At 39.5% G+C, this 57,671-nt stretch carries 52 protein-coding genes; 30 read left to right on the plus strand and 22 right to left on the minus strand.

What is annotated here, in order from left to right; genetic code table 11:
* Nucleotides 1–193: 193 nt before the first annotated feature.
* Nucleotides 194–1,687 (minus strand): guanosine-5'-triphosphate,3'-diphosphate diphosphatase, encoded by a 1,494-nt coding sequence (gene gppA, locus AAEY68_RS06640; RefSeq protein ID WP_024592601.1) that lies wholly within the window; start codon nucleotides 1,685–1,687, stop codon nucleotides 194–196.
* Nucleotides 1,688–1,730: 43 nt separating this feature from the next.
* The gene (gene rhlB, locus AAEY68_RS06645) at nucleotides 1,731–3,008 is read right to left on the minus strand and encodes an ATP-dependent RNA helicase RhlB (protein ID WP_002960940.1); all 1,278 of its coding nucleotides are present in this window, start codon (nucleotides 3,006–3,008) and stop codon (nucleotides 1,731–1,733) included.
* Between the two features lie 91 nt (nucleotides 3,009–3,099).
* Here rhlB and trxA point away from each other — a divergent pair, with 91 nt between their 5' ends.
* Together trxA and rho are read left to right on the plus strand one after the other, a co-directional pair.
* Nucleotides 3,100–3,426, plus strand: coding sequence for a thioredoxin TrxA (gene trxA / locus AAEY68_RS06650; protein ID WP_002960942.1), 327 nt, complete (start codon nucleotides 3,100–3,102; stop codon nucleotides 3,424–3,426).
* 185 nt (nucleotides 3,427–3,611) lie between these two features.
* Nucleotides 3,612–4,871, plus strand: coding sequence for a transcription termination factor Rho (rho, locus tag AAEY68_RS06655; RefSeq protein ID WP_002960945.1), 1,260 nt, complete (start codon nucleotides 3,612–3,614; stop codon nucleotides 4,869–4,871).
* Nucleotides 4,872–4,934: 63 nt separating this feature from the next.
* Here the strand turns inward: rho and AAEY68_RS06660 are convergent, their stop codons facing one another.
* Nucleotides 4,935–7,754, minus strand: coding sequence for an ATP-binding protein (locus AAEY68_RS06660; protein ID WP_024592602.1), 2,820 nt, complete (start codon nucleotides 7,752–7,754; stop codon nucleotides 4,935–4,937).
* 76 nt (nucleotides 7,755–7,830) lie between these two features.
* On the opposite strand from AAEY68_RS06660, the gene AAEY68_RS06665 reads away from it, so the two are divergent.
* Nucleotides 7,831–8,403, plus strand: coding sequence for a DNA-J related domain-containing protein (locus AAEY68_RS06665; protein WP_024592603.1), 573 nt, complete (start codon nucleotides 7,831–7,833; stop codon nucleotides 8,401–8,403).
* 22 nt (nucleotides 8,404–8,425) lie between these two features.
* On the opposite strand, the gene dbpA is transcribed toward AAEY68_RS06665, so the two are convergent.
* On the minus strand, nucleotides 8,426–9,814 hold the full coding sequence (dbpA, locus tag AAEY68_RS06670; RefSeq protein WP_007580581.1) for an ATP-dependent RNA helicase DbpA: 1,389 nt from the start codon (nucleotides 9,812–9,814) through the stop codon (nucleotides 8,426–8,428).
* Nucleotides 9,815–10,005: 191 nt separating this feature from the next.
* Here dbpA and AAEY68_RS06675 point away from each other — a divergent pair, with 191 nt between their 5' ends.
* The 3 genes from AAEY68_RS06675 (at nucleotide 10,006) to AAEY68_RS06685 (ending at nucleotide 14,694) form a co-directional block, all read left to right on the plus strand.
* Nucleotides 10,006–12,084 carry a TonB-dependent siderophore receptor gene (locus tag AAEY68_RS06675; protein ID WP_169045187.1) on the plus strand — a complete coding sequence of 693 codons (2,079 nt, stop codon included), beginning with the start codon at nucleotides 10,006–10,008 and terminating at the stop codon, nucleotides 12,082–12,084.
* 181 nt (nucleotides 12,085–12,265) lie between these two features.
* Nucleotides 12,266–13,666, plus strand: a complete 1,401-nt coding sequence (locus tag AAEY68_RS06680) for a M20/M25/M40 family metallo-hydrolase (protein ID WP_350585711.1) — start codon at nucleotides 12,266–12,268, stop codon at nucleotides 13,664–13,666.
* Between the two features lie 86 nt (nucleotides 13,667–13,752).
* Nucleotides 13,753–14,694, plus strand: coding sequence for a tetratricopeptide repeat protein (locus AAEY68_RS06685; RefSeq protein WP_350585712.1), 942 nt, complete (start codon nucleotides 13,753–13,755; stop codon nucleotides 14,692–14,694).
* Nucleotides 14,695–14,738: 44 nt separating this feature from the next.
* Here AAEY68_RS06685 and AAEY68_RS06690 read toward each other — a convergent pair whose 3' ends face one another.
* Nucleotides 14,739–15,644: a DUF808 domain-containing protein gene (locus AAEY68_RS06690; protein ID WP_024592606.1), complete on the minus strand. Its 906-nt coding sequence runs from the start codon at nucleotides 15,642–15,644 to the stop codon at nucleotides 14,739–14,741.
* A gap of 145 nt (nucleotides 15,645–15,789) precedes the next feature.
* Between AAEY68_RS06690 and AAEY68_RS06695 the strand changes: the two genes are divergently transcribed.
* The 5 genes from AAEY68_RS06695 (at nucleotide 15,790) to AAEY68_RS06715 (ending at nucleotide 21,129) form a co-directional block, all read left to right on the plus strand.
* Nucleotides 15,790–16,071, plus strand: coding sequence for an MliC family protein (locus AAEY68_RS06695; protein WP_007580576.1), 282 nt, complete (start codon nucleotides 15,790–15,792; stop codon nucleotides 16,069–16,071).
* Between the two features lie 66 nt (nucleotides 16,072–16,137).
* Nucleotides 16,138–18,168, plus strand: coding sequence for a methyl-accepting chemotaxis protein (locus AAEY68_RS06700; protein ID WP_010555427.1), 2,031 nt, complete (start codon nucleotides 16,138–16,140; stop codon nucleotides 18,166–18,168).
* A gap of 71 nt (nucleotides 18,169–18,239) precedes the next feature.
* Complete coding sequence (ubiD, locus tag AAEY68_RS06705; protein ID WP_024589659.1) at nucleotides 18,240–19,706, plus strand: 4-hydroxy-3-polyprenylbenzoate decarboxylase; 1,467 nt, start codon at nucleotides 18,240–18,242, stop codon at nucleotides 19,704–19,706.
* A gap of 109 nt (nucleotides 19,707–19,815) precedes the next feature.
* A complete protein-coding gene (gene fre, locus AAEY68_RS06710) occupies nucleotides 19,816–20,529 on the plus strand; it encodes an NAD(P)H-flavin reductase (RefSeq protein WP_024589658.1) in 714 nt (237 codons plus the stop codon).
* Between the two features lie 189 nt (nucleotides 20,530–20,718).
* Nucleotides 20,719–21,129: a CBS domain-containing protein gene (locus AAEY68_RS06715; protein WP_007580571.1), complete on the plus strand. Its 411-nt coding sequence runs from the start codon at nucleotides 20,719–20,721 to the stop codon at nucleotides 21,127–21,129.
* A gap of 54 nt (nucleotides 21,130–21,183) precedes the next feature.
* Here AAEY68_RS06715 and add read toward each other — a convergent pair whose 3' ends face one another.
* The 8 genes from add to cyaY form a co-directional block, all read right to left on the minus strand.
* The gene (add, locus tag AAEY68_RS06720) at nucleotides 21,184–22,185 is read right to left on the minus strand and encodes an adenosine deaminase (protein WP_024592609.1); all 1,002 of its coding nucleotides are present in this window, start codon (nucleotides 22,183–22,185) and stop codon (nucleotides 21,184–21,186) included.
* Nucleotides 22,186–22,311: 126 nt separating this feature from the next.
* Nucleotides 22,312–24,999 carry a CHASE domain-containing protein gene (locus tag AAEY68_RS06725; RefSeq protein WP_350585713.1) on the minus strand — a complete coding sequence of 896 codons (2,688 nt, stop codon included), beginning with the start codon at nucleotides 24,997–24,999 and terminating at the stop codon, nucleotides 22,312–22,314.
* 51 nt (nucleotides 25,000–25,050) lie between these two features.
* Nucleotides 25,051–26,160 carry a heme biosynthesis HemY N-terminal domain-containing protein gene (locus AAEY68_RS06730; protein ID WP_010554570.1) on the minus strand — a complete coding sequence of 370 codons (1,110 nt, stop codon included), beginning with the start codon at nucleotides 26,158–26,160 and terminating at the stop codon, nucleotides 25,051–25,053.
* On the minus strand, nucleotides 26,157–27,998 hold the full coding sequence (locus tag AAEY68_RS06735) for a uroporphyrinogen-III C-methyltransferase (RefSeq protein ID WP_024592611.1): 1,842 nt from the start codon (nucleotides 27,996–27,998) through the stop codon (nucleotides 26,157–26,159). Before AAEY68_RS06735 ends, AAEY68_RS06730 begins: the two co-directional genes overlap by 4 nt.
* The gene (hemC, locus tag AAEY68_RS06740) at nucleotides 27,999–28,937 is read right to left on the minus strand and encodes a hydroxymethylbilane synthase (protein ID WP_010554568.1); all 939 of its coding nucleotides are present in this window, start codon (nucleotides 28,935–28,937) and stop codon (nucleotides 27,999–28,001) included.
* Between the two features lie 35 nt (nucleotides 28,938–28,972).
* Nucleotides 28,973–29,950, minus strand: a complete 978-nt coding sequence (locus tag AAEY68_RS06745) for a DUF2914 domain-containing protein (protein ID WP_121954370.1) — start codon at nucleotides 29,948–29,950, stop codon at nucleotides 28,973–28,975.
* A 22-nt stretch (nucleotides 29,951–29,972) separates the two neighbouring features.
* Nucleotides 29,973–30,629 (minus strand): alpha/beta hydrolase, encoded by a 657-nt coding sequence (locus AAEY68_RS06750; protein ID WP_007580555.1) that lies wholly within the window; start codon nucleotides 30,627–30,629, stop codon nucleotides 29,973–29,975.
* Nucleotides 30,626–30,949 (minus strand): iron donor protein CyaY, encoded by a 324-nt coding sequence (gene cyaY, locus AAEY68_RS06755; protein ID WP_002960979.1) that lies wholly within the window; start codon nucleotides 30,947–30,949, stop codon nucleotides 30,626–30,628. The genes AAEY68_RS06750 and cyaY overlap by 4 nt, the downstream gene beginning before the upstream one ends.
* Before the next feature lie 341 nt (nucleotides 30,950–31,290).
* On the opposite strand from cyaY, the gene lptM reads away from it, so the two are divergent.
* From lptM to AAEY68_RS06795, 8 genes are all read left to right on the plus strand, one after another.
* Nucleotides 31,291–31,485, plus strand: coding sequence for an LPS translocon maturation chaperone LptM (lptM, locus tag AAEY68_RS06760; protein ID WP_024592613.1), 195 nt, complete (start codon nucleotides 31,291–31,293; stop codon nucleotides 31,483–31,485).
* Complete coding sequence (gene lysA / locus AAEY68_RS06765) at nucleotides 31,486–32,739, plus strand: diaminopimelate decarboxylase (protein WP_024589650.1); 1,254 nt, start codon at nucleotides 31,486–31,488, stop codon at nucleotides 32,737–32,739. It abuts the gene before it with no gap.
* Nucleotides 32,740–32,803: 64 nt separating this feature from the next.
* The gene (dapF, locus tag AAEY68_RS06770) at nucleotides 32,804–33,634 is read left to right on the plus strand and encodes a diaminopimelate epimerase (RefSeq protein ID WP_007580548.1); all 831 of its coding nucleotides are present in this window, start codon (nucleotides 32,804–32,806) and stop codon (nucleotides 33,632–33,634) included.
* Nucleotides 33,631–34,242, plus strand: coding sequence for a DUF484 family protein (locus AAEY68_RS06775; protein WP_350585714.1), 612 nt, complete (start codon nucleotides 33,631–33,633; stop codon nucleotides 34,240–34,242). The genes dapF and AAEY68_RS06775 overlap by 4 nt, the downstream gene beginning before the upstream one ends.
* Nucleotides 34,239–35,183 (plus strand): tyrosine recombinase XerC, encoded by a 945-nt coding sequence (locus tag AAEY68_RS06780; RefSeq protein WP_350585715.1) that lies wholly within the window; start codon nucleotides 34,239–34,241, stop codon nucleotides 35,181–35,183. The genes AAEY68_RS06775 and AAEY68_RS06780 overlap by 4 nt, the downstream gene beginning before the upstream one ends.
* Nucleotides 35,184–35,193: 10 nt before the next feature.
* The gene (locus AAEY68_RS06785) at nucleotides 35,194–35,901 is read left to right on the plus strand and encodes an HAD-IA family hydrolase (protein ID WP_024592616.1); all 708 of its coding nucleotides are present in this window, start codon (nucleotides 35,194–35,196) and stop codon (nucleotides 35,899–35,901) included.
* Between the two features lie 187 nt (nucleotides 35,902–36,088).
* On the plus strand, nucleotides 36,089–37,192 hold the full coding sequence (locus tag AAEY68_RS06790) for a retroviral-like aspartic protease family protein (RefSeq protein ID WP_024592618.1): 1,104 nt from the start codon (nucleotides 36,089–36,091) through the stop codon (nucleotides 37,190–37,192).
* A 21-nt stretch (nucleotides 37,193–37,213) separates the two neighbouring features.
* Nucleotides 37,214–37,570, plus strand: a complete 357-nt coding sequence (locus AAEY68_RS06795; protein ID WP_024592619.1) for a HopJ type III effector protein — start codon at nucleotides 37,214–37,216, stop codon at nucleotides 37,568–37,570.
* Nucleotides 37,571–37,580: 10 nt separating this feature from the next.
* Here the strand turns inward: AAEY68_RS06795 and AAEY68_RS06800 are convergent, their stop codons facing one another.
* Nucleotides 37,581–37,988, minus strand: coding sequence for a GNAT family N-acetyltransferase (locus AAEY68_RS06800; RefSeq protein WP_024592620.1), 408 nt, complete (start codon nucleotides 37,986–37,988; stop codon nucleotides 37,581–37,583).
* Between the two features lie 40 nt (nucleotides 37,989–38,028).
* A complete protein-coding gene (locus AAEY68_RS06805) occupies nucleotides 38,029–38,334 on the minus strand; it encodes a DUF6482 family protein (protein ID WP_024589642.1) in 306 nt (101 codons plus the stop codon).
* A 109-nt stretch (nucleotides 38,335–38,443) separates the two neighbouring features.
* On the opposite strand from AAEY68_RS06805, the gene AAEY68_RS06810 reads away from it, so the two are divergent.
* The 3 genes from AAEY68_RS06810 (at nucleotide 38,444) to AAEY68_RS06820 (ending at nucleotide 40,830) form a co-directional block, all read left to right on the plus strand.
* Nucleotides 38,444–39,136, plus strand: a complete 693-nt coding sequence (locus AAEY68_RS06810) for a pseudouridine synthase (protein ID WP_024592621.1) — start codon at nucleotides 38,444–38,446, stop codon at nucleotides 39,134–39,136.
* 101 nt (nucleotides 39,137–39,237) lie between these two features.
* Nucleotides 39,238–39,612: a BlaI/MecI/CopY family transcriptional regulator gene (locus AAEY68_RS06815; protein ID WP_024592622.1), complete on the plus strand. Its 375-nt coding sequence runs from the start codon at nucleotides 39,238–39,240 to the stop codon at nucleotides 39,610–39,612.
* 9 nt (nucleotides 39,613–39,621) lie between these two features.
* Nucleotides 39,622–40,830, plus strand: coding sequence for a M56 family metallopeptidase (locus AAEY68_RS06820; protein ID WP_024592623.1), 1,209 nt, complete (start codon nucleotides 39,622–39,624; stop codon nucleotides 40,828–40,830).
* Between the two features lie 74 nt (nucleotides 40,831–40,904).
* Here the strand turns inward: AAEY68_RS06820 and AAEY68_RS06825 are convergent, their stop codons facing one another.
* Nucleotides 40,905–41,288 carry an MAPEG family protein gene (locus AAEY68_RS06825; RefSeq protein ID WP_024592624.1) on the minus strand — a complete coding sequence of 128 codons (384 nt, stop codon included), beginning with the start codon at nucleotides 41,286–41,288 and terminating at the stop codon, nucleotides 40,905–40,907.
* A gap of 238 nt (nucleotides 41,289–41,526) precedes the next feature.
* Between AAEY68_RS06825 and AAEY68_RS06830 the strand changes: the two genes are divergently transcribed.
* Nucleotides 41,527–42,405, plus strand: coding sequence for an EamA family transporter (locus AAEY68_RS06830; protein WP_350585716.1), 879 nt, complete (start codon nucleotides 41,527–41,529; stop codon nucleotides 42,403–42,405).
* A 70-nt stretch (nucleotides 42,406–42,475) separates the two neighbouring features.
* On the opposite strand, the gene AAEY68_RS06835 is transcribed toward AAEY68_RS06830, so the two are convergent.
* The 4 genes from AAEY68_RS06835 to AAEY68_RS06850 all read right to left on the minus strand — a co-directional run bounded on the left by AAEY68_RS06835 (nucleotide 42,476) and on the right by AAEY68_RS06850 (nucleotide 47,638).
* On the minus strand, nucleotides 42,476–42,793 hold the full coding sequence (locus AAEY68_RS06835; protein ID WP_024592625.1) for a DMT family transporter: 318 nt from the start codon (nucleotides 42,791–42,793) through the stop codon (nucleotides 42,476–42,478).
* Nucleotides 42,793–44,325: a bifunctional GNAT family N-acetyltransferase/carbon-nitrogen hydrolase family protein gene (locus AAEY68_RS06840; RefSeq protein WP_010554553.1), complete on the minus strand. Its 1,533-nt coding sequence runs from the start codon at nucleotides 44,323–44,325 to the stop codon at nucleotides 42,793–42,795. The genes AAEY68_RS06835 and AAEY68_RS06840 overlap by 1 nt, the downstream gene beginning before the upstream one ends.
* 99 nt (nucleotides 44,326–44,424) lie before the next feature.
* A complete protein-coding gene (locus AAEY68_RS06845; RefSeq protein WP_007580517.1) occupies nucleotides 44,425–45,273 on the minus strand; it encodes an MBL fold metallo-hydrolase in 849 nt (282 codons plus the stop codon).
* A 79-nt stretch (nucleotides 45,274–45,352) separates the two neighbouring features.
* Nucleotides 45,353–47,638, minus strand: coding sequence for a penicillin acylase family protein (locus AAEY68_RS06850; protein ID WP_350585717.1), 2,286 nt, complete (start codon nucleotides 47,636–47,638; stop codon nucleotides 45,353–45,355).
* A 157-nt stretch (nucleotides 47,639–47,795) separates the two neighbouring features.
* On the opposite strand from AAEY68_RS06850, the gene ycaO reads away from it, so the two are divergent.
* The 7 genes from ycaO (at nucleotide 47,796) to folX (ending at nucleotide 56,489) form a co-directional block, all read left to right on the plus strand.
* Nucleotides 47,796–49,556, plus strand: a complete 1,761-nt coding sequence (ycaO, locus tag AAEY68_RS06855; protein ID WP_350585718.1) for a 30S ribosomal protein S12 methylthiotransferase accessory factor YcaO — start codon at nucleotides 47,796–47,798, stop codon at nucleotides 49,554–49,556.
* Between the two features lie 115 nt (nucleotides 49,557–49,671).
* A complete protein-coding gene (locus tag AAEY68_RS06860) occupies nucleotides 49,672–53,034 on the plus strand; it encodes an ATP-binding protein (protein ID WP_350585719.1) in 3,363 nt (1,120 codons plus the stop codon).
* A 43-nt stretch (nucleotides 53,035–53,077) separates the two neighbouring features.
* Nucleotides 53,078–53,707, plus strand: coding sequence for a YceH family protein (locus AAEY68_RS06865; RefSeq protein WP_007580511.1), 630 nt, complete (start codon nucleotides 53,078–53,080; stop codon nucleotides 53,705–53,707).
* A gap of 68 nt (nucleotides 53,708–53,775) precedes the next feature.
* A complete protein-coding gene (nadE, locus tag AAEY68_RS06870) occupies nucleotides 53,776–54,606 on the plus strand; it encodes an NAD(+) synthase (protein WP_282114988.1) in 831 nt (276 codons plus the stop codon).
* A 225-nt stretch (nucleotides 54,607–54,831) separates the two neighbouring features.
* Nucleotides 54,832–55,551 (plus strand): dihydromonapterin reductase, encoded by a 720-nt coding sequence (folM, locus tag AAEY68_RS06875; protein ID WP_024592628.1) that lies wholly within the window; start codon nucleotides 54,832–54,834, stop codon nucleotides 55,549–55,551.
* Nucleotides 55,552–55,573: 22 nt separating this feature from the next.
* Nucleotides 55,574–56,128, plus strand: a complete 555-nt coding sequence (gene folE, locus AAEY68_RS06880) for a GTP cyclohydrolase I FolE (protein WP_002962341.1) — start codon at nucleotides 55,574–55,576, stop codon at nucleotides 56,126–56,128.
* Between the two features lie 4 nt (nucleotides 56,129–56,132).
* Nucleotides 56,133–56,489 (plus strand): dihydroneopterin triphosphate 2'-epimerase, encoded by a 357-nt coding sequence (gene folX, locus AAEY68_RS06885; RefSeq protein ID WP_007377309.1) that lies wholly within the window; start codon nucleotides 56,133–56,135, stop codon nucleotides 56,487–56,489.
* 17 nt (nucleotides 56,490–56,506) lie between these two features.
* Here folX and AAEY68_RS06890 read toward each other — a convergent pair whose 3' ends face one another.
* A complete protein-coding gene (locus tag AAEY68_RS06890) occupies nucleotides 56,507–56,941 on the minus strand; it encodes a YqaA family protein (RefSeq protein WP_010554546.1) in 435 nt (144 codons plus the stop codon).
* Nucleotides 56,942–57,168: 227 nt separating this feature from the next.
* The gene (locus AAEY68_RS06895) at nucleotides 57,169–57,534 is read right to left on the minus strand and encodes a DUF4870 domain-containing protein (protein WP_007580507.1); all 366 of its coding nucleotides are present in this window, start codon (nucleotides 57,532–57,534) and stop codon (nucleotides 57,169–57,171) included.
* Between the last annotated feature and the right edge of the window lie 137 nt (nucleotides 57,535–57,671).

Here is a 57,671-nt window from a genome sequence, read left to right on the forward strand (position 1 = left end):
TTATTTAACTCTCTGAGTAGTTCGTGCCTCGCTATGCGTTGGCGTTTCCCGTCTCAGTGGGGTCGCATTATAGGGAGATCCGAAAACAGATCAACCCTTTTTTGAAGAAAACTTGAAATAATGTGCTGTTCGCACATATTTGCATCGAAATGGTTACTTTAAACACTAAAAAGGCCCTGATGGGCCTTTTTAATTAGTTTACTATGAGCTTCCACCCAAGTTTACCTTGCTGTTTAGACTCTTGTTGTAGTTCGCTGGCCATTAATGGATGATCTTTTAACCAGTTACTTTCAAACTTAAGGTCTAACACTTCATTTTTAGCAGTTAACTCAAACATAGGCAGTACATCATCTTGTCTGCGCATTGATAAGATGACTGCTATCCGTAGTAATCTCACTATATATTGCGCCAATAGACTATTTACGCCGAGTGAATTAAAACAGCCTTTTGGAAAATCAGAACGATGCGCATCTGCTACCGCTACTATTAATTTATGCTCTGACTGTGAAAAACCAGGCATATCGGTATTTTCCAAAATATAAGCGGTGTGTTTATGGTACTGCTTATATTCTATTAGTAATCCAATCTCATGAAGCTGCGCTACCGCTTTTAATAGTGGTAACCCATTTAAACTTTCAATTGGCCAATCTTTATCAATACTTACCGCTAACTGCATAGCCAAGCTTGAAACTCGACACGCTTGTTTTTGATCAACGTGATAACGACTCATAAACCCATCAACTGTGCGTTTACGAATGTCGTTATTATGAAACTCCGGAACCATGCTATATAAAACACCTTCACGCAGTGCTCCACCCGCCAATCCCATTTTTTCTATTTCAAGAGATTCAAATAGTGCGATTAAGATTGCGAGCCCTGATACAAATACCAGTCGACGGTCTTCACTTAATCCAGGAAGGTCTAGCGCTGAAATAGTGCTAAATGCAATTGCTTGCTCTTTTATAGTGTTGAGCTTTTCAAGCGTAAGTAAATCGTCAAGATTTTGAGCGACCATAATTTCTTGAATTGCTTGCACTGTGCCAGAAGCACCAGATGCAATTTGCCATCCCGCTGTTTTATATTCTGGAGAAATTTCATCAATGACTGTACGAGCTGCTTTTATGGCTGCGTTAAAGTTACTCTTACTTAATTGGCAGTCTTTGAAATAGCGTTCAAGATAGGTAACACACCCCATATTGAGGCTTTTGTAATGTAAGGCATCAAATACTTTACCAATTACAACTTCGGTACTTGCACCACCAATATCAATAACAAGCTGTTTGCCAGTACAAGATGAAGTATGAGCAACACCTTTATAAATTGTACGCGCTTCTAATTCTCCGCTAATAACATTAATGTTATGGCCAAGAATCTTTTCTGCATGATTTTTGAATACTTCGGCGTTAGTTGCTAACCGTAAGGTGGCTGTTGCTACTATGGTGATGTTTTTATCTGGGATATCTTGTAGACGCTCAGCAAAAAGGGCAAGGCATTCCCAGCCTCGCTGCATTGCTTCAGTGCTCAATACGTTATCTTTATCAAGCCCTGCGGCTAATCGGACTTTGCGTTTAACACGTCCAATTGTTTGTAGACCGCCAGCAATTGATTTGGCTATAAGCATATGAAAGCTATTTGAGCCCAAATCAATAACTGCGTACACATTTTTTTGCGGTTTAAGTTGCCCCACCGTTCAAAAACCTCTAGTTACTACTACTTATACAAACGGTCGTTTACGACCGTCCTTTTTGGTAACTATTATTTGGGCGACGTCCGCTGTTATTACTACGGTTACGTGGACCTGTTGAATAGTTGCGCTTTCTTTGAATAATAGGCTGAGTTAAATCATCTAGCAATGCTGTTTTATCATAATGTGATAAAGGAATGCTGTGCTCTATATATTCTTCAATTTCATGCAGGTTATATGCATATTGCTCACATGCAAAACTAATTGCGTGGCCTGATGCACCAGCGCGGCCAGTACGACCAATACGGTGAACATAATCTTCACAATCGTCAGGTAAATCAAAGTTAAATACATGACTTACTTCTGGAATATGAAGACCACGCGCTGCAACATCAGTCGCAACTAAAAAGTCTAAGTCGCCTTTGCTAAACTGCGCTAATATAGTTTGGCGTTTTTTCTGGTTAACATCACCAGTAAGCATACCTACACGATGACCGTCTGACTTAAGCCAAGCATATACTGTTTCACAACTGTGCTTGGTATTTGCAAACACGATTGCTTTCTCTGGCCATTCTTCTTCAATTAAGGTTAACAACAGCTTAATTTTATCTTCTTGCGAAGGATGAAAGAGCTCTTCTTGAATACGTTTACCCGTTTTAACGTCAGGTTCAATTTGAACATGTTCTGGGTTTGTCATGTGCTCAAAAGCTAATTCTTGTACGCGATACGATAATGTGGCAGAAAATAATAAGTTTAAACGCTTTGATGTATCTGGCATACGATCGAACATATAGCGAATATCTTTGATAAAACCTAAATCGAACATACGATCAGCTTCGTCAAGCACGACTACCTCAATTTCATTAAGGGTGTAACAGCCTTGCTTATACAGATCAATTAGACGACCTGTAGTACCAATTAAAATATCAACGCCTTTTTCTAGTTGTGCACGTTGTTTTTCGTAATCTTCGCCACCATATACTAAACCTAAGTTAAGATTACAGTGCGGCGCTAAAATTTTAGCATCTTTGTGTATCTGAATCGCAAGCTCCCGAGTAGGGGCCATGATCAGGGCTCTTGGATGTTTACTAGGTGCTTTGCTAGATTGTAATAACCGATGGCACGTGGCAGTTAAAAACGCCAACGTTTTGCCTGTACCTGTTTGAGCTTGGCCCGCGATATCGCGTCCATCACAAATAAAAGGTAGGCATTTTGCTTGAATAGGTGTGCAATATTCAAACCCATTCTCGGTTAAACCGGCAACCACTTCCGGTGCGATAGCAAAGTCTGAAAACTTTTTATCGGTTAAATGTGTCTTAGTCATAGCGTTTAAGCATAACGTTTAAACTTGCAATAAGAAACAAGAGTGTTTAAATACGCACTAAATATTTCGCCTAACTAAATCGGAGAGCGCAATGAGCGAGAAAATAATCCAAATTACTGACGATAGCTTTGAAGCTGACGTATTACAATCTGACAAACCAGTACTAGTAGATTTCTGGGCTGAATGGTGTGGACCTTGTAAAATGATCGCCCCTATTCTTCACGAAGTTGCTGATGAATACGACAGCCGTGTGACTGTTGCTAAATTAAACATTGACCAAAATGCTGGCACACCGCCAAAATTTGGTATTCGTGGTATCCCTACTTTACTTCTTTTTAAAGATGGCCAAGTAGCTGCAACGAAAGTAGGTGCTCTTTCAAAAACTCAACTTATTGAGTTTTTAGAAAACAACATCTAACTGTAAGCTAGAACAATAAAAAGGGCTTTTTGCCCTTTTTTAAATTTATTTTGTATAAAGACTGGACGCTTTGCCAGTGAACTGCTAGTTTATAAAGCCAACTAATCCTTAGTTATATTCAACAAACCTCACTCAACGATCAAAGCGATTTTGAGTATGACAACTGTAATAAAGAACCCACCAATATGCATTTACGCGAATTAAAAGACAAGTCCATTAAAGAGCTTGTAGACTTAGCTGAGTCCATGGGGCTCGAAAACGTAGCCCGCTTAAGAAAGCAAGATATCATTTTTGCCATTCTTAAATCCCATGCCAAAGGCGGAGAGAATATCTTCGGCGGCGGTGTATTAGAGATTTTACAAGATGGTTTCGGCTTCTTAAGATCATCAGAAGCCTCTTACTTAGCTGGCCCAGATGACATTTATGTTTCACCTAGCCAAATTCGCCGTTTCAGCATGCGTACTGGCGATTCAATTTCAGGTCTTATTCGTCCACCTAAAGACGGTGAACGTTACTTTGCTTTACTTAAAGTAAATGAAGTTAACTTTGATAAACCTGAAAACTCTCGAACTAAAATTCTTTTTGAAAACCTTACCCCATTACATGCAAACGAACGTTTTCGCATGGAACGTGGTAACGGCAGTAAAGAAGATATTACAGCCCGTGTACTTGATTTAGCATCTCCTATTGGCCGCGGCCAACGTGGTTTGTTAGTAGCTCCGCCAAAAGCGGGTAAAACAATGCTACTTCAAAATATTGCACAATCAATTACGCACAACCATCCTGATGTAACATTAATGGTTTTACTTATTGATGAACGTCCGGAAGAAGTAACAGAGATGCAACGCCTAGTTAAAGGTGAAGTTATTGCATCAACGTTCGATGAACCAGCTTCTCGTCACGTACAAGTTGCCGAAATGGTTATCGAAAAAGCAAAACGCCTAGTTGAACATAAAAAAGATGTTGTTATCTTATTGGATTCAATCACTCGTTTAGCACGTGCTTATAACACCGTTATTCCTTCATCAGGTAAAGTACTTACTGGTGGTGTTGACGCTAACGCATTACATAAACCTAAGCGCTTCTTTGGTGCTGCACGTAACGTTGAGGAAGGTGGTAGCTTAACAATCATAGCTACAGCTCTTATCGATACTGGCTCTAAAATGGATGAAGTTATCTACGAAGAGTTTAAAGGTACTGGTAACATGGAACTTCACCTTAACCGTAAAATTGCGGAAAGACGTGTATTCCCAGCTATCGACTTTAACCGCTCAGGTACTCGTCGTGAAGAATTACTAACAAAACCAGATGAACTTCAAAAGCTTTGGATTTTACGTAAAATTGTTCATGACATGTCAGAAATTGATGCAATGGAATTCTTAATCGATAAACTATCGATGAGCAAAACCAATGATGAATTTTTTGATTCGATGAGACGCCAATAAAAGCGTTTTAATTGAATAAAAAAGCGCCTTAGGCGCTTTTTTTATGTCTGGATTAAATACAGTTTAACTTTCATTATACTTTTTAAGTACATCCTGCAGCGTATCAACGAGCGCTTTAAAGTCATTTGCACTGCTTTTTTTGCTTCTGCGTAGAAGTGCTCTGTCTAAATTTTTAGCCGATTGCGCAATTTCATCCAAACCAAACATTTGTGCAGCCCCTAAAATGCGATGGCTATCTTTTTGTAGCGCATCTAAATCTTCGCTTATAAAATGCTGCGCAATCGTTTCACTCTCCAAAGCAAAGCTCTGCTTGAAACTAATCACAAGATCGCTCATATCAACTTCATTTTGCTTTGTAATTGGCTGATCTTCTGCATTATGTAGGTGACTAGAAAGCGCTTTATAAAATGACTCTTTGTCTATCGGTTTACCTAAGTAACCAGTAAACCCTAACTCTAAATAACCATCTACTTCATGACTCATAGCATTTGCTGTTAAAGCAAAAATAGGTCGCTCAAAACCACATTGTTTTAATAGCTGAAAAGCAGAACGCCCATCCATTACTGGCATTTGAATATCGAGCAATACCAAATCTGGATATTCTTTTAAGCACTGTTCTACCGCTTGCTCACCATTTTCAACAGCAATAACCTCGAGTCCCATTGAGCGTAAATAACGACTTATTAACCTACGATTATCAGGATGATCCTCCGCAAGTACGACACGACCTGCCAATTGCTTATTTGCCTTAGGAGCACTTTGAGTTTCAATCATGCTCTGCGATTTATTTACTTCTGCGCACGGTAAAAAGAACGAAAACTGACTGCCCTTTTTGTATTCGCTTTGTACGCTGATATAACCACCCATCATCGCAGCTAATTGTTGCGATAAGCTAAGGCCTAACCCTGTACCACCAAAGCGACGGCTAATGCTGTTATCAGCTTGGCTAAAGCATTCAAAAATAAGCTTTAACTGTTTAGAGCTCATACCAATACCGGTATCTTTTACAATAATAACTAGTCCTTGCTCACTCTTATTTAATGCAATAATGATCTGCCCAGAATGAGTAAACTTAATAGCATTTGCACATAAGTTTATAAGAATTTGCTTTACGCGTATTAAATCCAGCTTAGTGTAAAACTCATTACCCACTTGATTGTCTAAAATAAGATGTAGGTTTTTTGCTTTTGCTTGGGTGATAAACATTGCGTGCACATCATTTACCAGCTCTACAATATCAAAGCACGAAATATTTAACTCTAATCTATTGGCTTCAATTTTACTTAAATCGAGTACATCATTTATTAAGCTTTTTAAATGGTCACTGTGACGCTGAATTACTCTTAATTCATCTTTAAGTGACTCAGGCTCATATAATTCATTAATTAAAGCATCTGTTTGCCCTAAAATAGCCGTTAGTGGAGTGCGAATTTCGTGACTAATATTAGCCAAAAACTGGCTTTTAACATCGTTGGCTTCTCTCAGCTCTTGTGCAATTGCCTGCAATTCTGCAGTACGTTGCGTAACTTGTTCTGTTAACTGCTGCTTAGCGCGTTTTTCTGCACCACGGCGATAAAGCGCAATACCAGTTACGACAACTAAAAGTAATAGTAAAAAAGAGAATAAAGTAAGCTGAGAACGCTGCGACATTTTTAGCTCTTGCACACGGCGATCTTGTTTAAGTTTTTCTATCTCTTGGTTTAATTGCGTTGCTTTAAATTGATGCTGAAGTACCGCTAGTGCATTTATAATTGCCGTACTTCTGAGCTTTCGCAACTCACTAATATATTTTTGTTGCAAAGCCATTGCGCTTGAATAATCGCCTTTACTGGCTTCAAGAAGTGCTTTGGCCCCCAAGCTCTCTCTAATTATTCGCTCACTACCATATTCATGAGCAAGTAAAATTGCTCTATCTAAATTTATTTGCGCCTCTTCTAAGTTGCCCTTAACAAACTGAATTTTAGCCAGCGCATGTAGCGCATTAAGCTCTAAATTATGGTTATCTATTTTAAGGGCGTAGTACTCACCTAATTTAGCTTGCTCGTACGCTTCATCCACTTTTTTTAATACTAAATTAGTATTTGCTAGGTTTGTATATTGTGTAGATAACTTATTGTAATCATTAGCTGAAATATAATAGCGTAGCGCTAGCTGATAATAATGCAGTGCTAAGTCAAATTGATTACTCTCCATATGGGCAACACCCATATTGTTATATACCTGCGCAATACCGCTTTTATCATCTAATCGTTGATAAACCTTAAGTACATCTTGATAAAGACCAAACGCACTATCGTAGCGTGATAAGCGTATATAAACGCCTGCTATATTAAGTAGTATATCGGTTTTATCTTGCTCACTGCCGTACGCCTCGTAGATAGCTTTTGCTTTTAAATAAAACTCTAGGGTATCGCCTAGCTTATTCATATTAAAATAGGCCAAACCAATATTATTTAATAAGTTTGCCTGCTCTAGTAATTGCTTATTCTTTTCTGCTAATGCTAGGGTACGGGTATATTCAATAATCGCTTTTTGAAATAAGCCTTGATAAAAAAGTACAACACCTTGCATTTTAATTGCACGAAAGTGCTCATCAGGGAAGAAAGTATCCGAAGTATGTTGTTCAAGTAATTTAAAGTAATGTAATGAGTCTTTAAAATTATCAACCGATAACGCAGTATTACCCAATGCCGAATAAACAGCGACACGCTCTTTTTTGGAGGCATTTTTATTAGCAAGTAGCATGTTTGCTAATTGTAATTTAGGCTCCCACTGCACTTCGTTTTTGAATTGCTCAAATAACGAATCATTATTTTGGGCATAGCTAGGAGCTATTAGTACACAGCATATAGTAAATAAGAGGCATTTTAACTTGCCCAGCATAATTTTAATCCTTCAAACCGTTACTTATATCAGTGTAATCTTTATTGAAGATACACCAACTACTAGGGCCTAAACAATGCTTAACCCACTGATTGATGAGATTTTTGAGCTAATACTAACAAAGCAGGTTTGGCAAGTTCATACTTTAGCAGCAGAACTGACAAACCGCAGCGCTATGACCACTCTCGATAAAAGTCCTGAACGTGATTTATTTAAACGTAACTTTTTAATCATGAATGCACTGTACCAACTGCAGGCACAATTACGCCCTCAGAGTTTACTCATTTCAGCTCTGCATATCGAGCTTTTAGAAAAAGGAGATAATAGTTTAGTAACAACAAGCGAAAATTTGCGAGATTATTATTTAGATTGGCATAATTACGATACCAGTGAAGAGCAGATTGATGAGCTTTTAAATAGCTTTTGGCGTCAGTTTAAAACGACATCACCACAACAGACTTTAGATGAAAATGAATTTAAAGCATTGGCTTTAGAATGGAAGTTACCTGAAAATTTCACTCTTAAAAATGTTCAAAAGCGCTGGAGACAACTTGCATTACAAGTGCACCCAGATAAACCAAATGGCTGTGAAGTTGAGTTTAAAAAAATACAAACACAATACGAGCAGCTAAAGGTAGCTGCTCGTTAATCTATTAATTTAGAAGTTTAAATTAACGAGTAAGGCGACGTGCGCGTATTTTACGCCCTTTAATATTGCCTTCGGTTAATTTACGAAGCGCAGGTTTTAATGAGTTACGCTCAACAGCAACAAACGCTACGTTATCAAGTACGTTAATTTTACCCACCTGACGACCTGCAACCCCATCTTTACCCGTTAAAGCACCTAAAATATCACCTGCACGTACTTTTTGTTTTTTACCTGAATCAATCATCAAAGTAACCATTTCAGGGCGGTACGGTGGCTTGTCTAATAAATTAAATGGTGGCATTTGCTCTGGAGTAATATCACGTTCGTAATGTTCGCCTATTTGAGCAATTTTAAACGCTTCTGCTTCACCGTAAATAGAACATGCAATGCCCTTTTTACCAGCGCGACCTGTACGACCAACACGATGCACATGTGTTTGCGTGTCATGTGCTAAATGGTAGTTAATCACCATATCCATGTCGTCAATATCTAAACCACGTGCAGCAACATCGGTTGCAACAAGTATTGAAGCACTTTTATTTGAAAAGTGAATTAACGTACGTTCACGATCGCGCTGTTCTAAATCACCGTGTAGCGAAACAGCACTAAAGCCTTCATCAGCTAAATCGTCACACACTTGTTGTGTTTCTACTTTAGTATTACAAAATACAACACAGCTTTGTGGTGTAAATTTAAGTAATAATAATTTTAGCGTTGGGTAGCGCTGCTTATTATTATCCATTTTGTAGAAGTACTGCTTAATTGTGCTTTTGGCTTGCTCTTCTTCTACTTTAACCATTTCTGGATTTTTAAGTACACGCTTAGCAATTGCTTCAATAGCTCTTGGGAATGTTGCACTAAATAACAATGTTTGACGATTTTGTGGAATGCGCTCAATAATTGCATCAAGTGTATCTTGAAAACCCATATCAAGCATTTGATCGGCTTCATCAAGTACCAATGTTTCAACATCATCTAAACGTAAAGTACCTTTACGAATATGGTCATCAACACGCCCAGGTGTGCCAACAATAATATGCGCGCCATGTTCAAGCGAGCCTATTTGTGGACCAATTGATACACCGCCACATAACGTTAATATTTTAATGTTATGGATACCGCGCGCTAATTTACGCATTTCAACCGCAACCTGCTCGGCAAGCTCACGAGTAGGACACAAGACTAAAGATTGAATACGAAAGCGTTTTACGTTTAATTTAGCTAACACACCCAAGCTAAACGCAGCAGTTTTACCTGAACCGGTTTTTGCCTGAGCAATGATGTCTTTACCAGCAAGTACAGGCGGTAAACTTTGCGCTTGTACAGGTGTCATATGCGCATAACCAAGTGTTGATAAATTATCAACGAGTCCAGCTGGTAAAGCCAAAGATGAAAAAGCAGTTGAAGTCACAGTAAGTTCCATAGCAATAAAAATAACGTGGGGGAAAGCCCCACTAAATATGCTGCTAATAATAGCAGAATTCGTAATTAGCAACCATTAACAAACACATAATAAAGTACGTTAACAAAAGGTGTTGAAAATGATAGTAGTTTGCATTAAGATCGCGATTGTTTTTTACATATCACTGCTGGAAGCAAACAATGAAACTGAATTCTCTTTACATAGCACTATTAGCAAGCATTACAACAAACACATACGCAAACACTACTGACCTTGAGCGTATAGAAGTAAAAGGTAGCTACTTTAACGATTACAAAGTAGATAACGCTAATGGCGCAATGAGAACATCAGCTTCATTACTTGAAACCGCACAATCTGTAACCGTAATAACCGACACTATTATTAGCGAACAGCTTGCCACTACACTTGGCGAAGTACTCACAAATGACGCAAGCTTAACTGCAGGCTCACAACAACGAAATCGTGAGGTATTTAACTTACGCGGCTTTGAGCTGAGCTCATCGACAGGTTATTTACGCGACGGTCATCAGCATTGGTCGCACTACCAACAACCAATCGAAATTTTGCAGCAAGTTGAAGTAATTAAAGGCCCATCGAGCATCTTATATGGTCAATCAGGTCCGGGTGGCTTGGTGAACATGGTTACTAAAAAGCCTACAGCACAAACATTATTTAATGCCAGTGCCGATGTAGACCAACATGGCTCAACGCGCTTTATGGTTGATGCTGCTGGTGCCTTGACTGAATCTGAAGATTTACGTGCTCGTGGTATTTTAGTTAAACAAGATGTTGATTACTGGCGTGAATACCAAAACGGTGAAAACCGCGAGCGTGACCGTTTTTTAGGTGCTTTAGTTGTAGATTACGATATTAGCGACAACGCATTAGTACGTGTGCATTACGACCGCACAGACGACGAAGCAGGTTTAGATACTGGTGCATGGATAGACGACAATGCCAATGTAATTGGTGATGATAAAACAATCCGTGATATGTCTTGGGCGTTTACCGATATAACCGTAGAAAACCTAGGTGTAGACCTAGAAGTATTTTTAACCGATAACTGGCAAGTAAAGCTTGGCTATAACGAACAAACATTTGAACGCCAACGCTTTGAGTCAGCACCGCGTATGCCAGGTGGCTTTGCTGAAGGCGATAGTTATGAATCTCGCCCTTATGATCGCTTTGACGATTGGCAATTTAAAACTGCATTTATTGATTTTATTGGTGAATTTAAAACAGGTAGCTTACAGCACCAATTTTTAATTGGCGCAAACTCGCTTGATTATTACTACGGACAGCGCCGTACCTCTGCCGACTATTTTGATTTTTCTGCAGGACAAGCAGAACCATCTCGTCCATCAGTAAGCTATAAAACAGATGATACAGTAAGCGAAACTGAATACGACTACTACGGAATTTACGTTCAAGACTTAATTTCGTTCTCGCCTGAGTGGCAACTATCATTGGGTGGTCGTTACGACAAACAAAATAGCACAGGAAATGATAACGAGTCATTTGTACCAAAAGTAGGTGTGCTTTATCACCCAAATGCTTCTGCAACTATATACGCTAGTTACTCAGAAGGTTTTGAGCCTCAAGGTAGTGAAACACTGATTGATGAAACAGATGTAAATAACGGCATGAAATTAGATGCTGTTACATCTAAGCAAAGAGAGATTGGTATTAAATGGCAGTTATTTGATGACCGCCTAATGCTTACCAGTGCTATTTTTGATATTAGCAAAGAAGGTACTCTTGTTAGCGAACAACTTGAGACGCCTATTGGCTCATTCACAAGTGAAACAAACCAAGTGGGTGAACAACGCCACAAAGGTGTTGAAGTAAGCGCACAAGGTGCCGCTACTGACCGCTTATTTGTTATGGCATCAACTATGTATCTAGATGCTAACTTTGAACGCGATGAAGTATTGGAAGGTAAACGCCCTACCGATGCACCAAAATGGTCGGCATCACTTTGGACGCGTTATGAATTAAATGACGCCATTGCACTTAATGCTGGTGCATTTTACGAAGGTGAGCGCTTTGCCGATAGCAACAATACAATTACTAAAGATGCATATACGCGTGTTGATGTAGGTGCCACTTATAAGTTTAACTTAAGTAATACCGATATTAACTTACGCCTTAACATCGAAAACTTATTTGATAAAAGCTATTTAGGTGGTGGCGGCACTAGTAATGTAACTGTTGGCGAGGGTACAAATCTTCGTTTAGCAGCGCAATTTAGCTTTTAAATAAATGCCTTAAATAACAGTGTTAAAATATAGCCCGCGTACATTTACGCGGGCTTTTTTTATATCTAAACGTTTATACCTAACAGCATTAAACCTATTACAAAGCCTATTCATCTCATCTATTTTTTATCATGTTTGTTACATGCTCTAATAGCGCTAATTATTAAAAAGGCCTACCAAAATGAAAAAATTAATTACCGCACTGCTGCTTACTAGCAGTATGGCTGCAAACGCTAACAGCGCCGAATTTACCCAAAAGCAATTACAACAAGTAGACGAAGTGCGCACCTCTGCACTAAATAGTGATTTAAGCTATAAATTGCTAGAGTCATTAACAACTGAAGTTGGTCCTCGCTTACCCGGCACTGAAAACGATAAAAAAGCAGTGGCATGGGCTCAAGCCAAATTTAATGAACTGGGCTTTGATAAAGTATGGCTAGAAAAAGCCACGTTTCCTGAATGGCGTCGTTATAGCGAAAGCGGAAAAATACTAACACCAAGCGAGCAACCACTGCACTTAACTGCATTAGGTAACAGTATAAGCACGCCAAAAGATGGGATTACAGCGCCGGTTGTATTATTCGAAACACTTGATGAATTAAAAGCCGCACCGGCGAACAGTTTAAAAGGTAAAATTGCATATATTAATTACCGCATGAACCGCGACATAGACGGGAATGGTTACGGGCCGGCTGTAAAAGCACGCGGTACAGGCGCTATAGAAGCGTCTAAAAAAGGCGCTGTTGCCTACATGATGCGCTCGGTTAGTACCGGTCATCATCGTTTTGCACACACTGGCGGTAGTTACTATAAAGAAGGTGTTACAAAAATACCTAACGTAACAATTGCTAACCCAGATGCAGATCAAATAGCACGCTTAGTCGCTTTAAATAAAGACGTATCGGTAAATATTAATGTGCAAACCGAAAGCCTTGGTGAAGGCACTGGTTATAACGTTATTGGCCAATTTAATGGTACCGAAAACCCTGAGCAATATGTATTAATTGGCGGGCATTTAGATTCTTGGGACTTAGGGACTGGCGCATTAGATGACGGCGCAGGCGTTGCACTAACAATGGCAGCCGCTAAACATATTAGCGATGTAAAACGTCCTAAGCGCAGTATTCGTGTGGTACTTTTTGCAGCTGAAGAGCTAGGTCTTTGGGGTGCAAAAGCTTATTTTGCAGAGCATAAAAACGAGCTAAGCAATATTGTTGCAGCCGCTGAGTCTGATTTTGGCGCCGATGTTGTATATGCTTTTGAATCGAACGTAAGCGCAGAGTCACTTCCTGTAGTTCGCGCTATAGCAAAAGAACTTGCGCCGTTAAATATTGAGCACATTGGTAAAAACCAAGCGAATGGTGGCCCCGATCTAATTCCACTTAAAGCAGCAACGTCAGCGCCTATTTTTGAACTTGCTCAAGATGGAACAGATTACTTTGATTACCACCATACAGCTGACGATACGCTTGATAAAGTAACACCTGCTAAGCTTCGTCAAAATACCGCTGCATACGCTGTATTTGCTCTAATGGCTGCCGATGCAAAAACCACTATCAAGCCTAAAGCTCACAATAAGTAATAACAGACATACTTACTTACAGTTTGTAGCTTTAACTAACACGCTCCTTGTTTTACCTTTAGGTAATTAAACAAGGAGCGTGCTTTATGTTACTTTTCAACACGAGTGAATCATTTCCACATTTTGTACAAATAACACGCTGCCCTCACTGCCAGAGCGACGCCTACCATTTAGTAAATAAAAGCCGCTATTTACGATTTAGCATTTTACCTATGCTTGCCTTAAAATTAAGCTATAAACGCGAGTGCTATCAATGCGGAAAAAGCGAACCTGTTAAAATACCGCAACTACCGTTAATAGAAAAACTAAGCCTACCTAAATACTTTATTGGCGTATTTTTATTGCTTTGGATTGTTTCGTTTTTTTATCAACAACACCTTGATACCGAGACTCAAAAGCAAAGCTATTTGAATACACCTAAAATATATGACACCTACTTAGTACACGCCGACAAATTTACACACGAACCCTGGATCCTAACCAATTTAAGAATTGCTCAAGTTTTAAGTTTTGATAAGCAGTTTATTACCTTTCAGACAAGCAACTACAGCTATAAACGTAATAATAGTATTACCTTGGCAATGCGTACCAGCCAACTAATTCAAGACAATTACTTCTCCACTAAAACAATCACCCTCCCTCGTGATGAAGTAAAGCGTTTGTATAAAGACGAAGCTATTTATGATGTGCTGCGACCTTATGCCAACAGCCTTTATGGCGGGTTTGTGATGTTTCCTCCCAAACCTAAGCCACTATATAAAGGTTTAAAACTCGATAAAAACAATCAACAAGGCATTATTTATTTTAAAGATAAGTTGTTTTTTGAAGCATTTAATAGCTTTAAGCTAGCTGCTGAAGCGGGTTCTCAATGGGGGCAATTAAATTTAGCGCAAATGTATCGTGATGGTCAGGGAATAGCTCAAAATTATCAACAGGCTATTTATTGGTATAAAAAGGCCATTGAGCAAAAAAATACTAAAGCACAATTTGAATTAGAATCGCTTTGTAAAATAGCTAACTGTGAATGAGTGAATTTAAATATAGCTGGCGCAACAAGTACGCCAGCTATAAACTATTTTTTAAATAACTTTGTATAACTTACATGTATAAGCACAACAACTAAGCCGGCAATAACACCTAGCAAACCATCAAACAAGAGAGGCGCTAATACTTCTCCTGTGCCGCCAGCAACAGACTGAGCATAGCTTGTTACATCCACTTGAGTATGATGCAGTAACTCAACACCATGCACTAAAATCCCGCCGCCTACTAAAAACATTGCAATGGTGCCCGCAAATGCTAAAAACTGCATCAACCTAGGCGCTGCTGCGAGTAAGCCTTTACCAAGTAACTCTTTAAATTTATTAGCTGACACTTTAGATTGGTTGAGTAAATAAAGCCCGGCATCATCCAGCTTTACAATACCGGCCACTAAGCCATAAACGCCAATCGTCATTATAATTGCGATAACACAAAGCACTAAAGCTTGGTTAAGTAATGTAGCGCCTGCCACAGTGCCTAAAGTAATAACAATAATTTCGGCAGAAAGAATAAAGTCGGTTCTTATTGCCCCTTTTATTTTTTGTTTTTCATACTCAACTAAATCTAATTTTTCATCTTCATCTACCACTTCATTGTGATGAGGCAAAAACTTAGCAAATACTTTTTCAGCTCCCTCAAAACACAAAAACAAACCACCCATCATTAAAAGCGGTGTTATTAACCAAGGCAGCCATACGCTTATTAATAAAGCAGCGGGTACGAGTATCGCTTTATTTAAAAATGAGCCCTTTGCCACAGCCCAAACAACCGGTAATTCACGCTCTGCTGCAACACCTGTAACCTGCTGTGCATTGAGCGCTAAGTCATCGCCTAATACACCCGCTGTTTTTTTTGTTGCTACCTTACTCATTGTCGCAATGTCATCAAGTAAAGTGGTTATATCGTCTAATAACGTTAAAAGGTTAGTGCCTGCCATAAAGCTTCCGAGCTCAAAAAATATTGCTATAAACATAACGTAAAGCGCTACTTTCACCAACGGTTAATTTTGCTTTGTTATTCTTACATTAGATTAAAATTTTGCCCTGTGTTTTAACTAACTTTTAAAGAAGATGGGAGGAAAAATGAAAGTATATTTAGCATTAATCGCTATTTTACTAAGCTTAACCGCATGTAGTGATTTACAAACCAGTACTGCTTACCAATGCGATGATGAGAGCGTAAAACTCAATATCATTAATAATTCTGAAGCCGAACTTATCTTTAACAATAAAGTGCATGTACTTAATCACGAAAAAAGTGCATCAGGGAATAAATATATAAGTGAAGAGGTACTGTTTTGGGGTAAGGGAAATGAGGCCATGCTAATCATTGCTGGTAAAAAAAGACAGTGCATCAAGGTTTAACACAAAACTAACCAATAAATTACAGCAATGCTACAATAATTAAAGACCCATTATTGTGATGAAGTTATGCGTTCAATTGCGATCAAACATAAAATAATTTTAGCTTTTACAGCCATTGGTTTATTGGTGCTAACAAGTAGTGTGTTTTTTTATTGGTCATTAAACAAAATTAGCGTTAACAATACCCGAACCGAAAAATTAGCAGTTCCGGTACAACAGTTCAGTAAAGATTTAAGGCTATCATTACTGTCTATTACCAAATTTAATGCCTTAGCTTACAGCCAAGCAAACCTTGATTTACTTCAACAAAATAAAAAACAGGCGCAAGCTGAGCAACAACAATTTAGCGATATGCTCAATTCGTTAAGCACTCAACTAAATCAACAAATAACAATGCAAAATTTACTCGCCAGTACCAACGAAGGCTTTGAGCAACTGACTAAAGTAAGTGTCGCAATGTTTAGTGCTAAAGAGAGTAAGTTTGTAGCGCAAAATTCCACCATAGAATTATCAGCAACGTTTAACGAGCAACTTTACAATTTAAGTTCTAACTTACTTGATATAGAACTTTTAGAAGTGCCTGCAAAACAGCAGGCGCTACTTAATGCTATGTTTGGAACAGCGACCCGTATAGATGATTTATTGTTTAACTTAAGCAATAATATAAAAAGCATTACTCAAACTACAAGTATCAATGATTTAAATAGCCATCAGCAAGATACCCTATTTCTACTAGATAACATCCAACCTAATTTCACCTATTTAGAGCAACAAGCGCTACCCTTTAATAATGCGTTTAATGCTAAAAATTTAACGACTAAGTTTAATCAATTAAGAGAGTTACTTAACAACAATACAGGAATTTATGCCCAACAAAATAAAGTACTCAAAAGTACTATTGCTGCGGCTCAAAATTTTGAACACTTTCAACAGCAATTTATAACAACAGAAGGTCAGCTTATTGAACTTAATAAATTGGCTGATGAGCGCTTTAATGCCTTACAAACTAATGCAAAGGCCGCCATAAATACTGGGATTAGTTCTGTAGTAATTATTACGCTTGTTTTAATTATATTGATTATCGCTATCTCTATTTTTACAACTCGCGCAATGCTAAAACCGCTTAAAAAAGTAAACCGCGATTTAGCCCGAATCGCCTCAGGTGATTTATCAAAGCGAAGCCATCCGCGCAGTAAAGATGAATTTGGTACTTTGCTAAATAACATAAATAAACTCAGTGAAGACCTTACCCAGTTAATTGGCGCAATTAGTAGTGACGCCCATGAACTAGACCGCAGCGCTATTAAAACCAGTGAAAAAGGTCAGCAAATGACGGTTGTTGCACAACAGCAGTTGGAGCGAAGCGCGCAGGCAACATCGCTTGCACAAAATATGCTAACCAACTCACAAGCGGTTTATGAACAAGCAGATAAAACATCAAGTGAAATAACCAATGCATCGCAATTTGCCAATGACGTAAACAAGATTGCTAATAAAAATAGTCTAAGTATAGAAACTTTATTACAGCGCCTTGATAAAGCAGTAGGCAGCACTGAGGAACTAGCCCAACACACTCAGCTTATTGAAGCCATTGTTGAAACAATTAGCAGCATTGCCGAGCAGACCAACTTATTGGCACTCAATGCTGCAATTGAAGCAGCGCGAGCGGGTGAAAACGGACGCGGGTTTGCTGTAGTTGCTGATGAGGTTCGATCATTAGCTGCACGTACACAGACCTCGACTAGCGAAATAAACACCATGATCCAAACATTGCAACAGCACACTCAAACAACTCAAGAACACATTACCGATGGCCAACACCAAGCCAAGCAATGTGTTAAAAACAGCACTGAACTAAATAAAGCCGTAGAGCGTATTAAAAGCACATTGTTGTCTGTTAATCAGATGAGTGAGCAGATTGCTCATGCATCACATGAGCAATTGACTAACAGTAACGACATTCAACAAATAATGGCCAAGGTGACAGAGCAAGCAACCTTGAATGCCAAAAACGCGACAACCCTAGCAAGCGAAAGTGAAGACGTAAATCAACTTGCACACTCCTTAACAAGTGCCGTAGAGCGCTTTAAGTTTTAAGTGCAAGTAATGACTTGGCTTGCATGAAATGGGTATAATACTTTAACTCTTTTGCTTAATAGCGGCCCACAATGAAATATAAAGATCTACGTGATTTTATCGATTTGCTTGAAAAAAAAGGCGAACTTAAACGTATCACCCAAGAAATCGACCCGTATCTTGAAATGACCGAAATATCTGATCGCACATTGCGTGCAAAAGGTCCTGCGTTATTATTCGAAAATCCAAAAGGCTACGATATGCCGGTGCTTACCAACTTATTTGGTACACCAAAACGCGTAGCAATGGGCATGGGCCAAACAGACGTTAGCGAGCTTCGCGAAGTGGGTAAGCTACTCGCTTTTTTAAAAGAACCTGATCCACCAAAGGGAATTAAAGAAGCACTAGGCGCTATACCTATTTTTAAGCAAGTGCTTAATATGCCAGCAAAAGAAGTTAAAAAAGCGCCTTGCCAACAAGTAGTTTTAGAAGGTGATGATGTAGACTTAACTAAATTACCTATTCAGCATTGCTGGCCAGGTGATGCAGCGCCATTAATTACTTGGGGCCTTACAGTCACTAAAGGGCCTTATAAAAAGCGCCAAAATTTAGGTATTTATCGCCAGCAATTATTAGGCAAAAATAAAATAATTATGCGTTGGTTGTCGCATCGTGGTGGCGCGCTTGATTTTCAAGAATGGTGTAAAGAAAACCCAGGGCAGCCTTACCCTGTCTCGGTAGCACTAGGTGCCGATCCAGCTACTATATTAGGTGCAGTAACGCCTGTACCCGACACATTAAGCGAATATGCATTTGCTGGTTTATTACGTGGTAGCAGAACCGAAGTTGTAAAATCTATTTCCAATGACTTGCAAGTCCCTGCCAGTGCAGAAATAGTACTTGAAGGTTACATTATGCCAGGTGAAATCGCACCTGAAGGCCCTTATGGTGACCATACCGGTTACTATAATGAAGTAGATGACTTTCCAGTAATGACGGTAACTCACTTAACGCATCGTAAAGATCCTATTTATCACAGCACATTTACTGGCCGTCCGCCTGATGAGCCTGCAATTTTAGGTGTAGCGCTTAATGAAGTGTTTGTGCCGATATTACAAAAGCAATTTCCTGAAATCGTCGACTTTTATCTGCCGCCTGAAGGGTGCTCGTACCGTATGGCGATTGTAACAATGAAAAAACAATATCCTGGCCATGCTAAGCGCGTGATGATGGGAGTTTGGTCGTTCTTACGTCAGTTTATGTATACCAAGTTTGTAATTGTGTGCGATGACGATATTAATGCCCGTGATTGGGAAGATGTTATTTGGGCTATAACAACCCGAATGGATCCTGCTCGCGATACAACATTAATAGAAAACACACCTATTGATTATCTCGATTTTGCATCGCCAGTCTCTGGCCTTGGTTCAAAAATGGGAATGGATGCCACCAATAAATGGCCTGGCGAAACCACCCGCGAATGGGGCGAGCCTATTGTTATGGATAAAGACACCAAAGACCGCGTAGATGATATTTGGGAAAGCCTTAATATTCTTTAAGTGTTTATATGTAAGTACATAACAGGCTATAAAATAACCCTGCAGATATGCTAGAATCGAGTCATTCGATTGCGTATCTGCTGTTTAAAGCGCTGCTAAAAGGTAAAAAATGCAAACATTAAAAGCTGAAGTTGTAGCTATCAGCCCACTTACAGAATTTGTTCACAAAGTAATTTTAAAGCCACAACAACCTGTGACCTTTGAAGCTGGCCAATACATGCAACTCGTATTGGGCGAAAAAGACAAACGTGCTTTTTCTATAGCTAGTCGCCCTTCACAGTGCGATGCAATAGAACTGCATATTGGCGCGTCAGGTGCCGATTCGTATGCAATGCAATCGCTGGAACATTTACGAAACGCCCATACCACTGGGCAGTTAGTAGACATTGAAGCTGGCTTGGGTATTTCACAGTTGCGCCTGCAATGTGAGCGCCCTATTATTTTACTTGCCGGTGGCACTGGTTTTTCATACGCAAAATCAATGGCTGATCACTTAGCTGAAATTAAGTGCGACCGTCCTGTATTATTTTACTGGGGTGTAAAAGAAGAGTCAGCTTTATACGCACATACAGAAATGCAAACATGGGCCGATAGCCACAAAAACTTTGAGTTTATCCCTGTGGTAGAAAATCCATCTGCTAATTGGCAAGGTCACACTGGCTATGTACATAAAGCGGTAATGCAAGATATTGTATCACTTGAACCATACGATATTTATATGGCCGGTCGTTTTGACATGATAGGTATTGTCCGTGATGACTTTATTACTCATGGTGCAATTCGTGAAAACATGTACGCAGATGCATTCGCATTTATCAAATAATTGAAATTAACTTTCAGTTATGAATAAAGGCACCTAATCGGTGCTTTTATTTTATATAACAACAAATACTTAATAGTTAATAGTTAATAGTTAATAGTTAAAACCTATCAATCTCATCAATATAAACAATTTCCTAAATCCCTATCTATAAACCATACTTTGTATAGAACATCAGCGGGAGAGACCCAAATGCTAAATACAAAAGTAAAAGATTTTATGCAACGCAAGTTGCCAAATATCACACCAGATACAGAAATGACGACAGCCATAGCAGAACTACAAAAATTTAAACTACTTGGTGCACCAGTATTTGATAAAGATAAATGCCTAGTCGGATTTATATCTGAGCAAGAACTATTAAAACCACTTACGCAAAGCAGTTATTTTTGTGATGGGATGGTTAAAGTATCGCAACTTATGCAAACAAAGGTAGTGACCGTTAGCGGCGATACCAATATTATTGAGCTTGCAGAGCAAATGCAGCCCGGTAAACCAAAAAACTACCCTGTTGTAGAGGGTGTTAAAGTAATCGGCATGATCAGCCGAGCAGATGTACTTAAAGCACTTTACGATAATTACATGAGCTGCCAAACACACTAAATTACAAATACAAAAATGCCGCTTATATAAAGCGGCATTTTTAATATTCTTAAATTAACGTGCGCTAACGATTGCTGAAAGTTCTTTTTTATCGCCATCGCTTAAAAATGCTATTTCTAATGCATTTTTTTGGGCTTTTTCCATATCAGCTTGAGATAAGCCAGCTTTAGGTGCTGCAACGGTATATTCGTACTCAATTTCAATGCCTTCAACCGCAGGGTCATCAGTATTAATACACGCTAAAATACCGTGATCTAAAAACTGTTTAAGTGGGTGCTTAGCTAAATCGTTTACTGTACTGGTTTGAATATTACTTGTTAAGCACGACTCAATGCCAATACGGTTATCGCGTAAGTAATCCATTAGTTTTGGATCTTCAATAGCTTTAACGCCATGCCCTATTCGGCTTGCACCTAGCTCATTAATTGCTTGCCAAATACTTGGAGCACCGAGTGCCTCTCCAGCATGAATAGTCGAAGCTAAATAAGCATTTCGTACTTGTTTAAAGTGCTCTACAAACAACTCACCAGGAAAGCCAATTTCGTCACCGGCTAAATCAACAGCAACTAAATCATTTTTAAATGCGAGTAAAGCATCAAGCTCTTTTTGACATGTTTTTACGCCATAAGTACGCGATAAAATACCAATCAAGTTAGCTTTTATATTTGCATCCTTTGTTGCTGATTTAATACCATCAACAACCGCCTCTACAACCCCTTCTGGGTGTAAACCTTGGCTTTGTGCCATGTAGTAAGGGCTAAATCGAAGCTCTACATAATCAAGGCCTTGTGCTTGTGCATCTTCAATGTTTTCAATCGCTATGCGTCTACACGCATCGTAGTCGCCAAGTACAGTGACACCCCAATCTAACTTTTGTAAAAAAGCCATAAGGTTTGGCTCAGGGTCAATAACTTGAACATGAGGAATTAATGCCTCAACGTTATCTGCAGGTAACTCTATATTAAACTGACGACCAAGTTCTAATATGGTTTGCGCACGTACATTACCATCTAAATGACGGTGAATATCTAGCAAAGGTAATTTTCTATTGATCATAATAGCAACCCAGTTTAGTTAAATTTGCGCGCATGATACGCAGATATAGTTATTTTTCAAGTCTATATGGTTTGCGTTAAGTTTAAGCGGTCATATGTCTGCTTTTTGTGCAAAAAATAACGTTACTTATTTATTTGATAAATAATGCCAAAGAGTTTTAAAAAGCGTATTTGCATCAATAGGTTTGGTAATATAACTATTCATTCCAGAGGCTAATGCCTTTTTAACGTCATCATCATGGGCGTTCGCCGATAGCCCTATTATGGGTAAATCAATTAACCCTAAATCACAACGAATTACTTTTGTTGCTTGGAGTCCATCCATTTTTGGCATCTGAATATCCATAAGAACAATGTCGTAGCTATTTTCGGTTAGCTTTTCTATGGCTTCAAAACCATCATTAGCAATGTCGGCAATACACCCTTTTGTTTTTAAAATGGCACTGGCAACATGCTGGTTAAGTGGGTTATCTTCGACTAAAAGTAACTTATAGTTTGCGAATGATAAGGTACTTACATCTATTTCGTCGTATTGCTGTTGAATTTGATCTGCCTTTGGTAAAGGCGATATAAGCGGCAAACTAAATGTAAATGTAGAACCTTTACCTTCATAACTGACTAAATCAATTGCACCACCCATTAACTCAACCAACTTTCTGCAAATACTTAACCCTAAGCCTGTACCACCATATTGACGTGAGGTTGAGCTATCGGCTTGCGCAAACGGTTTAAACAATTGTTTTTGTGCTTCGCTACTAATACCAATACCCGTATCGTTAATACTAAAGTAAGTCATTTTTTTCGACTGCCAAATTTTCAGAGTGATCTCACCTTCCCCTGTAAATTTAACCGTATTATTGAGCAGATTCAGCAGCACTTGTTTTAAGCGGATTGGATCGGTATTAATGACCAAATTTGATGTTTTATCAAAATCGAGACTTAACTTTATTGATTTAATGTCAGCTTCAAACTGAAGTAAATTAAGCATTTCATCCGCTAAACTCGCTACGTTAATAGGCTCTTGCATTAAGTCTAGCTTGCCTGCTTCCATTTTTGAAAAGTCGAGCACATCGTTTAATACCCGCAGTAAAACACCCAGTGCTCCATCTGCTTGTTCAATGTAACTCCTTGCTTGTTGCCAATCATTCTGTTGCAGCGCTAAATAATGCAGCCCTTTTATACCGTTAATAGGGGTGCGGACTTCGTGACTCATGTTTGCTAAAAACTGCCCTTTAATATGACTCGCTTCATCTGCTTTTTGTTTTTCTTTGCGTAATGTATGCGTTTGCTTAGCCACTTGTTCGCGAATTTGTATGTTTGTACCTGTAACTGAAATCAAAAATGTAATCAGTAACCACACAAACAACATACCTACTATTTGTGCAAGCCAATACATTAACCAAGACGTTCTAACTATTGGTTCATATAACTCGACCTGCCACATGCGTTTGCCAATCAACAATTGATATTCTTTAAACAGCGTTTGCGAGTTATCGGTATCGGCAATATAAATTGCCTGCTTTTTCCCTGGTATCGTTGTATCAAAAAAACTGACTGAAATTGAGTTGTTGTGATCAAATAATAGTGTTTGCGATAAGCGTTTCAGACTGACAATCGCTGCCACAAAACCTTGAAAATCATCTTCGGTAGACGACTCTCCAAAAACAGGATATAAAAAGAGTACACCGTCTTCAGCTGTATTTTGGACCAAGTTAATTGGCCCACTTAGTGCAAGTTCATTAAGCTCTTTCGCTTTGCTAAGCGCTGCACCTCTTACTTTACTAGAAGCTAAATCAAACCCTAAAACACCTTCATTATCTTTTAAGGGATATACATATTTTACAGGAAAGTAATTACTACGAGTACCTGCAGGTTGCCAACCTCCATCAAGTGACTTTTCTTTTATATATAAAGGTTTGCCTGTGGCTGTATTTTCATGTGTTTCAAAATCTGCGAGTTTATTTGCTGGTACATAAGGTATCCATTCAAATGCTAAAATTTCTTGGCTATAGTCCAACTGCTTTGAAGTAAATTGTTTAAACTCTTTAAAGTTCACGTCATTACTACTAGCAAAAAATGTAGCTAACAATCCTAAGTGAGCAGTAATACCATCGAGCTTCTGGCTTATAGCATTTTGCACAGTAAGTATTTTGGCTTCTTGCTTTTGAATGTCTTTTTCTTTTTTAACACTGGCAGCGCCATAAAAACTAACGCTGATTAGTATATAAATTAATAGTGAAGGTAAAATTACCAACATACGGTGGCGTACTTGCGTGTAATTAAAGGCTGCGAGCATGAGTGGAGTAAATATAAGTACACCGATACTGTCGCCAATCCACCATGCTATAAAGCTATCAAAAATAGCATGCGTAGGGATCACATTATTCAATGCTAATAAACTAGTTCCCACACCTGCAGCAATAACACAGCATATTGGTCCTGCTACTATTAAGCTCTGCACACTGTGTTTTAAAGAAGATAAATCTAGTGGAGCCTTTATAACATTTACTATAATTTGACGACCAATCCAAGCCTGTAAAACAGAGGCTAAAGTGACGCAAATAGCTTGTAAAAGCACATTAAAATGAAGAATATCTACGGTGTTATCAAGATGAATTAAGTTAGTACAGAAAGCACCAAGAATAAGGCCAATAAATGACTTACGTCCCCAAATTAAAAAGCTCGCTAAAGCAATTCCTGAGGGCGGCCAAGAGGCGACCGCATAGCCATCTACAGAAAGAAGTGAGTTGCTAAAATACCCAGTAAAAAAGTAAGCACAAGCCAAGCTAAGGGTTAATATTAAAAACTTTCTCAATGCTTGTGCTCCTGAACTACAAAAAATGCTAAGTAGTTATAGTGTAGTCATTTATTGATATAAAACGAGCGCCTTTTCTGCTTGTGCACTATTTTTATAACTTAAAACAGCTTGTTCAGAGAACTGTTTTTTATTGTCACTATTCAGTGCTTTATCAAAAATTCTAGCTGCTAAGTCATAATCACCTTTAGCATTAGCAAGGCAAGCCAGCGCAAGTAATAGTGAATTATTTGAATCATCCTTTTTAAGGCGTTCTTGTATGTTTATTTGCAACTTAGGCGCATCGGCTGCTGTTGCTTTACTTAATATATTGGCAAGCTCTAAGTGTTGCTCATTGTGCTTAACCATTTTAATTAAGTCACTTTCAATAGCAGCCAATTGACCTGCTTGCGCCATTTGCATTAAATATGCGGTGTGGGCATGAGCTTGCAGCTTTTTCGGTAGCTGTTTATATTTTTCACTCAGTTTGTCTGCATCTAACGCATTAAAGTAGGCACTAAATAACTGCGTCCACTGTGCATCAGTAAGTGCTTTTTTGCGTAATAAACGCGGCAAAAAATCTTCCAGCGCACTAAAGTGTTGTTGCTGTACTAATACTTCTGCATAAAGTTTTAACTCAAGTGCGGTGGCTTTTTTAGCTTCTGCGCTAATACGCATTTGTGATTCAATCGCGCTACTGTCGCCACTTGCCAACCATAGCTTTGCTACTTTTAATTGATGCTCTGGGCTTATTTCAAATAAACGCTCAAGTGCTTTATCTGTTTGATTATTAGCAAGCGCTGCTTTTGCAAGTAATGCTAAGCGAATATCTTCAAACTTATCTGGTACGCTATTACCCGATAGAGCCTGCTCTACATGCTCATAATCATCATTAATAGCACTCCACAGAGCCTGCTCAATAGCTACTTGTTTGCGCTCTTGGCTACGTGCAAAAAAGCCATGTTTAGTATTATGATAAATCGATAATAAGTAGCGGATTAGCTTATATGTTAAATATAAAACAACAGCGGTAATGACTGCCATTATACAAAACGATACTATCGTGCCTTCTATCGTCGTATTGTTAAATGAAATAAGTACATAACCTTTTTCATCTAGCACAAATGGAGTAACCGCTAGTACAACAACAATAGCTACAATTAAAATAATTAGCCCTATCATTGCGCCCACTCCTTAACCTTTTGTGTACTATTTAAGGTTATTTTTGGATTAAAATTAAGCTGCTCTTTTTCGAGTTTAGACAACGCTTTAAGTACCGTTTTGGTTGCATCATCGTCTTGCTTAAAGTACTCACCAACTAAACGTTTTGCTTCACTTAAGGCGCTAAAGAAAATACTCGCCTGCTTACTCATAAGTGCATCTTGTGCCTGAGTTATATTAAGCTTGATTCGTTGATTAATTAAATGGCGCTCTTGATCTGTAAGTAATGGCTCAATGGAAACACCTTCGTGCTGGCGAATAGTAATAAAGCTATCCACAATTTTATTCCAGCTATTACTCAGGTTTTGCTGCCAATCACTCACGTCATCACTTAAAGCATTTTCATCTATTGCAGCCGCTTCTTCTGGCAAGTTAACCGCATTAAAAACTAAATTATCAACGCTATTAAGTGCACTGTTTAGCTGTAAATAAATAGCCTCTGTTGCTATAGGTTTAAGGCTATCAAGTGTTTGTATGTCTTGCATAATAGCTTGGCGAACTTCAACTGTTCCTGGGTGTTCGCTAAGTAATGCATCTAAGCGCTTTAAAACAGCACTAGTGCCTTGGTAATCTTTTTCAGCCCATAGTTTAAATTCAGCCATACGCTGTAAGCTGGTTACTTCTTGTGGGTTTAAAGACGAGCCTTGTTGCTGCGCTTTTTGCAGGGCTGCTTTTAGCTCTTGCTGATTTTGAGCTGCACTTTCACTTAAGGTTGCGGCTACTTTTTTCTCACTATTAAACAGCGCTTGCTGCAAATTAGATTGCGCCGATTTAAGTGCTTGCAGCTCTTGAACGAGTAACTTATTTTTCTCGCTTAACTCATTAACGGCTAGGTTTTGCACCTTACCAGCATTTAATTTTTGATAAAACTCGTATCCAACACCAGAGGCCACAATTAACGAAATAAGAAGCGCAAGTGCTGCAACCTTACTTACCTTTTGTTTGTTTTTTTCTGTCGTATTTTTTGTAGCTGCTGGCTCTTGCTTAGCTGATTTAGCTGAGGCCGGGTTAGCTATTGTTGATGTGGCTTTTTCTGCCGTAACTGGCTTTGACTGTTCGCTCATGTTGCTACCTTGCTGATTTATGCAGGTAAACATAGCATTATCGCTAGCCCCTGCTGCAATGTGTATATTAGCCGAACTTACCTGTTGCAACTTTAAATAAGCGGCTATCCGCTCGCTTGCAACATAAAATCGGCACTGTTGTAACCATTGTAGTTGGTGTGCAGTAAGGCTTTTAAATATAGCATCAACTGCTGCATTACTTGTTATGACTATACCGTGTACATTCTGGCTTTTCCAGTGGTCTGTCCAGTTAGGGGTAATACTCTCTGTGGGTTCACGTTTGTACACAACACAATTATTTAAAAAAGCACCGCGCTCTTTTAGCGTTTTAGCTAACTCAGAGCGGCCACCTTGCCCCTTAACTAACACTATATTACTGCCATCAACCTCGGCGAGTGATTTGAGCGCAAGCAACCCTTCTGAATCATACTGCTTTGGTACTGCTGCGCGCACACCAAATTGCTCATATATAATGTCGGCTGTTTGTTGTCCAACCGCATAAAACTGCGCTTTGGTATTTATATCGGGTTTTAATTGCGAAAGTGCACTGACTGCATCTTGCGATATAAATATTATTTTATCTGCATTTAACAGCGGACTAAGTTCAGTGCTGGAGGGTGTTAAATGCGTTATTTTTAATACCGGAAATAAAGACGCCTGATAACCCGCTTGCTCAAGTTGCTGTGCAAGGGCTGCGCCTTTTCCTTCGGGCCGAGTTATCAGAATATGTGTCATTTATGCGTCTCTATAAACTTCAGCTAATATTTTGTCTGCGCCTTGAGCTAGTAATTTTTTAGCAAGCTCAATACCTAGTTCTTCTGCGTCATTTACATGACCTGTTACTTCGTCACGTAAAATTTCGCTGCCATCAACAGCACCCACTAAACCACGCAAATGTACCTGCTCGCCATCAACTAATGCATAAGCACCAATAGGAACTTGGCAACCACCTTCTAAATAGCGGTTCATCGAACGCTCTGCATTTACGCGAATACGTGTTTGGGTATGCTCAAGTGGTGCAAGTAATGCTTTTGTTACTTCATCATCAATACGACATTCAATACCTACAGCGCCTTGACCATTTGCCGGTAATGACACTTCTGGCTCAATGTAGTCAGCAATACGCTTACTCATTTTTAAACGAATAAGCCCCGCTGCCGCTAAAATAATAGCATCGTATTGGCCATCATCTAATTTACCTAAACGCGTATTTACATTACCGCGCAAATCACGAATATCTAAATCAGGGCGAAGTGCTTTAATTTGGCACTGGCGGCGTAAGCTCGAAGTACCCACAATGGCGCCCTGTGGTAGCTCGTTTAAATTTGCAAAATTGTTTGATACAAACGCATCACGCGGATCTTCACGCTCACAAATAGTATACAGCTCTAATCCTTCTGGGAACTCTACTGGCACGTCCTTCATAGAATGCACGGCAATATCAGCTCGGCCATCTAACATAGCTTGCTCTAGCTCTTTAACAAATAAGCCTTTACCGCCAATTTTAGCCAATGGCGTATCTAAAATTATATCCCCTTGCGTCGACATTGGGACTAATTCTACGCGCACATCTGCATGAAAACGCTCAAGCTCTGCTTTTACAAATTCGGCCTGCCAAAGTGCTAAGGCGCTTTTGCGCGTTGCGATGCGTACTAATTTTGTTTTTTCTGTCATAGGGGTATCCAATTAATTACTGCGTTTAGCTAGTTTTAGTCAGCTAAAATTCTAAACTCTTTTTGGGCAATTAAATTGCCTTGCTCATCAACTACATCAACACGCCAATGGCCTGTTTGTGTGTCCATGATATTTTTTGTTGAGTACGTTCTGTAGCGAGGCGAAGTAACATTAAGTGTAATTTCAGCCATAGTTTCACCTTCAAACGACCAAACATGCTTAACTTGCTGGCCTTGAAGATTTTTAATCTCACTAAAAAACGATACGCCTTCATCAAACTGACTTAATCTAATATCAGCAGCAAACACATTAGTGGGCTCACGCTTACTTACTTTACGAGTAAGTACCGCACGGCTAATTTTACCCGTGTCTATTTGCGCGCCCAAAGCCACACTTGCCACTTGTGCTGTCGGCGAAAAACCTTCAGTGCCACTCAATGCGCCATCATCACTTTCTAACTCTAAAAGTAAGTCGCTTTGACTGGCTAGCTCAGCTACGTTTTGAGCTTCTGCGGTTTCTTCTTGCACATCATTATCAAGGTTTGAGTTTAACTCTGTATTAATGCTTTCGCTTTGTTCAGTAACACTATCGTTGTTAGCCAATAAAACAGGGGGATTATTTACAAGCTCAGCTTCATCAGATGTATTACTTGAAATGCTTAGTTGAGCCTCATTTTGCTCAGCTGACAACGGTTCAATCCGAGCTTGCATTACCTCTGCAGATTCATTAGGGGTATTGTTTATTGATGATTCAGACTCAACATCCGTTACTTCAACGTTTGCCTGGTTTTGAGCGTTACTGCTAAAGCTTAAAAATTGCTCCTGCTCATTTGGATGCTCACCTTGCTCTGCACTGGCTGACGTTGTTAAGCCATACACAACTGCTGCAGAGGTCATTAATACCAACATAGCAATACTCACAATACGACGCCAATTCCACTCGTAGCTTACCGTTGGTACACTCTCTTGTAGTTCGCGTTTAACATTTGCTTTAATAACTATTTTTTGACTCATATTGACCTCAGCGGTTCCAAAATTAGCTTAAACGAGCAATTAACCATTGGCGAATAGCTTGCAATTCTTCTGCGCAAACTTGGTGAGCCATTGGGTATTCTTGCCAGCTTACATCCATGTTATGTGCTGTTAATACTTCAAACGCACTTCTTCCCGCACTATGCGGTACAACGTTATCTTGGCTACCATGAGCCATAAATACGTTTAAATCAGTATGCTTTGCTTCATCAGCAAATTTTTGCGGCACACACATATAAGTAGAAAGCGCCATAACACCCCCAAGCTTTTGCTCAAAGCGCGGTGCTAAATGCAGAGACACAACACCACCTTGAGAAAAGCCAGCTAAAATAATTTTATTAGCAGGTATACCATTAGCAATTTCTTTATTAATTAACTCTTCTACCTTTGCAGCCGAATCCCTTACGCCTTGTTCATCGGCACGCTTATCTAATTCTATAGATTTAATATCGTACCAAGAGCGCATTTCCATGCCACCATTTATGGTGACCGGTTGTACTGGCGCATGCGGAAAAACAAACCGTATACCAAGCTCACTTGGTAAATTAAGCTGCGGAGCTACTGGCGCAAAACCATCCCCAGAGTCACCTAAACCATGTAACCAAATAACCGTTGCTTTGTGCTCACTTTGGGCTGCATATTCTACAAATTCTAAACTCATAGTGATGATTGCCACTTAACTTCTTGGCCTGCTTGGCGAGTTGAGGCTTCATTTATAAACGCCCAAAATTCAGCGCCAGAACGGTTATCAATCCATAACCCATCACGCATTTCAAAATGATGTCCGTTAAACTTAGTCGCAACCCATACTTGGTGAAGAGGTGCTTGCTTGTTAATCACTATTTTACTTTTATCAGGAAAAATTATTTCTAAAATACCTTGTGCCGATTCGTAATCTAAATCAGCTTCGCAATCATCAACCTGCTCTTCAATAGTGAACATAAGAGCTTCGGCTAATTGGTGATATTCGTGTTCAGTCATTGTTATTTCCTTTGCAGGCGAGCCGCCTAATATTGGGTACGTTTTAGCTTTGAATTAGCTTTAAAAATGTGCAGCTAGGGCCTGTTAACCTTTCAGGATTGAAATTTGTTCTATCTAGGGGCGATTTAATCGCGGCGCGAGGTTTGTAACCTAGTGGACTAAGTTAAAACCGAGCAACAAAGAGTAAATCGTTCCTAGGACGAACCCAACGGGCAGCGCAAATTCAACCTCGAGAGATAAACAAGTCCTAGTGTAACAGGAATAAAATCATCCGCGAATAGCTGCATTTTTTAGATATTCTGTTACTCTGCGATTATAAAGCCAGCAACCGTATTAATCTAATGAAAGCGACACATACCTTACAATTAAAAAAACTATTAATAAGCACTGTACTGTTAAGCGCCTTAGCTGGCTGCGGACAAAGCGGTCCGTTATATTTACCAGAGCAACAAACAGAGCAAAACCAACCTCAAAATACAGCTCAGCCAGCCACTACCGCTGAGCAAGCCAAAATATCGCAAAGTCAGGAGCAATAAATGGATTATTTTAACTACAAAAACAACCAATTATTTGCCGAAGACGTCAGTGTGGCAAGCATAGCGCAGCAATACGGTACGCCGTGTTATGTGTACTCGCGCGCTACATTTGAACGCCATTATTTAGCGTTTGCTAACGCCACTAAAAATCATAAAAGCTTGGTGTGTTACGCCGTAAAAGCAAACTCAAATATTGCCGTGCTTAATATATTAGCGCGCCTAGGATCGGGTTTTGATATTGTATCCAAAGGCGAACTTGCGCGTGTAATTAAAGCGGGAGGCGATGCTTCTAAAGTGGTTTTTTCGGGCGTGGCTAAAACAGCAGACGAAATAGCGTACGCATTAAAATTGGGGATTAAATGCTTTAACGTTGAATCAGCCTCTGAGCTTGAGCGTATTTCTGAAGTGGCTTGCGAGCTTAACTTAGAAGCGCCTATTTCTATTCGCGTAAACCCCGACATAGATGCAAAAACACATCCGTATATTTCTACTGGTTTAAAAGAAAATAAATTTGGTATTGATATACAAACTGCTGTAAGTGTTTATCAACAAGCAGCGGCTTTACCTGGTTTAAAAATTATTGGTGTTGATTGCCATATTGGCTCTCAATTAACTGAAGTTAGACCATTTTTAGAAGCCCTTGATAAACTCATGGCGCTTATTGATGAGCTAAAAACCAACGGTATTGAGCTAACTCACTTAGATATTGGTGGCGGTTTAGGCGTGCCATATAACAACGAGCAACCACCGCACCCAAGTGAATATGCAGCGCAAGTTACCGAACGCTTAGCTAACTATAAACACCTTGAACTAATTTTTGAACCAGGGCGCGCTATTGCAGCTAACGCAGGTATTTTAGTTACTCAAGTTGAATTTATTAAACAAAACCAAGACAAATTTTTTGCCATTGTAGATGCAGGTATGAACGACATGCTTCGCCCTGCGCTTTATCAAGCGTGGCAAAAAATCATTCCGGTATCAGTTCGCGACGACGAAACACCGACTCACAACTTTGATATTGTGGGCCCTGTGTGCGAAACCGGCGACTTTTTAGGAAAAGATCGTGAACTAGCGCTTAAACAAGGCGACTTACTCGCACAACGAAGTGCTGGTGCATACGGCTTTACCATGAGTTCAAACTACAACTCGCGCCCGCGTGTTGCAGAAATAATGGTAGATGGTCAGCAGCACCATCTTATTCGTGAACGCGAAACTATTGAAAGCCTTTATCAAGGTGAGAAAGTTTTACCATAAACGTTTTTGTCTACTAGCTGCTCTGTGGCATGATTAGCACAGAGCAAAACCGAATTAGAGCGCTATGTTAGTTAATTTTTCCAAAATGCACGGCTTAGGCAACGACTTTGTTGTGATTGATAACATTACACAAAATGTTTTTTTGTCGCGAGATCAAATCAAAAAACTGGCAGATCGCCATTTTGGCATTGGCTTTGACCAATTGCTAATGGTTGAAGCGCCATACTCTCCTGATCTCGACTTTCATTATCGAATATTTAATGCCGATGGTACCGAAGTAGAACAATGCGGTAACGGCGCACGCTGTTTTGCCCGCTTTGTACGTATGAAGGGCCTTACTAACAAGCATAAAATTACTGTGTCGACCAAGTCGGGCAACTTAACGCTCTACATAGAAAAAGACGGTCAAGTAACGGTTAACATGGGTCATCCAAATTTTGAGCCAAGTAAAATCCCTTTAAAAGCGAGCAAGCGTGAGCTTACTTATATTATTAGAACCGAAGAACACACTGTATTTAGTGGCGCGGTATCTATGGGTAACCCGCATTGCGTGCTAGAAGTTGACGACGTAACCACCGCGCAAGTTGATATATTGGGTCCATTACTTGAAAACCACGAACGTTTTCCGCAAAAAGCGAACATTGGCTTTATGCAAGTTGTATCGCATGAACACATTAAATTAAGAGTGTGGGAGCGAGGCGTTAACGAAACCCTAGCCTGTGGCACAGGTGCGTGTGCAGCAATGGTTATTGGTCACATGCAAAATAAATTATCAACAACCGTTCAAGTAGATTTACCAGGCGGTAGCTTACAAGTACGTTGGAGTGGCGAAGGTCACCCAGTACGCATGACTGGCCCCGCAGAGCATGTGTTCGACGGGCAAGTAGCGCTATGAGCGAGCTAAGTAAAGAACAGGTTATTGATTACTTACATCAACATCCTGATTTTTTGGTTCAACACCCGGAGCTACTCGCACAACTTGAGCTGCAACAGCAAGCTCAAGGTGCAACGTCGCTGGTACATATTCAGCAACGCCAATTACGCGAGCACAACACGCTTTTAAAAAACCAAATAGATGCTATGAGCAAGCATGCAACGCAAAACGAGCTCGTATATCGCTTGTTTAGCCAGTGCCATCGCCAGCTTTGGAATCATAACGATTTTGACACTCTTGCAAATAATCTGCGTAATATAATATGCTCAAGTGAAGATGTTAGCGACTGCAAATTAGTAAAATATAATCCCGAGTACGACGAGCTTATTTCACATCGCCTTACCCATTCTGGGCATTATTTAGGGCGTATTAATCAGCAAGAGCGCGAATTATTATTTAGTGAAGATACACAATCTGTCGCTATTTATTTAATTGGCGACACCAAGCACCCTATCGCTATTTTGGCGTTTGGTAGCAGTAACGTAAACCACTTTGAGCCCGCTCAAGATAACCTGTTTGTACTCGACTTTATAAACGCATTACACCTGCGGTTGCAAAAACTAGCATGAGTGACGATGCGCCTAATACTACCCAGTTAAGCGACAGTTGGCGTACACCCGTAACGCTATTTAGCGATTATTTAAAGTTTGAAAAACAATATTCAGCGCACACCGTTAATCAATATGTAAGCCAGCTTGGCTTTGCAGCCCTTTATTTTAGCAAATTATGTGATGACTGGTTTGGCGTGCAAGGCGAGCATATTCGCCGCTACAGCATGGCACTACGCTCAAAACAATTAAGTGGCCGTACAATTAGCTTAAAGCTCAGTTGTATTCGCAGCTTATATAAGTTTTTAAAAGCAAAAAATATTGCCGAGCAATCGCATTACCATAATCCGGCGGTGGGTATAAAAGGTCCTAAGTTTGCAAAGCCCCTACCTAAAAATCTCGATGTGGATCAAATGGCACGCTTGCTCGAAATACCCGACGACGAACCTCTCGCAATTAGAGATAAAGCAATGATGGAGCTTATGTATTCATCAGGGCTGCGTATAAGCGAGTTAGTTGGCGCTAACATGCAAGATATTAGTGCTGCTAATGGCGAAATTTTAGTGCGTGGTAAAGGCAATAAAGAGCGATTAATTCCGGTGGGTAAAAAAGCGTTAGACGCATTAAAAAAATGGCTCACAATACGCCCTCAGTTTGCAAAGCCCGATGAAATAGCAGTATTTTTAAGTAGCCAAAAAAATCGTATTTCGATTCGCCAAGTGCGCCTACGCATGCAAGAGTGGGGAATAAAACAAGGCATTAGCTCGCAGGTTCACCCGCATAAGCTGCGCCACTCGTTTGCGTCACATATTTTAGAATCATCTGGTGATTTACGCGCCGTGCAAGAATTACTAGGGCACAGCAGTTTGTCGGCTACACAAGTGTATACGCATTTAGATTTTCAGCATTTAGCCAAGGTGTACGACAACACTCACCCTCGTGCAAAAAAACGAACTGATTAGGTAAATAAAAATGATCCGATTTAATCGTGCTATTAAGCCATTTTCTGTCATGAGCTTTGATTTAGACGACACTCTTTACAACAATCACCCCATTATAAAAGCAGCGGTTAAAGCGCAGCAAGATTATTTAAACGCGCTCCCGAGCTACTTAGCCCAAGGCCCAAAATACTGGCAACAATGCCGCAATGAGGCCGTATTACAGTTACCTGAACTTGCTGATAACGTCACTAAATGGCGCCAACATACATTGCGCTTAGCCCTTTCTAAACTAGATTTGAATGAGGAAGAGGTAGAGCATCATGCAAATGCTGCCTACAACACCTTTGCCGATGCGCGCAGTAAAATAGTGGTAACCGATGACGTACTAAAGCTGCTAGATAACTTAGCCCAGCACTTTACGCTTGTTGCGATTACTAACGGTAACGTTGAAATTGAACGCTTTAACTTACACGATAAATTTGAACTCGTACTGCAAGCAGGTATGCACGGTAAAGCAAAACCTCACAGCACCTTATTTGATAAAGCAGCCACACATTTAAACGTTGCTAAAAGTGAAATTTTACACATTGGCGATAGCCTAGATACCGACGTACAAGGCGCAAATAATGCCGGTTGCCAATCGGTATGGTTAAACGATCAAGGCGCCAATTATGCTTATAAAGGGCTGGCTGATATTGAAATAGTCAACATCCATGCTTTAACGCACTTTATTAAATAATACCAATTGCATTAAATAAGTGTTCTATTATAGCGCTAAGAAAATAGCACAATAACAAGGCGAAAATTGTGACATATAGTTGTTCTATATAAATAATTTTTAACGCAGTTAGTGAGTTATTTAATGCGATAAAATGATCATGTTTTAATAAAGTTGGTATAAACTCGTTTAAAAATAAGAGGTCACAATGAGCCACTATACCAAGCTAATCACCTTGCTATTAATTGGCTCGCTTAGCCTTAACGCTTATTTATTATGGCCGCAGCCTGCGTTAACTACACCACAAAAAACGCAAAGTGCCCAGCAAAGCATATCGCCTAAACAACAAAATACGTTACTAAATACGGCAAAGCAGCAATTTAAACAACACCAATTTGAAGCCGCACTTAGTAGCTATCAACAACTCAAAAATAGCTACCCAGAAAGTGCAAAAAACCTTTATTCATCGTGGCTAGTGCAGCTTAAAATATGGCTAAATAGCAATTTATTACTTAGCGAATCATTTCTCAATGCGCTATTAAATAACAGCCCTTATAACGTAGAATTACTTAATTTACAGGTTGAGTATTTAATAAATAGCGAGCAAACACAAAACGCCATTATTGCTTTATTTGAGCTGAATTCATTACTACCTGCTGATCAGCAAAACAACGTAAATACACGTTTAAATACGCTCACTCAAAACGAATTACACACATTAACTGAGCAACAAAATTGGCAAGCTATTATTGAGCAAACACAAATTTGGCTTGATTATAAAAGCGATAACGCGCAGTTTTTATATCCGCTTGCGTACGCCTACTATCAGCAAGGCGATTTAATTAGTGCACAAGCAACCCTTGATCGAATGCCAAACCAGCACAATCTAAAAAGCCAAGTGCAAACACTGCAAGCTATGATCAATAAAGCACAATCGCAAGACGACTTTGTTGCTTTAACGCCTTACGGCGCGCATTACTTAATAAACACCGAAATAAATAACAATCTATCGACCGAACTAATGATTGATACAGGCGCAAGCGTAACCTCACTACCTACAAGTATAATTGAGCAAATTTCGCCACAACCTTTATATTTAGGCGATGTAACGGTAAACACAGCTAACGGTCAAATTGTTGTAAAACGTTATCAAATTGAATCGTTTAAAGTGGGCTCGCAAATTATTTATGGTTTTGAAGTGTTGAGCATTGAAAACACACGCGGACAAGGTTTGCTAGGGATGAACTTTTTATCGCGATTTAAATTCAATATAAATCAGCAAACAGATGAGCTAGAGTTGAGCGCTAAATAATTAAAAATCCAAAGGTAACACATGACACTAAATAACTATTTAAAAGCACTTGCTGAAAACCCAAAAAGCATTCAATTTACCGATACAATGGCGGTGATTGAAGCAAATTACGACTTTACTGCATGTGGCTTTAATAACCATGGATTACTTAGCGCTGCGAGTGAGAACAACGGCTCATGTAAAATTTTTGCGTTTGCTAAATTAAACGATTTAAGTAAACAAAATACGTTAGATTGCTTTGGTAAGTTTTACCGAGAAGACGTGCTGCAAAACCCAAAAGGCGATGATCACCTAAATATTCGCACTTTTATGTTAGCACCAGAGGCAACACCTTTTTTAGGTATTACCTTTGAAGGCGAGCCACTAAAAGAAAAATAGCCAGCAAAAATTAAAGTGGCTTTTCCATAAAGTAACGCGTACCTGAGCGTGGGTAATTATTAAGTTGATACTTAACACTATAACCGCGCTTTTCGTAAAAAGGTTTTGCTTGAAAATCAAGTGTATCAAGCTGAGCAGTTGTTGCTCCTAGCTCAATAGCAGCTTGTTCAAGTTCCGTTAGCAGTTTATCTGCAAGCCCTTTACCTCGTGCACTATCGCTACACCAAAGCCAACCAATCATCAGCCAATTTCCAAACACACACCCACTAATACCGGCAACAAGCTCGCCTTGCTCATCAGTAAATTTATAGCCTAATGGCACTCTTTGCGCATCAAAATGCTGGGCGTTAAATTCAACCATTTGTGCGCGAAGCGCTGAGTTTAACGCATCGGTATTATCTACTTTTAATTGATACATTTATCGCCCTTAAAAAGCAGATACTAGCAAATTAGCTCAATCAATAAAGATTATTTTTACCGTAAGGTACTTCAAGCATATTGCTACCGGTTTTTTCTGGCTGACCGCACATTTCGTCGTAAGCGCTTGTTTGGCGCAGTACCATTTCGGCATACGCTATTTTGTCAAAACGCTTTTGAACATGCAGTGGGCTTAGCGCTCTTAAAAACTCACCGCTGTCTTCTGTTACATAGTATTCAACGTTATTAATCATTACTGATACTTGATAAAGCGCCATATCTAACGAGTGAACAATGACTTTTTGTAGCGGCTCGTGCTTTTTTAACTGTGAAAATTTAATACCCATCTTGGCTACCTTTTTATATTTAACCTGAGTTCTGGTTATTTAACATTATCGATACGCAGCTTTGCTATAATCACGATCAAATTTTTATTAGCCGCTGGCGTCACACGTTATGAGCACAAAAATCCGACTCGCTAAATATATTGCCCATGCAGGTATTTGTTCTCGTAAACAGGCATCGCGTTTAATTGATGAAGGTGTGGTGACTGTAAATAATCGCCCAGCGAATCATATAGATCACGTTGACGAGCAAGACACAATAATAGTGAACGAAAAAGAAATTAAAGGTGCTGCCGATTTAGTTTATTTTGCGTACCACAAACCAGTAGGTATTGACTGCAAATTAAATATTGATGACCCTGCCAGCCTTATTCACCATTTGCCCACACTCACCCGCGTTTACCCTATTGGTCGATTAGATAAAGACTCTCGCGGTTTGCTTATTTTGACCAACGATGGGGATTTTTGTAATCAACTAATACATCCTGACTTCCACCAGCCTAAACATTATTTAGTCACCGTAAATAAGCCTTTAGACGATGCTTTTTGTAAAAAAATGGCAGCAGGCGTACCCGTTGATAAACACATAACCCTGCCTTGTGAAGTAAATAAAATAGCCAGCAATCAGTTTAGTATTGTTTTAAAACAAGGGCTAAACAGACAAATACGTAAAATGGCGCATTACTGCGGATATAAAGTAATTGATTTATTTAGAGTGCAATTTAGTGACCTCACCCTTTCAAAACTAAACCTACCTGAAAACCAATATATACAAATTAATAAAAACGATATTTCAAAAATCTAATACCAAGTCACTTAATTACATCTCAAAAAGTTAAAAATAAACTTGCAATTAAAGATTACAGGTGTAGTCTTTAATTGAAGATTACATTTGTAGGCAATAGCATGATTGAGTTATCAAAAGCAGAGTTTGACGTGCTCGACGCACTTTGGATTAACTACCCCGCCACCGCGAGCCAAATAATTGAGCGCTTAAGCGACGATAAGCAATGGCACGAAAAAACCATTAAAACCCTACTAGGTCGACTAGTAAAAAAAGGCGCACTTACATTTGAAAAAGAAGGTCGTCAGTATATTTATATGCCGTGTATGGAGCGCGTCGACTACACCTTAAAAGAAAGCCAAAACTTTATTGAGCGCTTTTTTAGTGGGCGTATTGCGCCACTTGTAAGTGGTTTTGCTAAATCGGAGCAGCTTTCTCAGCAAGATATAAACGAGCTTAAAAAAGTTATAGATGACTGGGAAAAAAACCAAAAGTAAGGGATTAACATGGTTATTCAAACTGGTTTTAATTGGTTGATTGAGCAGCAATTACTATTAAGCATTTTGTTTTGTGGATTTATTTTACTCGAGCGATTTGGTTTAAAAGCCCTTGGCTCGCGGTTTGTATATAAATTAGCATGGCTATTACCTGCGGCATTGGTTATTGCTAATTTACCAAATGCGATTAAACCACTGCAAAATAGCAATATTAGCCATTACTTAATCACCCCTAACCAGCCTTTTACACATGAAATGGGTATTAGCTGGGCGCTCATATATGTACTTATTACCGCAGGGTTATTAATAGCTAGCTTTATTACGCATACCCGCTTTGTTAAAAGCCTGCAGTTAACTGAGTTAACACAATTTGAAGGCACTCTTACCGCTGATGTTAAAACTTATACCAGCCAACATGTAGCCACGCCAATGGTTGTCGGTATTTTAAACAGCAAGCTGGTGTTACCGAGTAACTACAATACCCAGTTTGATAAAGCCACATTAGCGCTTATTTTAGAGCACGAAAACGTACACATAAAACGCAAAGACAACCTAACAAACGCACTTATATTACTACCTACTATTTTACTTTGGTTTAACCCACTAGCTTGGTTTTGTTACGCAAGCATGCGCCGACTACAAGAGCTGACTTGTGATGAACGGGTACTTAGCAATAAAACCACACAACAACATATTTTATATAGCAAAGCCTTAATAAACTGCGCGGCAAATGCGCCCACAGGACTTATGGCTTATTCACACTACGGAGATAAAAAAACCATGTTACAACGACTTACTAATATAAAACACAGCACAGAGCGTTCAAAGTTTGCTAAAGGTGGCTTATTGCTTGTAGCAGCAAGTATGCTAAGCGGATTAGCGATTGCAAAGCAACCAGAGGCAATGACTAAAGAGGATCACATTTCACCGACAATGCGTATTGAACCCCTTTATCCAATACAAGCAGCTCAACAAGGCATCAGCGGCTCAGTGGTATTAAAGTACGATATAACTCCCAATGGTGAAACCGCTAATGTTTCTGTTGTTACTGCAAAGCCTGAAGCCATATTTGACCGTGAAGCTAAAAAGGCGCTAAGACAGTGGCAATACAAACCCTCATCAATGGGTTATCAAAACGTACTTGTACAGCTCGATTTTGCAATAAACAATGAAGTTGCTAATACCGATTTAATAGAGCGAATTAAAGTATCGCACTAACTTTATTAGATTTTTCAAGACTACAAAGCAAGCGCCCTTTTAGGCTGCTTGCTTTGTGGTTTTACGCCATAAAGTTATAAGCTCACCACAATCATGGATATGGCTGTACCCAAACCAATAAACCACACTAATGAGCGAATTATATCTAGGTTCATATAGTAAAAAACGCAATACAAAATACGCGACACAATATGCGTAACCGCTAGCGTTTCGGTCACTGCACCTACAGAGTTAGTGCCCAGTACAACTGCAATAGCGACAGCAAAAACAGCGAGCGATTCAAAACAGTTTTGATGAGCAGCGAGCGCCCGTGCACCAAAGCCGGTTAATTTTTTTTGTTGCGCCCTTGGATGTTTATTGTCGTATCGACCTAATTTTGCCATTGCTATAGCAACCGGCACTTTTGCAAAGTAAGGCATTAATACCGCAAGTAATGCACATACAACTAATGTTGTCATAATTTATCCTTTTGATGTTTCGGATAATTTAGCATAAGCGCAATAAAAAAGCCGCCAGATACGTTTATGACAAACGCTGGCGGCTAACAATAACATCAGGCTTACTATAGCTAAATATATCCTCAAACCCATGCGACATAATGTCGCAGATGATGAATATTCAACATCATAGTTAATGCATCGCTTTACTTCACAAAGCTTGTTAACTTTACTGCCTTACATTTTAACGATGACGACCATGACCTGGATATTTTTCACTTTTTTAGCCGCCTTTATGCAAGCATGGCGTAATGCCTTGCAAAGTAAATTAAGTAACGATGTGAGTGTGGCTGGCGTAACCCTCTCTCGCTTTATTATTGCAGGCCCTATTGCTGCCGTGTATTTATATGGTTTGTATCAATATCAAGATACAGCCATGCCTACGTTTAATAATGCCTTTTGGGGATTTATTGTAGGCGCAAGTGTTATGCAAATACTTGCCACTGGTTTAATGGTTAAGCTATTTAAAATGAATAATTACGCTGTAGGTGCTGGTCTTGCCAAAAGCGAGGCGTTAGTGGCTGCTATTTTAGGTGTATTATTTTTTGGCTCGGCACTTTCTTTACTCGGTTGGCTTGGTGTGTTTTTTGGCGCTATTGCCGTATTGCTACTCAGCGGCATAACAAGCGTTAAACACTTTAATGCTAAAACGGCATTACTAGGACTGGCATGTGGCACTTGCTTTGCTCTTACCTCACTGTGGGTACGTGAAGCGAGCTTAAACTCAGGATTATTATTCCCCCACTCAGCCGCTTGGGTTTTGCTGTTTGTAATTAGCTTACAAACGCTAATACTACTGGGCTATTTATTATTAAGAGAGCCAAAAACGCTCAGTAAACTGTGGCAATACAAAGGCACTACAGCCGCTATTAGTGTTTTTAGTTGTATCAGCTCTATTGGCTGGTTTAGTGCAATGAGCTTACAGCACGTTGCTTACGTTAAAACACTTGGACAGGTTGAAGTGTTTTTTACCATGCTAATTGCCGTACTTTGGTTAAAACAGCCACTTAAAAAACAAGATACTGCAGGCTTAATACTTATAGCTATTGCTGCTATTTTGGTTATGCTGCCGAATTAATGGCAGCATAAAAAAGCGCAGGCTTTTATACCTGCGCTATTCATAATTAAGCGTTTATTCGAATTACCAATTAAGAGCTGATTTTTAGGGTTATCACACCACTAATAATCATTAATACTCCCGCAATACGACCAAACGTTGCGGCATCGTTATAAAACAATATACCTACTAAAAACGTACCTGCAGCGCCAATGCCTGTCCACACGGCGTATGAAGTGCCCATTGATATTTGCCTTTGGGCAAGCCACAACATTAAACCACTAGCGACTAAAAATGCCACCGCTATTGCGATGCCCTGCCAGCGAGTATCTGAGTTTTGCGAAATTTTTAAACCTATCGGCCAGCCAATTTCAAGTAAACCGGCAATAACCAAATAAATCCACGCCATTAAACATCTCTCTTTTTCAATATAACTTCATATAAATCTTCGCGGCGATCTTTTAAGTTACGCACTGTGCCTTCGCTGTGAAGAATTTTTAACTTATCCATATCAAGGTCACTAAATAACAGCATTTCTGTATTAGGTGTGGCTTCGTTAAGTGTTGCATCGTGCGGGAACGAAAAGTCCGATGGCGTTAACACAGCCGATTGTGAGTACTGCACATCAAGGCTTTCTACTTGTGGTAAGTTACCTACCGAGCCTGCAATAACCACATAACATTCGTTTTCTATTGCACGCGCTTGTGCACAATGGCGCACACGTAAGTAGCTATTTTTAGTATCGGTCCAAAATGGGACGAACAAAATATCTAACCCTTGTTTTGCTAATATGCGTGAAAGCTCAGGAAACTCTACGTCATAACAAATTTGAATACCTACACGCCCAGCATCGGTTTCAAATACAGCAATTTTGTCGCCGCCTTGAATAACCCAATCGTTTTGCTCATGCGGGGTAATATGTATTTTACGTTGCTCGTCTATTTTACCGCTGCGGTGGCATAAATAACTCACGTTATAAATTTTATCGTCTTCGGCAAGCGGCATAGAGCCGGTAATAATATTGGCGTTGTATTCTATTGCCATACGCGACATCGCGTTTTTAAACGTTTCGGTATATTCCGCTAAATAACGAATCGCTTCAGTTTGGTTGCTTTGATTTCCTAAGCCCATTAATGGCGCGTTAAAAAATTCAGGGAATAGTATAAAGTCACTTTTGTAGTCAGATACGGTATCTACAAAGTATTCAACCTGCTTTAGCATTTCTTCAACCGATTCAACACAACGCATTTGCCATTGCACAGCACCTACGCGCACAATTGATTTAGTTGACTCGAGTACCGTGTCGGTTGGTTCATACATAATGTTATTCCACTCAAGTAAAGTGGCGTAACCAACTGACTCTTGATCCTCCGGTAGGTACTTTTTAAGTAAACGCTTTACCTGAAAATCGTTAGATAACTGAAAGCTTAAAATAGGATCGTACAGCTCTCTCTGATCTACTTTTGCAATGTATTCCATTGGCGTCATTTCACTACTGTGATTGTAATAACGCGGAATACGCCCACCCGCTAAAATAGCGCGTAGGTTATATTGGCGGCACAGTTCTTTACGGGCATCATAAAGGCGACGACCTAATCGCATGCCTCTGTGAGTTTCGCTAATGGCCACATCTAAGCCGTATAGCGCATCGCCGTCGGTATCGCTAAATACACGGTCGTGACCATCTGCAATGTCTTCGTATGTATGCGGGTTTGAAAAACGTGTGTAATCAACTTGTACGCTCAGCGCTAAGCCCACCAGCACGCCGTCATCTACAATACCTATTTGCCCTTCAGGAAATTGGTCTATTAATCTAAAAATGGTATGACTTGGCCACGCACCACCTAAGTCGGGATACGCTTGATCCATCAAGGTTTTAATTTGCGGATATTGCTCTCTGGTTAAGTTACAAATTTCAAGATGGGTTTTTTCTGCCGACATACACAACTCCTTTAGGCATAAGAAAATAAAAGCCGAATGTACGCTCGATTAAATCAAGAATACACTCAGCTTTGTATCATGTTTTTTACTTTAGACGTACTACTTTAAGCTGCGATAAAAGAGTGTGGTTACTTTCTCTTTTGGTAACCAGCCTGCGTATTCAAGACCAAGTTCTGCCAATGGATCGGCTTTAAGTACTTGCTCTAAGCTTGCATTATTTTGCATTGCTTTTAGCATTACGTCTTTCGCGTTTTGAACTAGCTTACCATACGCTATCAGTCCTGAACGGTCACTTACCTTACCGTGTCCTGGTATTACTTTAGTGTTGTCGTCAATTTGTTTAACTACATCGTCTACTGCCGCTAAAATACCATCAACGCTGCCGCCGCTATCTACATCAACAAACGGTAAGCTGCCAAAATTAAAGTAAATATCGCCCATGTGCACTATGTTGTCGTTACTAAAAAAGACAACCGAGTCACCATCGGTATGTGCATGTTCGTAATGCACTACATGGGCGTGTTCATTATTAAAATGCAGTTTTAAATCGTGACCAAAACTAATGCGCGGTAAAAAGTCTGACCCTTCTCCATGCTGCTCTTCTAAACGTTTATGTACATTGTCGTGTGCTATAACGTGCGCACCCGCTTTAGCAAAGTTTTCGTTGCCACCGGTATGATCGCCATGATGATGCGTATTAATAACAAACTCTGCACTGCCTGGTTTTAAATCGCTAATCGTTTTTTTAATATCATCTGAGAGTTTAGCAAACTGATCATCAATAATATAAATGCCATCATCACCTACACTCGCTGCAATATTACCGCCTTGCCCAAATAGTACGTATACATGCTCACTTAGCTTTTGTGCTGTTACTGGTCCCTCGTCTGCTTGCGCTGCTGTACTTAGTAATAAACCTGTTATTAATGCGGGTAGTATTTTTTTCATTTTTGTTCTCTGTTGTATGAATTAATAAATATAGAACGTTTTTATCACTATTTAAGCTCACTCACTTATCACTTAAACGTTATTTAATAGGACTTATGACTATTTGATGCATAAGTGTTTGCGGCAATAAAGGTGTATGTTTACCCTCTACGTAATCACTAAACCCCGCTCTATAAAATTCAGAAAGAGGATGCCCCGATTGCCCACCGGGAATAGCTAAAATTGCATGTTCTAAATGCCCAGGCTGAGCAATAAAGCGCTGCGATGCGCCAAAACTACGCCCTTGTACGGCGGGCATGTAGCTATCACCAAAACCCGCTGCTGTGGGCATATTTAATAACTTAGCAAGTAACGGCATTTGCTTTGCAAACGGATGCTCTATCACTAACTCATTGACCTTGCCCCACTGCCAGCTTTGTACATTATTACCAAATCGCTCAGTAAGCTTAGTGATAGTTTGGTTAAATGCACCGTGTAATTGTGCATCCCAGCTTTTAAATTGCGGGTTTATCCACGTATCGGGTTTGTTATTAATAAGCTGCCAAACTGCGGGCTCTAAATCTCGTTTTACGTATTTAAGTGTGCCTTGCTGTTTATTTAATTGGCTTTCAATATTACCAAATAAAATATTAATCACTTCATCGCGGTAGCGCTTAACTAAGGTATACCCTATGGAGGTTGAACACGCACATTGCTGCCAATTTTCGAGCGCTGTTATATATTGCTGATTTTTGGTTTGATCTGTTTTTAATTGCTTTAATAGCAAAGCATGCCAAGGCATTAAAAAGCGAGCTTGGTTATCGAGCTGTAGTGCGTAAAAGTCGCTCTCTGCAAATGTTTGTTTTTCAAATAATCTATCGCGGATTTGACTCGAACGTGCACCGAGTGCATAGCCACCATTGCCAAAACGGGCGTTATCCTCAGCCGATACCACGCGAGAGTTACCAGTCCATAATCTGCCGCTTTGTGGGTTTTTAATAAAGGGACGTTCTAATTCATTTTGCAGCCAAAGCGCTGAGTAGTCATCGGCATTTACGCCAAGCTCACTTGGCGTTTTACGCGCCGGTATACCGCCCATGTTTTTCCACGCGGCGCTACCTTGGCTGTCTACCACCATTAGGTTTTGCACAGGTATTCCTACATCGCTTGCTACGGCAAGTGCATCATCTACTGTTTTGGCTTGCTCTAACTTTAATAGTTGCATATTAACGGCGTAAGGCTGATGTGCAGCCCAGCTCAATGCATAAGGTTTTTCGTTAATGTATTTTACAGGTCCGTATTCGCTAAGTATTAATGAATAGTTTTCGACTCCCCCATCGGGTAATGCAATAGGTTCATCTACTTGCCATGTTTTACTGTCATCATTTAAGGCAATCCAATCGGCTGTATCTAAATAGCCGTTAGTAAATCCCCATGCAATATTATTGTTAGTGCCCACTACGATTGCCGGCGCTCCGGGCAGCGATACACCGGTTACCTGAGCAGGTTTTCCATTTTGTGTATAATTTAATTGTGCTCTGTACCAAATAACCGGCACTGCCATCGATAAATGCATATCATCCGACACCATACCAGCACCTGTTTTAGTCAACGCACCTGTAACTGCCCAGTTATTACTGCCGCGCTCTTGGTAGGCTTCAATACTTTTAACCGTGTGCTGTGTTTGAGTTGGCAAAGTAGGTATACCGGCGTTATAAGGCGCTAATTTACTGCCATCAAGCGCAGCTTGGTATTTACTTGGTTGCGTTAAAAAATCAACCATTTGCTTTGTGTACGCTTGCTCAATTTGAATAAGTGCTTGGTCGCGCTCAAATGTCGCACTTTGTAAATCAAGGTACATGCTAAATATCACAAGTAGGCTGTCTTCGCTTTGCCATGGCTTTTGCGTTGCACCTGTTAGTAAATATTCAAAGCTTGAATACCCTACTTGCGCTAAACCTTCGTTTACACCTTGAGCATAGCTTTTAAGTAATTGCTTATCGGTATCAGGCAGCGTTTGTAAAATAATTTGGCTGCGTTTACGTAATTGATGAAAACGCATCTTTTTATCAAGCCCAAGCGCGGCTTCGCCAAATAATTCACTTAGCTCGCCTGTAGCATTACGCCTTAGTAAATCCATTTGAAAAAAGCGGTCTTGCCCATGCGCGTACCCTAAACCATAGGCAGCGTCGTTTCGGCTATTGGCATTTATAACCGCTTGCCCTAATGCATCGCGTGAAATTTTTACAGGCTCTACTACCGCATTACTGCGTCCGTTTCCGTCAAGGGCGGGTAAACTTAAACTAAGCACACCATAAACAATGGCAGTACTCGCCAGCCCTAAAATCACAATTAATAACAACAAGCGTTTGATTACTTTAAACATCAATCTTTCCTTTTCACGTTTTTGACCAAGCGTTAAGGACATATAATAACCACAGTTTTATTAAATAATAATGTTCTTGCTCGCAAAGGGTGAAATAAACATCAAAATCCACGATAATGTCGGCTCCACACATCGTGCAGAACTAGTTGAGATCAATATGACTGAAAAAACATTTATCAAAGGTAAAGACCGCGACCTAGAATCGTCAATCTCTACCATGCAAAACAAGCTTGAAGCCCTACACATTAATGTTGAAGAAGCGCTTTGGCTTAACCCTGTAGCTAACTGTTATTCGGTTCATATAAAAGACAGTGACTGCGGTGTTATGTTTACCAATGGTAAAGGCGCAACCGACAAAGCCTCTATTGCCTCAGCGCTTGGTGAATACTTTGAGCGTTTAAGCTGTAACTACTTTTTTGCAGACTTTTATCTAGGTGAAGAATTTGCCAATGGCGAGTTTACTCATTACCCAACCGAAAAATGGTTTAAAGTTGAAGGCGATGAAGTACCACAAGGTATTATGGATGAAAGCTTATGGGATTACTTTGACCCAGAGCGCGAACTTAACGCATCACATCTCTTTGATTTTAACTCTGGCAATATTGATCGTGGCATTTGTACCCTGCCGTACACACGCCAACGCGATAACCAAGACGTATACATTCCGGTAAACGTTATTGGTAATATTTTTGTATCTAACGGTATGAGCGCAGGTAACACGAAGTTTGAAGCTCGCGTACAAGGTTTATCAGAAGTATTTGAACGCGCTATTAAAAACCGCATCATCGCCGAAGGCATTTGTTTACCAATCGTGCCTGAAGACGTTGTTAAGCAATATCCTAAAATTCACGAAGCGTGTGAAGAGCTTCGCAGCCATGGCTTTCATTTACGTATTGCCGATGCATCGCTTGGGGGTATTTACCCAGTAATGAGCGTAACGCTTATTAACCCAACTGATGGTTCTGTATTTGCTTCTTTTGGTGCTCACCCATCATTTGAAGTTGCGCTTGAGCGTACCGTTACTGAGTTACTACAAGGTCGTCGTTTAGATCAGCTAGATGTATTCCAACCTGCAACATTTGATAACGATGAAGTAGCAACACCAGAGAACATTGAACTGCACTTTATTGATTCAAGCGGTTTGATTTCGCATGATTTCTTCCGTGCAAAACCTGACTTTGAATTTGTACACTGGGACTTTAGCGGCACAACAGAGCAAGAATATAACTTCTGTACTGACCTGATTCACAGCATGGATCACGATATATACATCATGGATTACACGCACTTAAACGTATACGCATGTCGTATTTTAGTGCCGGGCATGTCAGATATTTACCCTGTTGATGAGCTTATTTGGCGCAACAACAACGAAGGCGAAAAATTTCGCGAAGCATTCCTATCGCTTGATCAGTACGATGCAGAGCAATGGATGGAAATTTACGACAGCCTAGAAGAAGCCGGTCATAGCGATATTATCCGCGCCGCAGAATTTATTGGCTTAGCAACTGATGCCGACACACCATGGCACACACTGCGTATAGGTGAACTTAAAGCGCACCTATGTTTAGCCGCAGGCAGCGAAGAAGCCATTGATTGGGTTGATTGGATACTTCATACAGGCCAAGTAAACGAAGATGCAATGCGCCACTTCCGCTGTTTAAAAGCAATTCTTGAAATTAAATACGATGACGAGCGCGAATACGCTGATTACCAAGATGCATTAGGCTTAATGTTTGGTGCTAATAATGTAGCGCTGGCTATAGAAATTGCCGAAGGTAAAAAGCAGTTTAACGGTTTAACTTTCCCAGGTTTATCGCTTGAAGGCTTTAAAAAGCATGCGGCACTACTTGATGGTTACCGCAAGCTACACGTAGCAAAGCAAAATCATTGGGCACGTGAAGTTAGCGATTCGTAACTCGCTAAACTACTAATTATAAAAAATAAACGGCGTATTTGTTAATGCGCCGTTTTCATTTATGTCATAAATTAGCTATAGTTAATTTGCCTAAATTAACGCCACGATGTAGCTAATGCCACCGTCTAGTAATAACAAAAAAACGAATGTTCATAACTTTAAGCTGACCTTTTGGTTATCGCTTACGCTAACTGTACTAGTTGGTGTTGTTCTTGATCGTATTAACTATAATCGTGTAAAAGATGCTCACCGCCTACAAATTCTTTCAGAAGTAAGTACTTATAGAGCTCAACTCGAATCAACCTTAGTTTCTAATATTCAACTAGTACGGGGTTTAGGTGTTGCCGTTGCCGCAGAACCGGGTTTAGAACAAGAACGCTTTGAACAAATCGCAGCTCCTCTTTTTGATACATCAAATGAACTTCGTAATATTGGTGGCGCTCCCAATATGGTCATTCAAATGACCTATCCTTTAAAAGGGAACGAAAAAGCAATTGGCCTTAATTTTTTAGATAATAAAAATCAGCGTACTGATGCACTTAGAGCCCGCGACACCAACACAATTATTATGGCAGGACCGCTAACATTAGTTCAGGGGGGGGAAGCATTAATCGCCAGGGTTCCGGTATATACACCTCCTAATAATGAGTTTTGGGGGCTGTTGTCGGTTGTACTCGATATTGACAAGGTTTATACCAATTCTGGCGTTTACGAATTAGAAAAACAGTACAACGTTGCCATTCAAGGGCGTAATGGTTTAGGTAAAAAAGGCGAGTTTTTTTTCGGCAATCAAAATATTATTCAGCAAGATCCTCTTGAGTTCACTCTAAATTTTCAAGGCGGCAGCTGGCAGTTATATGTAGCGCCAAAAATCGGTTGGAGCCCTCCTATTTCATCAATATGGCCACTTCGGTTATCGATTATTATTATTTGCGGGTTATTAATCTGGGCCTTTTTATTCTTTTTGAAAATGCTTAATCGTCAGCAACAAAACGAAAAAATGCTTGAAGCAATGAGTGATCTAGCTCAAATAGGCGCATGGTCATTTAACTTAGAAACTAAACAAGTGTATTGGTCTGATATGACCAAAAAACTATTTAAATACCCATTAAATAACCAACCAGAATGGCCTAAAGATTTAAACTACTTTAAAAAAGGCACTAGCCGAGAAACAATTAAACCTTTAATTGAACGAGCCATAAAATATGGTGAAAGCTACGAAGTTGAATTAGAAGTAATGGATGCAGAAGGTGAATCTGTTTGGGTACTCGTACATGGTGAAGCAGAACGAAAGAATGGACGATGCACACGTATTTTTGGCTCACTACAGAATATTGATACCCGTAAAAAAATTGAATTAGAAAATAATAAAACCGCATTACATAACGAAATTTTAGCTTCTCTTACCGTTAATAAATTAATATTAAATGGGCAACTTAGCCAATCGAAAGATATTATCACTGAAGCAATCTGCCAAGCATTCGATATTAAACGTGCCAGTATTTGGTTTTTTAATGAAGACAAGTCTCAACTAAGCCCCTTTGCCATACATAGCAAACATTCGTCTAGTGACAAAATCGACTCTATTTGGCTAAGAAAAAACAACCCCGGCTTTTTTAATGCAATAGATCATCAAGCAGTATTTAATGCACCCGATGCACTAGAACACCCAATACTCGCACCAATTAAAGAGCAGTATTTAATGCCACTCGAGATTAAATCAATGCTGTGCGTAATTATTCCTGCGGGAAGTGGTGCTATAGGCGTTGTTTGCGCCGAGCAATGTCAATCCAAGCGCCACTGGTCTAAAAACGAAGAAAGCTTTTTAATTGCCGTTGCAGCGTTAATTGGCAGCTTGCACTCGAGCCAGCAACGAATTGAAACTGAACAAAAGCTGGTTGCCGCCAAAGAAACTGCAGAACAAGCTGTTGAAGCTAAAAGTGAATTTTTAGCAAGTATGAGCCACGAAATTCGCACCCCAATGAATGGTGTTTTAGGCATGCTTAATATAATTAAGCAAACGCAACTAGACCTGCAGCAAAAGCACCATATCGAACTTGCTCAGTCATCAGCTCAATCTTTACTTAATATAATTAACGACATATTAGACTTTTCTAAAATTGAAGCCGGTAAGCTCGATATTGAAAACGTGCAATTTAACCTACCTCGGTTATTAGGAGAAGTGGTTGAGTCGTTTGCTTTAAAAGTAGAGCAAAACAATACAAAACTTATTTTAGATGCCACTCAAATTACAGTTAGCGAAATAATTAGTGATCCGAACCGCTTACGCCAAATTTTGAATAACTTAATTGGCAACGCCGTTAAATTTACTATTGATGGCGAAGTAGTTATTACCGCCAAAGTGGATGAAACAACGGATGGCTCGTTTCTACAATGTTCGATTATTGATACTGGTATTGGTATTGACCCTAAAAAACAAGCGTCGTTATTTGATTCGTTTACACAAGCAGATACCTCAACTACACGCCAATTTGGGGGCACAGGGCTTGGCCTTGCCATAGTAAAACAACTGTGTGAGCTGATGAACGGTGAAGTAAGTGTAAACAGCATGCAAGGTGAAGGAAGTACATTTTCTTTCACAATACAAATACAGCCTCGCTTAAGTAAAGAACAAGATTTACCGAGTCATTTAATTAAAAACAAACATATTTTAATTATTGATGAGTGCTCGTTAAATGCAAATACAGCCAGCAAACAACTCACGGTATGGGGTGCAAAGGTTAATTGCATACATGACTATCTTGAGGTTGATGATTATTTAAATAATGTAACCACCCACCCTGAAGCTATTTTAGTTGATTACTACTTTTTTGAAAAAGCGCCGCAAACGCATATAACTGCGCTTAAAAACTTTATAAATATGCATAGTTGCAAGTTAGTTCTTATGGCGCCAATGAGTTATTCACCTGAGGAGTCTAAAGTAGGTATGGAAGTCGACTGTATGATTTTCAAACCACTCACACCGTCTGATTTGTTTGACTCACTCACTAACGATAAATACATTGAACAACAGCAGCAACAAGCACAACTACAAAATAAACTAACTAAAGCACCAGTACTCGATTCATCAGAGCCACAACTACTGCTCGTTGAAGACAATAAAATAAACCAAGTAGTTGCCTCGGCGCTATTAAAGCAAGCAGGTGTGACTTTTGATATTGCTGAAAATGGGCTTGAGGCAATTGTAAAACTCAATGCAAAACAAGGTAAGCCATATAAACTAGTTTTAATGGATTGCCAAATGCCTGAAATGGATGGCTACCAAGCCACTAAAGCCATTAGAGAAGGCGATGCAGGTAAGGGTAATGAAAGTATTACTATTATTGCACTTACAGCCAATGCCATGCAGGGCGATAAAGAAAAATGCCTAGCAGCAGGCATGAACGACTATTTAAGTAAGCCGCTCGATTTAGCCGCTCTAAAACCTAAACTCCAGCAATGGCTTGGTATCCAATAAAGGTGTAAGCTAATAAAATACGCTTACTAATTTGAGATTATTTATGCAGTTATCAGCAAATCAACAACGTATTCTTGGTTGCTTACTAGAAAAACAAAGCACAACGCCAGAACATTATCCGCTATCGTTAAACGCTCTAGTGAACGCATGTAATCAAAAGTCTAATCGCGATCCTGTGTTAAATCTTACAGATAGTGACGTGCAAAACGCACTTGATGAACTAATAGACATGCGCTTGGTAACTATAGATGAAGGGCTTTCTGGTCGCGTAAATAAATACGACCACCGCTTTTGCAACACTGAGTTTAGTAATCTGCAATTTTCTGCTCAGCAACGTGCCATTGTTTGTTTATTACTTTTACGTGGTGCCCAAACCCCAGGTGAATTAAGAACTCGCAGTGCTAGGCTTGCTGATTTTAATAACGTAAATGAAGTAGAAACAGCGCTCAATAAACTGATTGAAAGCGATTACGCCCGTAAATTAGAACGAGAAGCAGGTAAACGCGACAGCCGATACATTCATTTATTTGGCGAACAACAAAATAATCCCGCCGATGCCTTTGTTGCTCTACCAAGCGAAGTAATTAAAGATAAAGAATTAAGTGATTTACTGGCAGAAGTGGAAGAATTAAAAGTAGAGCTTCGCAAAATAAAAGCTCATTTAAAACTTTAATTAATTAAGACTAAATCACATAATAAGTTTATTGCGTATCACATATTAAATTTTATAAGGAGCTGGCAATGCGCGCCGAAATTATGGCTGAAATGAAGGTTAAGCCAACTATTGATGTAAATGCTGAGATAACTCGCCGGGTTGCTTTTATTAAAGCACGTTTAGTAGCAGCTCACTCACGATCACTAATATTGGGTATTAGTGGTGGTGTTGACTCATCAACTTGCGGCCGCTTATGTCAACTTGCCGTAAACGAGCTAAATAAAGAACACGATACTGACAAATACCAATTTATTGCTGTGCGCTTACCTTATGGCGTACAAGCCGATGAAGACGAAGCGCAAATGGCGGTTGATTTTATCCAGCCAAGTAAACGTATGACCGTAAACGTACAACCTGCGGCTGATGCATTGCATGAGCAAGCTATAGCTGCTGTAGTTGGCTGTGGTGAAGCACTGCCTGAGCAAGCTCAGATAGATTTTATTAAAGGTAATGTTAAAGCACGCCAACGTATGGTTGCTCAGTACGAAATTGCTGGCTTTTGCCAAGGCTTAGTAGTGGGTACCGATCATAGTGCTGAAAACATTACTGGTTTTTATACTAAATTTGGTGACGGCGCGTGCGATTTAGCTCCGCTATTTGGTTTATCAAAACGCCAAGTGCGTGCACTTGCTACTGCACTCGGTGCCCCAGCTTTATTAGTAGAAAAAGCACCTACAGCTGATTTAGAAAGCGACCGCCCGGGGCTTACCGATGAAGAAGCACTTGGTTTGAGCTATGAGCAAATTGATGACTTTTTAGAAGGTAAATCTGTTTCTAAAGACGTTGAACAAAAGCTTGTAAGTATTTACATGCGTACACAACATAAGCGCCAACCAATTCCGACAATTTACGATTAATGTTTTAGTAAATAAAATAAAGCAATTAACGCCTTTGAGGATTAATTGCTTTTTTGATCGACAGATTAAGAAACTGCGTATATTTTAGTAAATTAACGCTTTGAATTTTATAATACCAATTGCGTTAAATTAGTGATCTATTATAGCCCTAAGAAAATAGCGATAGATCGATCATGTTTTAACAATATTGGTATAAGTTACCCGCCAAAGAGAACACTGCCTTATATGACATCGCCGATCTTAATTACCGGCGCAGGCCAACGTATTGGTTTAGCGCTCGCTCAGCATTATATAGCCCAAGGGCAGGCTGTTATTATTACGTATCGTACTCGCCACAACGCTGTTGATAAATTAGAGCAACTAGGCGCTATATGTATTTATGCCGATTTTAGTACCGATGACGGTATAAGTGCATTTATAAATACGCTTAAAGAGCATACAACATCGCTGCGCGCTATTGTTCACAATGCATCAAGCTGGGACTGCGAAGCTAACAATCCTGACTTTGCAGTACTGTTCGATAATATGATGCGTATACACGCCAAAACACCGTATTTAATTAATTTAATGTGCGCTGAGCTGCTTATAAACTATCAGCAAAGTGAAAAAGTACCTGCTGATATAATTCACCTTACTGATTATGTAGTTGAAACAGGCAGCCCTAAACACTTAGCTTATGCAGCAAGTAAAGCAGCTCTCGATAACTTAACTAAATCGTTTAGCGCTAAATATGCGCCAAACATAAAAGTGAACTCGGTTGCTCCATCACTCATTATTTTTAATGAACATGACGATGAGCAATATCGAGCTAAGACCCTTAAAAAATCATTAATGGGCATTGAACCCGGATGCCAAGAAATTATCAATAGCATTGATTTACTATTACAAAGCCACTACATCACAGGGCGCTCTTTGCCTGTTGATGGCGGCCGTCATTTAAAGTAAATATAAATAAACTGAGATATTTATGCACAATGAATTAAAAGAAAGTTACGAAAAAATCATCACCGCAGTAGGCGAAGATGCTAACCGCGAAGGCTTACTTGATACGCCAAAACGTGCTGCAAAAGCAATGGAATATTTAACGCAAGGGTATCGTCAAACGCTTGATGAAATAACTAATAAAGCGGTATTTACATCTGACGCTGACGACATGGTGTTAGTGCAAGACATAGAGCTTTACTCTATGTGTGAGCATCATTTACTACCTTTTATTGGCCGTTGCCATATTGCTTATATTCCAAACGGTAAAGTATTAGGCTTGTCTAAATTTGCACGTATTGTTGATATGTTTTCACGCCGTTTTCAAATTCAAGAACAGCTAACGCATCAAATCGCTAAAGCAGTTGAAGAAGTTACTGGCGCTAAAGGTGTGGGCGTTATTGTTGAAGCAAAACACATGTGTATGATGATGCGTGGTGTAGAAAAGCAAAATTCAAGCATGCGTACATCAGTAATGTTAGGTAACTTTAGAAGCGATCCTAAAACACGTAACGAATTTTTGCAGCTTATAAAAGGTTAACCCTATGGCTAATGCAATTATTAACGTTACTAATTTGCGCCTGCGTACGTTTATTGGCTTTAACCCCGATGAGCGTGAAAAAAAGCAAGATGTAGTGATCAATCTAGAGATTCACTACCCTGCTGATGACGCGTGTAAAACGGATGAAGTTGACCAAGCACTTAATTATAAAGTGATCACCAAAGAAGTAATTAGCTTAGTAGAGCAAGGGCACTTCTTATTGCTCGAAAAATTAGTGGCTGAAATTCTTGCGGTTTGTCACTCACACCCAAGTGTTCATTACGCTAAAGCACGTGTTGATAAACCGCATGCACTGCGTTTTGCCGACTCGGTGTCGTTAACGCTTGACTGGGCTAAATAAGGCCTTAAAAAACTTATTTAAAAAAGCTTTTCGAATCCTACGGCAAGGGCGATAACCGCTAAATAGCGCGCGCCTTTGCCTAGTGTTACTAGTAATAAAAACATACTAAAGCGTACTTTAAATATCCCCCCAATTACAGTTAGCGGATCGCCTACTACTGGCAGCCAAGCAAACAACAAACTATACACACCGTATTTATTAAATTGCTTTTGTGCGCTATCAAGCCCTTTTTGCGATACCGGAAACCATTTTTTATCTTTAAAACGCAGTACCTGCGTGCCTAACCAGTAATTAACGCAGCTTCCCAATACATTTCCAAGTGTTGCTACGCACCACATAAGCCATAAATTAACTTTACCTTGGGCAATCATCCCCACCATTATCACCTCAGAAGAGCTAGGCAGTAATGTGGCAGATATAAATGCGCTAATAAATAACGTGAGATAAAGCATAATGTCCTTATGGCTAAACGTAAAAACCCAGCCTATAGCTGGGTTTATAATACCAATTTTATTAAAAACATGATCATTCTAGCGTATTAAATAACTCACTAACGACGTTAAAAATTATTTATATAGAACAACTATGTATCATAATTTTAGCCTTGTTATTGAGCTATTTTCTTATCGCTATAATAGATCACTAATTTAATGCAATTGGTATAAAAATAACTGAGGTTTTATTTTATCAAATTTAAACTAAACGGGTAATTAAACTCTTTACCTTCGTTAGCTTTAATACTTGCCATTACAACCATTACAAACCCAAAAATTGCCACTATAGGTAGTAATATTAAGCCTACTGCTACAAACATCAGTAAAAAACAAACTACATATGCAATTGCCATCGTTATTTGAAAGTTAAGCGCCTTTTTACCGTGCACGTCAACAACTGGCATCTCATCTCTTTTAATTAACCACACAATTAATGGCCCAATTATTGAGCCAAACGGCACAATAAATCCGGCAAGCGCACTCAAATGGCATAACATAGCCCACATACGGTCATCTTTGTTAACTGGTTCAACCTGTTGATTTTCTTCCATAACACTCTCCTTTTTGTTTTATGTATGTTGCCTCTTAACTAAACAAATGTCTACAAATCAACCAACGTATTTGTATTTAAAAATCACAGCGTGAAATCTTGTGATAAAAAAGTGATAAGTTTGTGAGAGTTTCTGGA

The organism is Pseudoalteromonas sp. RB2-MNA-CIBAN-0110 (assembly GCF_040309305.1).
Lineage (GTDB): Bacteria > Pseudomonadota > Gammaproteobacteria > Enterobacterales > Alteromonadaceae > Pseudoalteromonas > Pseudoalteromonas arctica.

Excerpts from the sequence above, each read along its gene's own strand:
- AAEY68_RS06825 (WP_024592624.1), bottom strand. The coding sequence starts at position 41,288 with ATGACAACATTAGTTGTATGTGCATTACTTGCGGTATTAATGCCTTAC.
- AAEY68_RS06840 (WP_010554553.1), bottom strand. The coding sequence starts at position 44,325 with ATGTCGGCAGAAAAAACCCATCTTGAAATTTGTAACTTAACCAGAGAG.
- AAEY68_RS06775 (WP_350585714.1), top strand. The coding sequence starts at position 33,631 with ATGAGCGAGCTAAGTAAAGAACAGGTTATTGATTACTTACATCAACAT.
- ycaO (WP_350585718.1), top strand. The coding sequence starts at position 47,796 with ATGACTGAAAAAACATTTATCAAAGGTAAAGACCGCGACCTAGAATCG.
- dapF (WP_007580548.1), top strand. The coding sequence starts at position 32,804 with ATGTTAGTTAATTTTTCCAAAATGCACGGCTTAGGCAACGACTTTGTT.
- AAEY68_RS06805 (WP_024589642.1), bottom strand. The coding sequence starts at position 38,334 with ATGGGTATTAAATTTTCACAGTTAAAAAAGCACGAGCCGCTACAAAAA.
- AAEY68_RS06860 (WP_350585719.1), top strand. The coding sequence starts at position 49,672 with ATGCCACCGTCTAGTAATAACAAAAAAACGAATGTTCATAACTTTAAG.
- AAEY68_RS06865 (WP_007580511.1), top strand. The coding sequence starts at position 53,078 with ATGCAGTTATCAGCAAATCAACAACGTATTCTTGGTTGCTTACTAGAA.
- rhlB (WP_002960940.1), bottom strand. The coding sequence starts at position 3,008 with ATGACTAAGACACATTTAACCGATAAAAAGTTTTCAGACTTTGCTATC.
- AAEY68_RS06680 (WP_350585711.1), top strand. The coding sequence starts at position 12,266 with ATGAAAAAATTAATTACCGCACTGCTGCTTACTAGCAGTATGGCTGCA.
- AAEY68_RS06675 (WP_169045187.1), top strand. The coding sequence starts at position 10,006 with ATGAAACTGAATTCTCTTTACATAGCACTATTAGCAAGCATTACAACA.
- AAEY68_RS06830 (WP_350585716.1), top strand. The coding sequence starts at position 41,527 with ATGACCTGGATATTTTTCACTTTTTTAGCCGCCTTTATGCAAGCATGG.
- hemC (WP_010554568.1), bottom strand. The coding sequence starts at position 28,937 with ATGACAGAAAAAACAAAATTAGTACGCATCGCAACGCGCAAAAGCGCC.
- AAEY68_RS06750 (WP_007580555.1), bottom strand. The coding sequence starts at position 30,629 with ATGAGTTTAGAATTTGTAGAATATGCAGCCCAAAGTGAGCACAAAGCA.
- AAEY68_RS06735 (WP_024592611.1), bottom strand. The coding sequence starts at position 27,998 with ATGACACATATTCTGATAACTCGGCCCGAAGGAAAAGGCGCAGCCCTT.
- AAEY68_RS06745 (WP_121954370.1), bottom strand. The coding sequence starts at position 29,950 with ATGAGTCAAAAAATAGTTATTAAAGCAAATGTTAAACGCGAACTACAA.
- AAEY68_RS06685 (WP_350585712.1), top strand. The coding sequence starts at position 13,753 with ATGTTACTTTTCAACACGAGTGAATCATTTCCACATTTTGTACAAATA.
- AAEY68_RS06815 (WP_024592622.1), top strand. The coding sequence starts at position 39,238 with ATGATTGAGTTATCAAAAGCAGAGTTTGACGTGCTCGACGCACTTTGG.
- AAEY68_RS06785 (WP_024592616.1), top strand. The coding sequence starts at position 35,194 with ATGATCCGATTTAATCGTGCTATTAAGCCATTTTCTGTCATGAGCTTT.
- AAEY68_RS06800 (WP_024592620.1), bottom strand. The coding sequence starts at position 37,988 with ATGTATCAATTAAAAGTAGATAATACCGATGCGTTAAACTCAGCGCTT.
- AAEY68_RS06890 (WP_010554546.1), bottom strand. The coding sequence starts at position 56,941 with ATGCTTTATCTCACGTTATTTATTAGCGCATTTATATCTGCCACATTA.
- cyaY (WP_002960979.1), bottom strand. The coding sequence starts at position 30,949 with ATGACTGAACACGAATATCACCAATTAGCCGAAGCTCTTATGTTCACT.
- AAEY68_RS06715 (WP_007580571.1), top strand. The coding sequence starts at position 20,719 with ATGCTAAATACAAAAGTAAAAGATTTTATGCAACGCAAGTTGCCAAAT.
- add (WP_024592609.1), bottom strand. The coding sequence starts at position 22,185 with ATGATCAATAGAAAATTACCTTTGCTAGATATTCACCGTCATTTAGAT.
- lysA (WP_024589650.1), top strand. The coding sequence starts at position 31,486 with ATGGATTATTTTAACTACAAAAACAACCAATTATTTGCCGAAGACGTC.
- AAEY68_RS06700 (WP_010555427.1), top strand. The coding sequence starts at position 16,138 with ATGCGTTCAATTGCGATCAAACATAAAATAATTTTAGCTTTTACAGCC.
- AAEY68_RS06665 (WP_024592603.1), top strand. The coding sequence starts at position 7,831 with ATGCTTAACCCACTGATTGATGAGATTTTTGAGCTAATACTAACAAAG.
- AAEY68_RS06795 (WP_024592619.1), top strand. The coding sequence starts at position 37,214 with ATGACACTAAATAACTATTTAAAAGCACTTGCTGAAAACCCAAAAAGC.
- AAEY68_RS06730 (WP_010554570.1), bottom strand. The coding sequence starts at position 26,160 with ATGATAGGGCTAATTATTTTAATTGTAGCTATTGTTGTTGTACTAGCG.
- AAEY68_RS06845 (WP_007580517.1), bottom strand. The coding sequence starts at position 45,273 with ATGAAAAAAATACTACCCGCATTAATAACAGGTTTATTACTAAGTACA.
- AAEY68_RS06695 (WP_007580576.1), top strand. The coding sequence starts at position 15,790 with ATGAAAGTATATTTAGCATTAATCGCTATTTTACTAAGCTTAACCGCA.
- AAEY68_RS06810 (WP_024592621.1), top strand. The coding sequence starts at position 38,444 with ATGAGCACAAAAATCCGACTCGCTAAATATATTGCCCATGCAGGTATT.
- AAEY68_RS06790 (WP_024592618.1), top strand. The coding sequence starts at position 36,089 with ATGAGCCACTATACCAAGCTAATCACCTTGCTATTAATTGGCTCGCTT.
- AAEY68_RS06820 (WP_024592623.1), top strand. The coding sequence starts at position 39,622 with ATGGTTATTCAAACTGGTTTTAATTGGTTGATTGAGCAGCAATTACTA.
- folM (WP_024592628.1), top strand. The coding sequence starts at position 54,832 with ATGACATCGCCGATCTTAATTACCGGCGCAGGCCAACGTATTGGTTTA.
- AAEY68_RS06780 (WP_350585715.1), top strand. The coding sequence starts at position 34,239 with ATGAGTGACGATGCGCCTAATACTACCCAGTTAAGCGACAGTTGGCGT.
- nadE (WP_282114988.1), top strand. The coding sequence starts at position 53,776 with ATGCGCGCCGAAATTATGGCTGAAATGAAGGTTAAGCCAACTATTGAT.
- folX (WP_007377309.1), top strand. The coding sequence starts at position 56,133 with ATGGCTAATGCAATTATTAACGTTACTAATTTGCGCCTGCGTACGTTT.
- rho (WP_002960945.1), top strand. The coding sequence starts at position 3,612 with ATGCATTTACGCGAATTAAAAGACAAGTCCATTAAAGAGCTTGTAGAC.
- AAEY68_RS06835 (WP_024592625.1), bottom strand. The coding sequence starts at position 42,793 with ATGGCGTGGATTTATTTGGTTATTGCCGGTTTACTTGAAATTGGCTGG.
- lptM (WP_024592613.1), top strand. The coding sequence starts at position 31,291 with ATGAAAGCGACACATACCTTACAATTAAAAAAACTATTAATAAGCACT.
- AAEY68_RS06895 (WP_007580507.1), bottom strand. The coding sequence starts at position 57,534 with ATGGAAGAAAATCAACAGGTTGAACCAGTTAACAAAGATGACCGTATG.
- AAEY68_RS06850 (WP_350585717.1), bottom strand. The coding sequence starts at position 47,638 with ATGTTTAAAGTAATCAAACGCTTGTTGTTATTAATTGTGATTTTAGGG.
- ubiD (WP_024589659.1), top strand. The coding sequence starts at position 18,240 with ATGAAATATAAAGATCTACGTGATTTTATCGATTTGCTTGAAAAAAAA.
- folE (WP_002962341.1), top strand. The coding sequence starts at position 55,574 with ATGCACAATGAATTAAAAGAAAGTTACGAAAAAATCATCACCGCAGTA.
- AAEY68_RS06660 (WP_024592602.1), bottom strand. The coding sequence starts at position 7,754 with ATGCTGGGCAAGTTAAAATGCCTCTTATTTACTATATGCTGTGTACTA.
- fre (WP_024589658.1), top strand. The coding sequence starts at position 19,816 with ATGCAAACATTAAAAGCTGAAGTTGTAGCTATCAGCCCACTTACAGAA.
- trxA (WP_002960942.1), top strand. The coding sequence starts at position 3,100 with ATGAGCGAGAAAATAATCCAAATTACTGACGATAGCTTTGAAGCTGAC.
- AAEY68_RS06690 (WP_024592606.1), bottom strand. The coding sequence starts at position 15,644 with ATGGCAGGCACTAACCTTTTAACGTTATTAGACGATATAACCACTTTA.